Annotated in this window: 50 protein-coding genes and 1 pseudogene (2 of these 51 cut by a window edge); 11 read left to right on the forward strand and 40 right to left on the reverse strand. The window is 35.8% G+C overall.

Translation table 11 applies throughout. The features are described 5' to 3' along the window. The 13 genes from MJG50_RS02160 to MJG50_RS02220 form a co-directional block, all read right to left on the reverse strand. Positions 1-606: the 5' portion of an ABC transporter ATP-binding protein gene (locus MJG50_RS02160; RefSeq protein WP_275695463.1), read on the reverse strand. Its footprint begins 126 nt before the window's first position; the window shows 606 of its 732 coding nt (coding positions 1-606); the start codon lies at positions 604-606; its stop codon lies off the left edge, out of view. Positions 607-713: 107 nt separating this feature from the next. Beyond that, entirely contained in the window at positions 714-1,784 is a 1,071-nt protein-coding gene (locus tag MJG50_RS02165; protein WP_240252373.1) for a branched-chain amino acid aminotransferase, read from the reverse strand. A 31-nt stretch (positions 1,785-1,815) separates the two neighbouring features. Beyond that, positions 1,816-2,835 carry a DUF2804 domain-containing protein gene (locus MJG50_RS02170; protein WP_240252374.1) on the reverse strand — a complete coding sequence of 340 codons (1,020 nt, stop codon included), beginning with the start codon at positions 2,833-2,835 and terminating at the stop codon, positions 1,816-1,818. Positions 2,836-2,853: 18 nt separating this feature from the next. After that, the gene (locus MJG50_RS02175) at positions 2,854-4,134 is read right to left on the reverse strand and encodes an MFS transporter (protein ID WP_240252375.1); all 1,281 of its coding nucleotides are present in this window, start codon (positions 4,132-4,134) and stop codon (positions 2,854-2,856) included. Positions 4,135-4,179: 45 nt separating this feature from the next. Then, a complete protein-coding gene (locus tag MJG50_RS02180; protein ID WP_240252376.1) occupies positions 4,180-6,018 on the reverse strand; it encodes a glycoside hydrolase family 2 protein in 1,839 nt (612 codons plus the stop codon). Between the two features lie 119 nt (positions 6,019-6,137). Continuing rightward, positions 6,138-7,160 (reverse strand): alcohol dehydrogenase AdhP, encoded by a 1,023-nt coding sequence (gene adhP / locus MJG50_RS02185; RefSeq protein WP_240252377.1) that lies wholly within the window; start codon positions 7,158-7,160, stop codon positions 6,138-6,140. A 529-nt stretch (positions 7,161-7,689) separates the two neighbouring features. Then, positions 7,690-9,381: a methyl-accepting chemotaxis protein gene (locus MJG50_RS02190; protein WP_240252378.1), complete on the reverse strand. Its 1,692-nt coding sequence runs from the start codon at positions 9,379-9,381 to the stop codon at positions 7,690-7,692. Between the two features lie 158 nt (positions 9,382-9,539). Continuing rightward, positions 9,540-10,244, reverse strand: a complete 705-nt coding sequence (locus MJG50_RS02195) for a YesL family protein (protein ID WP_240252379.1) — start codon at positions 10,242-10,244, stop codon at positions 9,540-9,542. A gap of 93 nt (positions 10,245-10,337) precedes the next feature. Next, entirely contained in the window at positions 10,338-11,987 is a 1,650-nt protein-coding gene (locus MJG50_RS02200) for an extracellular solute-binding protein (RefSeq protein WP_240252380.1), read from the reverse strand. 101 nt (positions 11,988-12,088) lie between these two features. Then, positions 12,089-12,985 carry a carbohydrate ABC transporter permease gene (locus MJG50_RS02205; RefSeq protein WP_240252381.1) on the reverse strand — a complete coding sequence of 299 codons (897 nt, stop codon included), beginning with the start codon at positions 12,983-12,985 and terminating at the stop codon, positions 12,089-12,091. Positions 12,986-13,013: 28 nt separating this feature from the next. Continuing rightward, complete coding sequence (locus MJG50_RS02210; protein WP_240252382.1) at positions 13,014-13,982, reverse strand: ABC transporter permease; 969 nt, start codon at positions 13,980-13,982, stop codon at positions 13,014-13,016. A 77-nt stretch (positions 13,983-14,059) separates the two neighbouring features. Further along, positions 14,060-15,136 carry a lactonase family protein gene (locus MJG50_RS02215; RefSeq protein WP_240252383.1) on the reverse strand — a complete coding sequence of 359 codons (1,077 nt, stop codon included), beginning with the start codon at positions 15,134-15,136 and terminating at the stop codon, positions 14,060-14,062. Positions 15,137-15,166: 30 nt separating this feature from the next. After that, positions 15,167-17,068: a beta-N-acetylhexosaminidase gene (locus MJG50_RS02220; RefSeq protein WP_240252384.1), complete on the reverse strand. Its 1,902-nt coding sequence runs from the start codon at positions 17,066-17,068 to the stop codon at positions 15,167-15,169. 171 nt (positions 17,069-17,239) lie between these two features. Between MJG50_RS02220 and MJG50_RS02225 the strand changes: the two genes are divergently transcribed. After that, the gene (locus MJG50_RS02225) at positions 17,240-18,100 is read left to right on the forward strand and encodes an AraC family transcriptional regulator (RefSeq protein WP_240252385.1); all 861 of its coding nucleotides are present in this window, start codon (positions 17,240-17,242) and stop codon (positions 18,098-18,100) included. 78 nt (positions 18,101-18,178) lie between these two features. Here MJG50_RS02225 and MJG50_RS02230 read toward each other — a convergent pair whose 3' ends face one another. Further along, the gene (locus MJG50_RS02230; RefSeq protein WP_240252386.1) at positions 18,179-20,275 is read right to left on the reverse strand and encodes a methyl-accepting chemotaxis protein; all 2,097 of its coding nucleotides are present in this window, start codon (positions 20,273-20,275) and stop codon (positions 18,179-18,181) included. A 230-nt stretch (positions 20,276-20,505) separates the two neighbouring features. On the opposite strand from MJG50_RS02230, the gene MJG50_RS02235 reads away from it, so the two are divergent. The 3 genes from MJG50_RS02235 to MJG50_RS02245 all read left to right on the forward strand — a co-directional run bounded on the left by MJG50_RS02235 (position 20,506) and on the right by MJG50_RS02245 (position 25,068). Continuing rightward, positions 20,506-20,982 (forward strand): MCP four helix bundle domain-containing protein, encoded by a 477-nt coding sequence (locus MJG50_RS02235; protein WP_240252387.1) that lies wholly within the window; start codon positions 20,506-20,508, stop codon positions 20,980-20,982. Continuing rightward, positions 20,982-21,851: a methyl-accepting chemotaxis protein gene (locus tag MJG50_RS02240; RefSeq protein WP_240252388.1), complete on the forward strand. Its 870-nt coding sequence runs from the start codon at positions 20,982-20,984 to the stop codon at positions 21,849-21,851. The genes MJG50_RS02235 and MJG50_RS02240 overlap by 1 nt, the downstream gene beginning before the upstream one ends. 112 nt (positions 21,852-21,963) lie before the next feature. Then, positions 21,964-25,068, forward strand: a complete 3,105-nt coding sequence (locus tag MJG50_RS02245; RefSeq protein ID WP_240252389.1) for an ATP-binding protein — start codon at positions 21,964-21,966, stop codon at positions 25,066-25,068. A 10-nt stretch (positions 25,069-25,078) separates the two neighbouring features. On the opposite strand, the gene MJG50_RS02250 is transcribed toward MJG50_RS02245, so the two are convergent. The 4 genes and pseudogenes from MJG50_RS02250 to MJG50_RS02265 all read right to left on the reverse strand — a co-directional run bounded on the left by MJG50_RS02250 (position 25,079) and on the right by MJG50_RS02265 (position 27,727). Next, positions 25,079-26,212, reverse strand: coding sequence for a response regulator (locus tag MJG50_RS02250; RefSeq protein WP_240252390.1), 1,134 nt, complete (start codon positions 26,210-26,212; stop codon positions 25,079-25,081). 91 nt (positions 26,213-26,303) lie between these two features. After that, positions 26,304-26,699, reverse strand: coding sequence for a methyl-accepting chemotaxis protein (locus MJG50_RS22430; protein WP_240252656.1), 396 nt, complete (start codon positions 26,697-26,699; stop codon positions 26,304-26,306). A gap of 42 nt (positions 26,700-26,741) precedes the next feature. Further along, positions 26,742-27,134 (reverse strand): annotated as a pseudogene (locus tag MJG50_RS22435) (PAS domain-containing protein); the annotation flags it as partial. A gap of 128 nt (positions 27,135-27,262) precedes the next feature. Further along, the gene (locus MJG50_RS02265) at positions 27,263-27,727 is read right to left on the reverse strand and encodes a GNAT family N-acetyltransferase (protein WP_240252391.1); all 465 of its coding nucleotides are present in this window, start codon (positions 27,725-27,727) and stop codon (positions 27,263-27,265) included. Positions 27,728-27,925: 198 nt separating this feature from the next. On the opposite strand from MJG50_RS02265, the gene MJG50_RS02270 reads away from it, so the two are divergent. From MJG50_RS02270 to MJG50_RS02290, 5 genes are all read left to right on the forward strand, one after another. After that, positions 27,926-29,173 carry a GNAT family N-acetyltransferase gene (locus tag MJG50_RS02270; protein WP_240252392.1) on the forward strand — a complete coding sequence of 416 codons (1,248 nt, stop codon included), beginning with the start codon at positions 27,926-27,928 and terminating at the stop codon, positions 29,171-29,173. 89 nt (positions 29,174-29,262) lie between these two features. Then, on the forward strand, positions 29,263-30,132 hold the full coding sequence (locus tag MJG50_RS02275; protein WP_240252393.1) for a GNAT family N-acetyltransferase: 870 nt from the start codon (positions 29,263-29,265) through the stop codon (positions 30,130-30,132). 83 nt (positions 30,133-30,215) lie between these two features. Further along, the gene (locus MJG50_RS02280; protein ID WP_240252394.1) at positions 30,216-30,827 is read left to right on the forward strand and encodes a TetR/AcrR family transcriptional regulator; all 612 of its coding nucleotides are present in this window, start codon (positions 30,216-30,218) and stop codon (positions 30,825-30,827) included. A 156-nt stretch (positions 30,828-30,983) separates the two neighbouring features. Next, entirely contained in the window at positions 30,984-31,880 is an 897-nt protein-coding gene (locus tag MJG50_RS02285) for a 3-hydroxyacyl-CoA dehydrogenase (protein WP_240252395.1), read from the forward strand. Between the two features lie 121 nt (positions 31,881-32,001). Continuing rightward, positions 32,002-33,246 carry a multidrug effflux MFS transporter gene (locus MJG50_RS02290; protein ID WP_431307249.1) on the forward strand — a complete coding sequence of 415 codons (1,245 nt, stop codon included), beginning with the start codon at positions 32,002-32,004 and terminating at the stop codon, positions 33,244-33,246. A gap of 45 nt (positions 33,247-33,291) precedes the next feature. Here the strand turns inward: MJG50_RS02290 and MJG50_RS02295 are convergent, their stop codons facing one another. The 3 genes from MJG50_RS02295 to MJG50_RS02305 form a co-directional block, all read right to left on the reverse strand. Continuing rightward, positions 33,292-34,578, reverse strand: coding sequence for a DUF4179 domain-containing protein (locus MJG50_RS02295; RefSeq protein ID WP_240252396.1), 1,287 nt, complete (start codon positions 34,576-34,578; stop codon positions 33,292-33,294). After that, entirely contained in the window at positions 34,571-35,110 is a 540-nt protein-coding gene (locus MJG50_RS02300) for a sigma-70 family RNA polymerase sigma factor (protein ID WP_240252397.1), read from the reverse strand. Before MJG50_RS02300 ends, MJG50_RS02295 begins: the two co-directional genes overlap by 8 nt. Before the next feature lie 106 nt (positions 35,111-35,216). Then, a complete protein-coding gene (locus MJG50_RS02305) occupies positions 35,217-35,450 on the reverse strand; it encodes a GGDEF domain-containing protein (RefSeq protein ID WP_240252398.1) in 234 nt (77 codons plus the stop codon). 236 nt (positions 35,451-35,686) lie between these two features. Between MJG50_RS02305 and MJG50_RS02310 the strand changes: the two genes are divergently transcribed. Then, entirely contained in the window at positions 35,687-35,878 is a 192-nt protein-coding gene (locus tag MJG50_RS02310; RefSeq protein ID WP_240252399.1) for a DUF4177 domain-containing protein, read from the forward strand. A gap of 450 nt (positions 35,879-36,328) precedes the next feature. Here MJG50_RS02310 and lacD read toward each other — a convergent pair whose 3' ends face one another. The 13 genes from lacD to MJG50_RS02380 all read right to left on the reverse strand — a co-directional run bounded on the left by lacD (position 36,329) and on the right by MJG50_RS02380 (position 49,841). Beyond that, positions 36,329-37,315: a tagatose-bisphosphate aldolase gene (gene lacD, locus MJG50_RS02315; protein ID WP_240252400.1), complete on the reverse strand. Its 987-nt coding sequence runs from the start codon at positions 37,313-37,315 to the stop codon at positions 36,329-36,331. Between the two features lie 15 nt (positions 37,316-37,330). Then, positions 37,331-38,266, reverse strand: a complete 936-nt coding sequence (lacC, locus tag MJG50_RS02320; protein WP_240252401.1) for a tagatose-6-phosphate kinase — start codon at positions 38,264-38,266, stop codon at positions 37,331-37,333. A 17-nt stretch (positions 38,267-38,283) separates the two neighbouring features. Next, entirely contained in the window at positions 38,284-39,453 is a 1,170-nt protein-coding gene (locus tag MJG50_RS02325) for an SIS domain-containing protein (protein WP_240252402.1), read from the reverse strand. Between the two features lie 34 nt (positions 39,454-39,487). Next, positions 39,488-40,396, reverse strand: a complete 909-nt coding sequence (locus MJG50_RS02330) for an ROK family protein (protein WP_240252403.1) — start codon at positions 40,394-40,396, stop codon at positions 39,488-39,490. A 94-nt stretch (positions 40,397-40,490) separates the two neighbouring features. Beyond that, the gene (locus MJG50_RS02335) at positions 40,491-41,222 is read right to left on the reverse strand and encodes a GntR family transcriptional regulator (RefSeq protein WP_275695465.1); all 732 of its coding nucleotides are present in this window, start codon (positions 41,220-41,222) and stop codon (positions 40,491-40,493) included. A gap of 44 nt (positions 41,223-41,266) precedes the next feature. Continuing rightward, the gene (locus MJG50_RS02345) at positions 41,267-42,100 is read right to left on the reverse strand and encodes a carbohydrate ABC transporter permease (RefSeq protein ID WP_240252404.1); all 834 of its coding nucleotides are present in this window, start codon (positions 42,098-42,100) and stop codon (positions 41,267-41,269) included. Between the two features lie 38 nt (positions 42,101-42,138). Continuing rightward, on the reverse strand, positions 42,139-43,020 hold the full coding sequence (locus MJG50_RS02350; RefSeq protein WP_240252405.1) for a carbohydrate ABC transporter permease: 882 nt from the start codon (positions 43,018-43,020) through the stop codon (positions 42,139-42,141). A 79-nt stretch (positions 43,021-43,099) separates the two neighbouring features. Beyond that, complete coding sequence (locus MJG50_RS02355) at positions 43,100-44,404, reverse strand: ABC transporter substrate-binding protein (RefSeq protein ID WP_240252406.1); 1,305 nt, start codon at positions 44,402-44,404, stop codon at positions 43,100-43,102. Positions 44,405-44,573: 169 nt separating this feature from the next. After that, a complete protein-coding gene (locus tag MJG50_RS02360) occupies positions 44,574-46,319 on the reverse strand; it encodes a glycoside hydrolase family 35 protein (RefSeq protein ID WP_240252407.1) in 1,746 nt (581 codons plus the stop codon). 77 nt (positions 46,320-46,396) lie between these two features. Beyond that, a complete protein-coding gene (locus MJG50_RS02365) occupies positions 46,397-46,567 on the reverse strand; it encodes a DUF6903 family protein (RefSeq protein ID WP_240252408.1) in 171 nt (56 codons plus the stop codon). A 74-nt stretch (positions 46,568-46,641) separates the two neighbouring features. Further along, positions 46,642-47,523: a carbohydrate ABC transporter permease gene (locus MJG50_RS02370; protein WP_240252409.1), complete on the reverse strand. Its 882-nt coding sequence runs from the start codon at positions 47,521-47,523 to the stop codon at positions 46,642-46,644. Between the two features lie 15 nt (positions 47,524-47,538). After that, positions 47,539-48,324 carry a carbohydrate ABC transporter permease gene (locus tag MJG50_RS02375; RefSeq protein ID WP_431307252.1) on the reverse strand — a complete coding sequence of 262 codons (786 nt, stop codon included), beginning with the start codon at positions 48,322-48,324 and terminating at the stop codon, positions 47,539-47,541. A 182-nt stretch (positions 48,325-48,506) separates the two neighbouring features. Further along, positions 48,507-49,841 carry a carbohydrate ABC transporter substrate-binding protein gene (locus tag MJG50_RS02380; RefSeq protein WP_240252411.1) on the reverse strand — a complete coding sequence of 445 codons (1,335 nt, stop codon included), beginning with the start codon at positions 49,839-49,841 and terminating at the stop codon, positions 48,507-48,509. Between the two features lie 167 nt (positions 49,842-50,008). On the opposite strand from MJG50_RS02380, the gene MJG50_RS02385 reads away from it, so the two are divergent. Beyond that, on the forward strand, positions 50,009-50,866 hold the full coding sequence (locus tag MJG50_RS02385) for a helix-turn-helix transcriptional regulator (protein WP_240252412.1): 858 nt from the start codon (positions 50,009-50,011) through the stop codon (positions 50,864-50,866). Between the two features lie 112 nt (positions 50,867-50,978). On the opposite strand, the gene MJG50_RS02390 is transcribed toward MJG50_RS02385, so the two are convergent. The 6 genes from MJG50_RS02390 to MJG50_RS02415 form a co-directional block, all read right to left on the reverse strand. After that, positions 50,979-52,235: a Gfo/Idh/MocA family protein gene (locus tag MJG50_RS02390; protein WP_240252413.1), complete on the reverse strand. Its 1,257-nt coding sequence runs from the start codon at positions 52,233-52,235 to the stop codon at positions 50,979-50,981. Between the two features lie 128 nt (positions 52,236-52,363). Further along, positions 52,364-54,478, reverse strand: a complete 2,115-nt coding sequence (locus MJG50_RS02395; protein WP_240252414.1) for a heavy metal translocating P-type ATPase — start codon at positions 54,476-54,478, stop codon at positions 52,364-52,366. After that, entirely contained in the window at positions 54,468-54,839 is a 372-nt protein-coding gene (locus MJG50_RS02400; RefSeq protein ID WP_240252415.1) for an ArsR/SmtB family transcription factor, read from the reverse strand. Before MJG50_RS02400 ends, MJG50_RS02395 begins: the two co-directional genes overlap by 11 nt. A 173-nt stretch (positions 54,840-55,012) precedes the next feature. Then, positions 55,013-55,834: a carbohydrate ABC transporter permease gene (locus tag MJG50_RS02405; protein ID WP_240252416.1), complete on the reverse strand. Its 822-nt coding sequence runs from the start codon at positions 55,832-55,834 to the stop codon at positions 55,013-55,015. Then, positions 55,834-56,697: a carbohydrate ABC transporter permease gene (locus MJG50_RS02410; RefSeq protein ID WP_240252417.1), complete on the reverse strand. Its 864-nt coding sequence runs from the start codon at positions 56,695-56,697 to the stop codon at positions 55,834-55,836. Before MJG50_RS02410 ends, MJG50_RS02405 begins: the two co-directional genes overlap by 1 nt. 105 nt (positions 56,698-56,802) lie before the next feature. Beyond that, positions 56,803-57,671 carry the 3' portion of an ABC transporter substrate-binding protein gene (locus tag MJG50_RS02415; RefSeq protein WP_240252418.1) on the reverse strand. The gene runs 409 nt beyond the window's last position, so 869 of the gene's 1,278 nt are visible here — the last part of the coding sequence; its start codon lies off the right edge, out of view; its stop codon occupies positions 56,803-56,805.

Below are 57,671 nucleotides of genomic sequence, written 5' to 3' on the forward strand. Positions count from 1 at the left end.
AGCTTGTTGTAAATTATGAGTAATCCATATAATCGCTACACCATACTTACGATTAATTTTAACAATTAAAGCTTCAATCTCTGCTTGAGATACGCGATCCAGTGCAGAGGTAATTTCATCAAGCAGTAATATTCTCGGTCGATTCACTAGTGTCCTTGCTATCGATACCTTTTGCCGCTGTCCGCCTGACAATTCTTTACTATTCCTTTTCAGAAATTCCCCTGATAAGCCGACATCATTTAATAATTCCTTTGCATTCTGTGTGGATAATTTTTTCCCTTGAAGCACTAATGGAAGCTCTAAATTATCCAGTACACTGCCACTAATCATTGGTGCACTTTGAAGAGCAATTCCAACAGATCTTCGTAATTCCACAGGTTCATACTCATTAATTCGCTTATCTTTAATATAAATTTCTCCAGATTGATAAGAAAGCAGCCCATTACATAGTTTAAGTAATGTTGTCTTTCCAGCGCCCGATGGCCCCACCAGGGTAGTAATCTCACCTGCATAAAAGGAACCTGTAATATTCTTTAAAATATGTACATCCCCACTAAAATAATTTACTTGATTTAACTGAATTGCTGTTTTGAAGCTAGAAACCAAACGATCACATCCTTATTGACTAGAGACATTGAAAACTATTTATATTTTAGCAAAAAAAGTAGTAGGCAACTCAAATAAGTTCCTACTACTTTTTGAACAGATAAATCCTACAGTTTTAAAGTCCAGCCAAATGGATCTGTTATGTTTCCATATTGTATCCCGGTTAATGTATCATATAGTTTTTTTGATAATCGGCCGATCTTGCCATCGTTAATTATTAACTTCTCGTTTTTCCATAAGAATTCACCAATCGGTGAGATGACAGCGGCTGTTCCTGTACCGAATGCCTCTTCAAGATGACCGTCAATAGATGCCTGCCTGATTTCATCCATTGTAATTTTTCTTTCCACAACACGTATATCCCAATGTTCTAGCAATTCAATGATTGACTTTCTAGTAATACCTTCTAGAATACTTCCATTTAATTCTGGCGTAATGATTTCACCATTTATTTTGAAGAAGATGTTCATACTTCCAACCTCTTCAATGTATTTCTTTTCTTTCCCATCCAACCAAAGTACTTGAGAATATCCATTTTGCTCAGCAATCTCAGAAGCTTTTAAACTACCTGCATAGTTACCGGCGGTTTTTGCGTTCCCAGTTCCACCAGCAACAGCACGAACATAATCATTTTCGACTGCGATTTTTACTGGATTAATACCTTCCTTATAGTATGCACCTACTGGAGATAGAATAATCATAAATTGATAGGCTTTAGATGGTGAAACTCCTAGATATGGTTCAGTGGCAATCATATAAGGTCGAATATAAAGGGAAGTCCCTTCTTCCGTTGGAATCCATTCTCTCTCAAGTGAGACTAATTGTTGCAAAGCACTTAGAGCTAATTCCTCATCAATTTGTGGCATACACAAACGGTCATTTGATCGATTCAATCTTTTCATATTTTGATCAGGACGGAATAATAAAATTTGCTCATTTTTAGTATGGTATGCCTTTAAGCCTTCAAATACTGACTGCCCATAATGAAAAACGGTTGCTGCAGGATCTAGAGTAATTGGTTGATATGGTACAATTCTAGGATCATGCCAGCCTTTTTCAACTGAATAATTCCAAATAAACATATGATCTGTGAAGTTTCTTCCAAATTCGAGTCTATCAAATGCCGGTTTTTTCTTCATTGTCGTACATAATGTAATATCAATATTGAGTTCCTTCATGGTCTTTTCCCCTATCTTTTTTAATGTTGCCTTACCATCGATTGATTGCATGCTCACAAAAAGCAACCATATCTTTTATCTCGATTATTTTTCCATCATCTAAAATTACCTGTCCATTAAATCTACCGAATACCTGATGGCACCGGTTATTTACCCAGAGGAGCTTTGTTTCTGTATAGTTGTCGTAAATAGGTGTAAACTCCATTTCAAACCTTCCATCATCACTCGAAAAATATTTCTTTGCCATGTACCCGTTCTCAGAAAGATTGAAGTATACTTGATTAATTTTATGAGCCGTTCCGTCATAAAACAGCATGTTCTCAGTTGCAGCCTCTGTATTTCCAAATCCATAGCCAATATTGAATCCAAATCGTTTACCGTCTACAAGACAGCTCCCATTCCCCCAATACCAGTTATGTTGAAATGGCCATACACCTCTGCCCCAGTCAAGTAACCCAAAAGATGTACTAGAATCAAAGATATATTCCTTATCATCAATTCTAGCAATACCTCTAGCAGGCATACAATTAATTTTATGATTATAGTAAAAGTAAGACGGATCCTCATCAAATGGTGTTGCAATTACTAGAGAGGATAAATCAGGTTGTTCTAAAGTAATATCAATATTCATCTTCTGTGCTTTTTCCCCACTTGATTTTACTTGTAGTCTACGGCTTCCATTAAAAACTTCAAATTTCATAATGAAGTCTTTTCTATGAAACATTAAATCTCCCTGTTCGGCAGATTGGGGCATATGTAGCCGGTTAAATGGTAAGGCTAGCATTTTTGTTATGCTATATTTTTTCCCTGTCTCAAACTCAAATAAATTAGCAGAAATGCTACCAGCATATGAAACATGTCCAATTGTTAGTTGTAAGCAAACCTTATCATTTGATATTTGATAGAAGTCCCATTCTTTAACTCGCCAAGGTGGTGCTTTAATTTTTTCTCGGTTATACGTTAATACACCTTTTTTAGAGTATCCCCTTTGTAATAGGGTCCCTTCATTACTAAGTAAATTACCTGGTTCATGTATCTCTTTTTGAATCATACTCCCACTTCCCCTCTCTTAATGAGTAATTCGAGCTTTTGTATATTTATTAGCAGGAATAAGTGGTAATAATGTAAATAATGTTATTACTGCAGAAACTAAAAATAATGATTCGTTAGGAACCATACCAGATACACCATCTATAACCATGTGAATCCCATATCGATTAATAACTATATTCGAAATTAGAGGGCCAATGACCATCGGCAAGCACACCGCAAAAACCATTTTAACTCCTTCAAACTGTCCTCTTTGTTGTTCAGGAAATAAGTTCTTCACCCAGGCAGTTATCGTCTGAATCATTAAGACGTAGCCAACTCCAGCTCCGAAAATACCTATTAATAAAATGACTAAATTTGATGAGGTGGCAATAAGAAGTAGACCAATAATATTTGCTATTACTGCAAACAAAATAATAGGAGTTGTTTTCCCTTTATTAATAGATTTGGCTACAGGAATTGTTAAGAAGATTGCTGCAACAAGACCAATTCCCTGCAGAGCACCAGACACTGAATAACTCATATTAAGATAATTATTTAAATAGATTGTTATATAAGGAAAATATACATTGAATCCGATAAAATATACACAATTAATGATAAAGACCCAAAATAGTTCTTTATTCTCAAGAACCGTTTTAATATTAAAAACCTCAGCAAATTGATGCCAGTAACCATGTTTATTTTTCCTTGCCTTAAGGTTTGGATGATCATTCAAGGTGAACAGTGTTAAAACACCCACTAAAGATACGATAGTTCCCATAACGATAAAGAATGGAAAAAAGTCAAAACGATCAACGATTATTCCAGATACGACTGCTCCAAAAATAGTAGCAAGAACCGGCATTGCTGCAAATGCTCCACCAAGTTTGCCTCGATTACTAGGATTCGAAATATCAGTTGTCCATGGGTTATACCCTGCATCATATCCAGTTGAACCGAAGAAACTCATCACTGCATCGGCTGCCACAATAAACACGATCGCCACAATCAACGGATCTTTAGGAAGAAATTCCGTTGCACCGAAGGCAATTGTAAAAATCCCCCAACAAATAAACCCGATTGCTATAAATGGCTTTCTCCTTCCAATCCGATCACTCCAGGTGCCAATGATAAAAGTAGTCAATGTTGATACGATAGCGGTAATACCAACCATCCAAGAAATAATTGAAGGATCTTTTGCGATTTTGTCGTATACAAAAGTGTTAAACCATGAGTTTTCAATGTTCCAGCATATTTGTCCAGCCATCCCGAGAACCCAAATTAACGTCCAATCTTTCCTCGATATTTGATTTTGCATACTTACTCATATCTCCCCTCAAATATGAATTACTTTTCTATAAATCTATTTTTCAAAAGAGGGTAGACTATTTATTTTTGAATCAATGCAGGATTGATTCAAATCATTCATTAAATCTACGTCCATTTTGATGATTTCCCTATCATATGTAAGTAAGCCATTTACCTCTTCCTCAACATCTGTAAGTTGGGTGTACACAGCAGCTGAAACACCTTGATATATCAATGGCTTTAACTGATAATCAATCAAGGATTTATATGCAGCAAATAATGTAGGTTTTGTCTTAAACTTTCGATAACCAAAACTTCTTTCTTCATCCCATACATGGTCTTTTTCATGGTAGCTATAACCACCATATTCGGATATAACGACTGAACGATCATTTATATGGCGAGGCATTGTTAACTTTCGGAAATAGATGTGTATACTCTTGATGTCACCAATCCGTTGGTCATGCCAACCACTTGCATGATCCACACATCGAGATGGGTCATAATTTCTAACCCAATCTGCGATTTCAGCAGCATCAAATTGCCCCCAGGCTTCATTAAATGGAACCCACATCCCGATACTCGGAACATTATAGAGCGCATCAATCATTTCTTTTAATTCCTTTTTGAAATTATCACGATTTTCTTTCTGCACCCTTCCAAGTGCTTTATATTTATCATCTTTAACTTTAAGACTCCTAAAAAGATTCGGTAAGATAAAATGATGAAGATGATTCCAACCACCACCGCCATTAATCATATCCTGCCATACAATTATTCCAAGACGGTCACAGTGGTAGTACCATCTTGCAGGCTCAACTTTAATATGCTTACGAATCATGTTAAAACCAAGCTTTTTCGCAATTTCTACATCAAACTTAAGTGCTTCATCTGTTGGAGCTGTGTATAACCCATCAGGCCAGTAGCCTTGGTCTAGAATTCCATTCTGAAACAATGGGTTATTATTTAAAAATAAACGTTTCACTCCTGCCGAATCTCTTTCAACACTAAATTTACGCATTCCAAAATAGCTTTTTACTTCGTCAATAATTAGTCCATTTCCAACTAATTGAACAGCTATATCATAGAGGTATGGTGTATCCGGACTCCAAAATTTTGGATTTGGAATTTTTAAGTTTATGTTATCAGTATGACTTCCTTTTTCTATTACTAGTTTATTACCATCCTCAAAAACAATTGCCTCAATTTCGAGATTATGTATTTTCCCTTCAATCTCTACGTGTAAGAGAAGTTCACTTTCATCAATATTTGGAGTCATACGAATCGATTTTATGTATTGCTTTGGAACTGGTTCAATCCAAATCGTTTGCCAGATTCCCGATACTGCGGTATAAAATAAACCTTTTGGATGTAGCGTTTGTTTCCCTCTTTCATGACCATTCGAATCAGTTGGATCCCAGACACTTATAATAATTTCATTTTCACACTCGATGGAATATTCAGTTATTTCAAAAGAAAATGGATAATAACCTCCTGTATGCTCCCCCACCTTATGCTTATTAATCCATACTTCTGCTTTCCAATCTACTGCCCCAAAATGTAAAAGTAGTTTCTGATTCTTCCATTCATTTGGTATTTGAAATGTTTTTCGATACCATAGTTTTTCATTTGGTTTCAAAGGTTTTTTTACCCCTGAGAGACTTGATTCGACAGGGAATGGGACTAGAATTTCTCCATCATACTCTTGAACCTCATTCACAGCTTCCTCTCTAATCGCATATTCCCATAAACCATTCAAATTTAACCAATTTTCTCTCACCATCTGAGGGCGTGGATACTCCGGTAATGCTGAGGCTGGCTTCACTTCTTTTGCCCATCTAGTCATTAAGCCTCCCTCAACTGGCTTCCACTCCATCTTATTTTTAGATATCATAGCAAGCCTCCTCTAAACTTAATTTATTATAGCACTTTTCGACTAATTTCAGTATATTCTGACTCACAAAAGAAAAATAATAGGAAAAGAGGACAAGCTCTTTTCCCATTTCACCATTTCTAATATTTATGCATATCAACTACCATTCGACCTTGTATTTTTCCTGCTTCCATCTCTTCAAAAATATCATTCACCTCATGTAAGCATCTTGTTTCGACAATTGGAACTACCTTACCTTCAGCACCGAATTGAAATGCTTCTTCTAAATCTTTTCGAGTACCAACAAGAGATCCAACAACTTGAATTCCGTCCAACACTGTCTTAATAATCTCTAAGTCCATTGTTTCAGGTGGTAATCCAACCGCAACAACTTTAGATGTTGCACGAACAGAGTTAACTGCTTGATTGAAGGCTATCTTTGAAACAGCAGTTACAACCGCAGCATGTGCTCCACCAACTTTTTCTTGAATCCATTCACCTGCATCCCCGTCAGTTAATGGATTACATACAAGATCCGCACCAACCTCCTTCGCAAGTTCCAATTTATCATTATTAATATCGATAGCAATAACCTTCGCATTAAATACATTTTTTGCATATTGAATGGCTAGATTTCCTAATCCACCACAGCCATAGATTGCAATCCATTGTCCTGGCTTAATATCAGATACTTTTATCGCCTTATAACAGGTTACACCAGCACACGTAATACTACTTGCTTGGGCAGGATCTAATCCTTCTGGTACTTTAACCGCATAGTCTGCTGCTACGATACACTGTTCAGCCATTGCACCATCAACAGAAAAGCCTGCATTTTTAACATTTCTGCAAAATGTTTCTCTACCAGTTAAACAATATTCACACGTTCCACAACCTTCAAAAAACCACGCTATACTTACACGATCCCCAACTTTTAAACTTGTTACATCTTCAGCAATTTCTCTCACAATTCCAATTCCTTCATGACCAGGAATTCGACCAGGTACAGGACCAAAGTCACCCTTTGCAACATGCAAATCGGTATGACAAACACCACAATATTCTACGTCAACTAAAGCTTGACCTGATTTTAATTTTGGCAATTCTACTTCTACAATATCTACTTTTCCGGGATTTTTTGAACTAACTACTGCAGCTTTCATGATAAATCCTCCTCTGATATTTGTTTGTGAAGTATTTCACAATTTGATTATATTCTCCTATACTTATAAAAACAATCTGGTTCATTTAATTGTCATAAATTTTGTTTTTAAATATAACAAATTTGTTAACTACTAATAACCTATTAAATTGAAAAACAGCTTGGGAAAGAAGTATTTCCATAAATTAGGGTTGTTGGCCGGATTAATTAAAAAACCCGCCGGATTATTATGCGAATCGGCCGGATTAACCTCAAATCTCGCCGAATTAACTGCCGAATCGGCCGGATTATCTTCAAATCCCGCCGGATACCATATTTTGAAGGCAGATAGTAACTCATGAAACCACCGAATGACTAGAAATATACCTCAATTAGCCTGAGAAAAAGTATTTTACGCATAAAAGTAACCGAACCAATTCATACTTGCTATCTGAATTAGTTCGGCTACTTATTTAATAGTTATGAAAGTAATGAAATGCTCAGTCAAAATACTTCACTTACCGTGGCCTCAGCCTCTTGAAATATTTTTCCTATAATTTAAAACGACTAATTAACTCTTGTAGTTCTTCTGCCATATTCGCTAATGCACTAGCAGATGTCGCAATTTCCTCCATTGATGCTAATTGTTCTTCAGTTGATGCTGATACCTCTTGAGTTCCAGATGCAGTTTCGTCTGACACTTCGGAGATAAATTGTACGGACTTCACAATTTGTTCTGCACCAGCAGACATTTGCTGAACTGCAGCTGAGACATCCTGTATTTGTGATGTTACATCACTTACAGAATACTCGATTTGTCCAAAGGATTTACCAGCAGTATTCACAACGTTTATACCGGACATAACCTCATTAGATGCCGATTCCATCAATTGAACTGATTTATTGGTTTCTTCCTGTATCACAGAAATTAATTGTGAGATTTCATGAGCTGAATCAGCAGATTGTTCAGCTAACTTACGAACTTCATCTGCAACTACGGCAAATCCAAGTCCATGCTCTCCTGCTCGAGCTGCTTCAATGGCTGCATTTAAAGCTAATAAATTGGTTTGACCAGCTATTCCAGTAATGACTTCAATAATTTGACCGATTTCTCCTGAGCGAACACCTAATCCCTTAATCACTTCTGATAAACTATTAAAGGTTTGATTAATAGAATTCATTTGTTCAATTGCTGTTTGTATCGATTGACCACCTTCTGAAGCCCTAATAGTTGCTTCGATTGCAGTTTCAGACACAGCTTGTGCACTATTCGCAATTTGCTGAACCCCAATTGACATTTCCGTTATAGCTTGAGATGTTTCTTCAACACTTAAGACCTGCTTATCAACACCAATAGCTACCGTCTGCATGGTTTCTGCTATTTGTTTTGTTGCATCATTAGATTGGCCTGCACTTGCAGTTAGTTGTTCCGCTGAAGCCGCCACATGTTCTGCATTTGAACCAACTTGTCGGATGATATCACGAAGACTTCTAGACATTTGATTATACGAATTAGCTAACTCACCAATTTCATCTTTATTTTTTATATTAATTTCATCTACAGTTAAATCACCTGATGAAATTTTTACTGCAGAATTGGCAATTGCTATCAACGGTTTCGAAATTATACGCCCCATATATGTAGCTATGATAATACCTATTAAAATAGCTGCCACACCTAATGCAAGTACTATTAAAATGACTGATTTCACCTTTGCTGTTGTATCAGCACTACCCATATCTAATAAATTTTGTTGAAATTCGGTAAGTTCAAGAATCTTGTCATCGAATTTTTTTACAAGACTGCGTCCTGTTGAAGATATTAATTTTGTATATTCATCTGTTTTTTCCTCGTGTTTAAGTTGAAATGCTTCTTGGGAAAATTGATAATATTCTTCCTGAATTTGATTCAGTTCTGTTAATAAGTCTTTAGCTTCTGAATGTGTGATTATATCACCTAAGCTCTTACTAGATTTCAAGTATTTTTCGTGTGCATCATTAAAACTAGCTAATGCAGTTTCATCCCCTAAAATTAAAAAACCACGTAAGCCTACTTGTTCTGCCTTTACAGCAACATCCAATTCTTTAATGATTAAAAGTTTTTCAACCTTGTCATCTATTAAATTACTATACGTATTATCAACGGATTTAATCTGAATGTAACTTAGTAAAACCGTAGCGATTAAAACTAATAATACCCCAGAAAAGCCTGCAAGTAGTTTCTTACTAATTGTCATTTTCATGGTAAGCCTCCAATTCCCTAACTTATATTAGAACGGTATCTGCACCGCAATTTATTATTCTAATATAATTATAGGGTATGGAGGTCTTTCTTCATGTGAACTTAATCACAGCCAAAATATAAGGAGGAACATTATCAATATCTAGATGCCAAGCTTAATCAATTGGATACGATATTACTATCCATGGATAATGCACGTTTTACTATGTGGTGATAACCGAAGAAAAAAGTATATGCAGTTAGTGGTACTGAAAATAAGAAAAGCAAAATGGGGTGTAGCTGATATAAGAAATAATAGATAAATGCAGTAGCTCCTGCTAATGGAATTGTAAAATGAATAAAGCCAATTGCAATAAACAATGTTTTTTTGATTGACGAAAAGAAAGGTATTGTAAAATGAATAGTATCTGAAAAGAAATGCATCGTCCAAGTAAATAGAAAAACTGTAAGAATTGTATACATATAGAAAAGTGCTGATCCAAACTCTATTGTTGCAAGTCTTACATTCATAATCCACAAGAACCAAATAATTCCGAAGAATAGCCCACCTACCATACTTCTAACGTAATTCTCTTTATAGAACCTCCAAAAGTTTGGCAACAAGCGCCCACTCTCATCATTTTTTATCCATAATCTCATGATTGCAAATAATGCCGAGGTTGCTGGAAATGTAAAGAATGGAAGTAATATCACAATTGCTAATAACAAGACATACGCGTCTTGCACCGATTTAACAAAGAATAGACTTATGACAAGATAAATAACTGGAAGATTAAAAACCATCCACACAATATTAGACATCATAAATTTCATAATCCATTCTGATATGTCATATAACTTACTAAAAATACCAGTAAGTTCCATAATAAATCCTCCTAAATTGAATTATAACCAACGAAGGGCATACATTTAAGTACACCCTTCGTATTTCATTTCTAGCATCTAATTTTCTAGCTTTTATTTCTTCCCAAGCTTTTTAAGATTAGCTTGCCATTTTTCAGTTTGCCATTTTAATACGTCACTATATCCAGCCGCTTCTGCATCTTTAGATGCTTGTGCTAGGATTTGTTCAACCTCTTCATCACTCTTGGCATTTACTGCATTTGCTATAGTAGCTAATGAAATTTCTTTAATTTGCTGATCCGCTTCACCTTCAGGCGTATCAGGCATAGGAACGATACCATAGTATTCAGTTGTGTCCAATTGAGTATTCCATAGTAATTTTTGTTGCCAGTACGTTGTCCAACTCATTTGATCCTCGTCTAGTGTTAATTCAAATTTCGCCTTAGCACTATCTAGGAAATTCGAGTTACCATGCCACTGGAAGTTAATAGTGTCAGTTTCAACTTTTGCTAATCCTTCTTTATCAGTTACATATGCATCTGTAAAGTTCGGGAATCCTTCACTATCAAAGCCTTCCCAATATTTGCCCTCTGGACCGAATATCATCATTGTATTTCCTTCAGGACCAGTTAACCAGTCTAGGAAAGCAAATACTTTTTCTGGATCTTCTGCATCAGTTGTAATAACACTTACGTTCCATCCTAACATTTCGTATGCACCAGGATGAATTTTATTTCGATCAAGTCCTTCTTTTGCAATTGGCTCGATAAAGATATAACCATCATCTGGATTTTTGCTCTTTAAGTATGCATGCCCATCTTTACCTAAGTCTGTTGGACTTGCTGATGCATATACAGCAATACGTCCGCTTGTTACCTTTTCAGTAACCATATCACGGTCTTGTGTTAAAGCATCCGATGACATTAATCCTTCACGGAATAATTTACTTGAGAACTTCAATGACTCAATATAGTTTTCATTATCGAATAAAGATGTTAATTCATCGCCTTGAGCAACAGAACGATATTTAATATCTTTTGGTGTTCTTCCTTCAGCAAATGCTGAATAGATTACTTCAATTCCACCATAGTCAACATCTGTTTCAAAAGGAATTACATTTGGATACTTTTCTTTTACTAATTTCAAATAAGCATATAAATCCTCAGGTGTTTTAAGTTCTGGTGAACCAAGGTCCTCATAGATTCCTTTGTTCACTAACCAACCTGCATTACCAAATGGCTTAGAGTTATACCAGTTCGGGAATTGGTATAGCTTTCCATCTTCTGAACGAAGCATATTTAACGCATCTTCAGTTAACCAATCTCTTAGATTTGTGTACTTATCCATATATTGATCTAAAGGAACTAGTTTGCCTGCCTGTCTTAATTTTTCAACATCTGCACCTTTTTCAGTCCAGATGAAATCTGGTAGGTCATTACCTGCTATCATTGTGCTAAGTTTTGCTTTAGCGTCTCCACCACTATCAATAGCAGTAACGTTAACCTTTGTCTTTTCTTTAATTGCAGCTGTTGCGATATCATCGCCCCATTTTGGCATTGTATACCAATCATAGTTACCAAACATCGTAATTTCTAGTGGTTCAGATCCTAGCACAAATGACTCACTATTCTTTGGATCTTCTTCTTTTACTGGATCCTTTTTTCCGCTATCCCCGTCTACCTTTTCTTTTGAACATGCTGCCAATACACCAAAAGTCAGAAGCAGGATCACAGCGAACAACCAAAACTTCTTATTTCCCTTCATTTCTTTTCCCCCTCGCTTTTTAAGGTTTTGCATTTTTCAAAAAATGAAAAATACATTTTTTCATATATTTAAAGCAAAAATGCTCTAAACCAAATTAAGTTCTACTCTTTCAACGAACCGATTAAGACACCTTTAACGAAGTACTTCTGAACAAATGGATATACGCAAATAATTGGTAGTGTAGCAACCATCATAATTGCCATCGATAATGATTTACTTGTTATCGTTGCAGCTTTCATCATATGGGCTGCTGCACCGGCATCAAGTTGTCCTAATGCTGAGGTTACAGTATTAGAATTTAATACTTGTTTCAACAAAGTTTGGATTGGAATTAAATCTGGGTTATTAATATAGATACTTGGGTAAAACCAATCATTCCAGTGAAAAATAGCTGTAAATAATGCTAAAGTTGCAATAACTGGACCTGATAATGGTAGTACTATTCTTAAAAATGTTGCCCAATATCCACACCCATCGATTTTAGCTGATTCCTCAAGTCCAGCAGGAAGTTGTTGGAAAAACGTTCGGAATATGATCATATTCCATACAGATATTAATGTTGGGATGATCATTACCCAGAATGTATCCATAAGTCCAAGACCACGAATAACTAGGAATGTTGGGATTAACCCACCACTGAAGAACATTGTGATTAAGCAATAAATCATAATTTTATTTCGTCCAATTAGCTCTTTCTTAGATAATCCATAACCAAGAAGAGCGGTTAAAAATACAGATAATACTGTTCCGACTATAGTTCTTGACACTGATACTATAAATGCATTCATCAATCGTTTGTCCTGAAAAACAACTTCATAATTTTCTAATGTAAATACACGTGGCCATATAGTAATTCCACCGAGCATCGTATCCTTCCCAGAATTAAATGATATAACCAATGCATTCCAAAACGGATAAAATGCTGAAAGTGCTAATAGAGTCAAAAATGAATAGATGAAGACCATCATTAATTTGTCGTTAAAACTCAACTTATTCAAAGTGATTTACCCCACTCTCTGCCCATACTTACCATAAGCTATTACCTGTCCTTCTTGCGAGATAGTTTGCCAAAGTAAGTAACCCAATACTGATAACTGCTTTAAATAATCCGATTGCAGTTGCATATGAATACATAGATCTAGTAATACCCTCCCTGTATACATATGTATCAAGTACTTCTGACACGTTACGCAATACATAACTATCACCTAAAAGTAATAGGTCCTCAAATCCGGCATTTAGTAGGTTTCCAATTTCCAAGATGAAGAAAATCACGATAATAGGCATAATTGATGGAAGGGTAATTAAGAAAATTTGTTGGAATTTACTTGCTCCGTCCAGTGATGCTGCTTCATACATTTGTTGGTCAATCCCAGCAATTGCAGCTAAATAAACGATAGATGAAAATCCAATTGACTTCCAAAGATTGGTGGTCACAATAACTGACCAAAAGTATTCAGACTTAGTCAAAAAATTAATTGGTTCATCAATGATACCTAATTTCTCTAGTAATATATTCAAACTCCCATTATCTGCTGATAGTATAGACATTGTAAAACCGGCAACAATTACCCATGATAAAAAGTGTGGTAAATACGTAATTGTTTGCACAACCCTTTTAAATACCATCTTCCTTACTTCATTCAGCATTAATGCCAACAAAATTGGTGCAGGGAAGCAAATTAAAATTTTCAATCCACTTATAACTAAAGTATTTCTTATCACTTCAAAAAACTTCGGATCATTAAAGAACTTTTGAAAGTTTGCAAAACCTACCCATTGACTTTCAAAAATACCCTTAAATATATCGTACTTTTGGAAGGCCATAACAATTCCATACATTGGCAGGTAGTTAAAAAGTAAGATAATAATTATTCCTGGGATAACCATCAACTGAAGATCGAACTGTTTAAAGTATCTTCTGATTGTACTATCCCTTTTAATTTGTGGTGTGGGTATAATTTGGTTTGGTTTATTTCGTGCTAATTCACTCATAGAATCCCCCTCTCTATGTCTCTATTAATTTTGTACCCGCTTACAATGATTCTTAAAATCAACTACTTGTTCCAGAGCTATTTTAATAGCTCTGGAATAACAAGTAGACAAACTGGTTGGTTAACAGAATACCTTCTATCCATTTCTGTTGGTACATAATCGTCAGGGATTTTCATAACCTCAATCGAATTAGAATGTTGATTGGCAACTAATAAAAACTTACCATTCGGTACAATTGCAAAATTTCGCGGCCACTCTCCCATCGTGGATGTATTTCCTATGAGCTTTAACTGTCCATCATTTAATATCTCAAATGTTGCAATACTATGATGACCACGATTCGATACATACAAATGTGTTCCAGTTGGTGAGATGTGGATGTCAGCACAGTAGTTACTGCCATCAAACTCTTCTGTTAAAGTTCCAATCGTTTGGATAAGCTGAAGCGATTCTCCCCCTTCATCATATGCAAAAACCGATAATGAAGAATTTAACTCATGAACAACATAGATATTATGTCTTTCAGGATGAACCACTAGATGCCTTGGACCAGATCCAGCAGGTATTGTAACCTCTTCTACCAACTGGAATTTACAAGTCTGTAATTGTAATTCATATACGTAGAGCAGATCTGTCCCCAAATCAGTAACAATGAATTTATTAGTGTTTGGAATATTAACAATCGCGTGCGGATGTGATTGCTCTTGGTGCTTTTCTACAATACTTGAACCGGTATAGTACTTCACATCTGATAATGGTGCAATACTCCCATCCTCTTGGAGAGGGAAAATATTAATGCTCCCTCCTCCGTAGTTCACAGCAAACAAGCAACCATCGTTTGTTTCTAAACTAATGTAGCAAGGGTGTGATCCTTGCGTTTTTTGCCGATTCATTTCTACTAACTGGCCACTACCTAAATCCAGCCCGTATGATACGACCTCACCTTGCTCAACTTCACTAACGGAATAAAGTCTATTATTTGCTCGATTTATCGTTAGAAATGAAGGATTTTCAATTCCTGTTGTGGAACCAATCTTCATTAAACTGCCTTCTTCGGAATCAAATTTTAAGATTTCTATTGCTTGCTCATCATTCGCCCCGTATGATCCGACTACTACGTAATAATATCTACTATGAGTAAGATTTACTTCCATTATGTCACCTCGTCTGACTAATGCTGCATATTATGAAATTGGTAGGACGTGGAAGAATACATTAGGTGATGCCATTCGATAATAGTAGCTACACCAGCCAATTCCTTCTGCTGGATGTTGACTATAAAAAAGCCTTGTTTCTTCAAGTTCTTCAATCTGATCGATATGTCCACCTACAAAGTCGATAATTCTTTTAATAACCGTATTAAGTCTCGCTTCTGCTCCACCATAACGAATATCAATTACTTCCCAACCAAAGGGTTTATTTATTTTGAACCATTGTTCACGATGTGCTTGATGCAGTGCCTTCAATTTTTGGATAATCACTTGAATATCTGTTGTTGCAATGTGCCGAAGTTCTGAAAGATTTCGTTGATCATATGCTTTTTTAAGCTTTAGACCGATTTCTGACTTCACACTTAATAGTGAAGCAAGCTTTTCAGGAACTTCAAAAATATAATCAAGAGTGTATTCACTATTTCTTTGCTCTTTGATTCGATTTTCTAACTCTAAATAATGTGATCCTATTTCCAGTCCTTCAATATGTTTGTCAAATAATCCAAGTAACACATCTTGCCACAATAGGAATTTCGAAGGATTGGTTTGAACCTTATGTTCAGTTGAAACACCTGGAGTTTCATCTAAATCGCTTAATAAAAGAAAGGATTCTTCATCTATTCCCGTACAAAACTTAACTCGTCTCTTCAATTTCTCTCGGTCTAACTCTTTTGCATATGCATGCTCAGCATACATTTGTAATCCGAGAAGTGCAGTTAAAACATTATTTTCATAACCATCATCTCCCCATAAGGTTACAAAGACATCTCTAACTCCTTCCTTTTTACATGCTTTTAGTGCAGCATCTGTTGCTCGCAGTGATAGACTATAATTTGTTCCAAAGCTATTCCAGACCCAAATTCCACCTGCAAATGCTGGTGTCAATCCAAAGGCTTTATGTTTTTGGATCATTTGAATGTACTCTTCTTCTTTTGAATGAAAATAATTCCAATACATAAATTGCACATTTTTCGGAGTTTTTTCTATCATATATTCTGGTATTTCAGTTTCCAGATTGTAGTGGTCAATTCCTGATGATGAAGCCATTTTAATAAACATATCGCTCCACATCATTGGCTTTAGATCATGCCTTTCAACGATTTCCAATACTTTTTCTAGATGTTTCGTCATTAGTTCAAAAAGACTCTTATATCCATTTTCCGTTAAATAATTGCCTCTTCCAACCTCTTCTGCTTCATCCATACCAATGTGAATACGGCTACTTCGAAATGGCTTGGAAGCAGAGGTAATCATTTTTTCGATAAATGTATATGTTTCTTCATTTTCAAGGAGTAGTGCTCCTCTTGTATCGCGGAGATGTTTGACCGCATCCCATTTTAAAAATTCCTCCAGATGTGCCAACGTTTGAATACATGGAATCATTTCGATACCAAATAAATAACCATAATCATCAATCTCTTTTAATTCTTTTTCTGTATACCTTCCTCTCATATAGCCAAAGTATGGTTCATCTTTTATCTCGTATGTATCTTCCATGTAGAGCATCGCTGAATCGAGACCCATTAAAGCGAGCTTTCGAATCATCATTTTAAATGTCTTTATATTCATGACTGCATTTCGAGATAAGTCAAACATCGGTCCTACTGTCTCAAATTGAGGGCTCTCCTCTATGGCAAATTCCTTGCTATTTGAGAGATGTTCAATTAATAAACCGAATGCACGAAAGAAGTGAATTGTTTTATGATAATGGATATGACCTACACCATTTTTAAAATAAACCTGTAATCCTATATTTGAATGCTGTTCTATATTTATTGGAATACCGTTCTCACCTAATGTAAACCTGAGATCTTCTTTTAACGCCTCAATCCCGGGCATAAGTGATTCAATATCCCCATTCAATGTCAACTTCAAATCCTGGCTCCTCCTCTAAAAAATTTCTTTTTTATTCCTTTATTGTTTTACTTTACTTTTGAATTACTTTATCCCATTATAAAAATAACAATTTGTAAATGCTTTCATTCTTTTGCTCATTTATAGTACGTTCTTGCTCTTTTTAAAAATTTAGAAAATAAGGAGGCTATCATGGACCGCTCATTATACGAAAAACCCTTGTACACTGATTCAACATTTCCAATTCGGATCTCTTATGAACAGCACAGAAACAACCGTGTCTTATTTCAAAACCATTGGCATGAACAGCTAGAGTTTTTATACATCATTGAAGGACGAGCACATATTCGAATTAATTCTGAAACCTATGAGGCTGTCCCTCAGGATTTATTTATTTTTAATAGTAATGATCTACATTATGGTGAAGGTATAAGTAATAACGTCTCTTATTACTGCATGATTGTCGAACCTTCAGTTTTGCATAATAATTTTATCGAAGACTATCAAACATCAACTGCACTTGAGCGCTATTCAAGTAGCTATATTCTACTTAATCGCCATATAAAAAATGATACTGTTATCAACTCCTTTATGAAAAATATGATGAATGAACAACAAAAAAAAGAGCCTGGTTATGAGCTCTTTGTAAAATCTATTGTTCACCAGCTGATTGGTTATTTAATTCGAAATCATGATAGTAAGTCATTGTCCTCACAAAAATATAATATGAGATTACGAAATTTAAATCGATTAAATAAAGTAATTGAATATATTGATGAGAATTATAATGAACAGCATTCTGTCGAAGAAATGGCCCAACTTGCAAATCTAAGTACCTATTATTTTTGTCGTCTATTTAAATCTGCAACGGGCAAAAGCCTTGTTCAATACATCAACGACCTTCGAATCGAAAAGGCCCATTACCTATTAATGAATACAGACATGAACATTACAGAAATCGCCCTACAAACCGGCTTCACCAATGTCAACTACTTCAGTCGCTATTACAAAAATACTAAACACATCTCCCCCTCATCAATGAGAAAAGAATAATAGAAATTGGGCAAGAATCTAAAGATGGACAAATTAGTTCAAAGGAGCTGAGATAATCAGCTCCTTCATCCTTACTCTTTATATTTTAAATGTTTTAACTAACTCTTGTAATTCTGCAGCCATTTTCGTTAGTGCAGTAGCTGAAGAAGTGATTTCTTCCATTGAAGCAAGTTGTTCTTCAGTCGAGGAGGCGACTTCCTCCGAAGTTGCTGAATTTGTTTTCGAGATATTTGCAATTTCTGCTACTCCAGCAACAACTTGTTGTGTACCTGCTGACATTTGTTCTGCGGTTGCAGAAACTTCTTCAATTTGGGGAGCAATTTCTTTCATCCCTTGTAAAATAAGTGTAAAATTCTCAGCAGTTTGTTTTGAAATCGTTAAGCCTGATTCTACTTTTTCAGTTACAGTTGACATCATTTCTACAGATCTTTCAGTATCACTTTGAATCTCATGAATAATCTCAGTAATTTGAAGAGAAGAGGTTTGTGATTGCTCAGCTAATTTTCTTACTTCTTCAGCAACAACTGCAAAGCCTTTTCCATGTTCTCCAGCTCTTGCAGCTTCGATTGAAGCATTTAAGGCAAGAAGATTTGTTTGCTCAGCAATTCCTTTAATTACTTCTACTATTTTGCTAATTTCTTGCGAACGATCATGTAATACTTTTACTATTTGCCCAGACTCTGCGACAGATACATGAATACTATTCATTTGATTAAGATTCTCTTGAATCGATTTTGAACCATCTTCAGCTTGTATTGCAGTTTGACTGGTTAAATCAGCTACTCCACTACTATTTTCTGCAATACGTTGAACACCGATTGATAGCTCTTCTAATGCCTTTGAGCTTTCATTAATTCCAATCATTTGTCTCTCTGCCCCACTAGAAACTTCCTGAATCGCACTTGCCACATGTTCTGTTGCACTTGTCGTTTGCTCAGAGCTAGCCATAAGTTCTTCTGATGACGCTGCAACAAGTTCAGCATTTTTATTAATTTGATTAACCAAGTGACGGAGACCACGAATCATTTCATTAAATGCCTTTTCTACATCATTCATTTCATCTTTTGTTTGTAAGGATACTTCTTTAGTAAGATCACCTTCAGCCACCTCTTCGGCAACATTTTTTAATTTCATAATGTTGCTTCGAATAGAAAGGTAGAATCCGATAAATCCATAAATAACTAAAAGAATCACAAAAATGATTGCAGAAATAATAAGAGTTCTTACTAAATCTAATTCCCCTAAATCCTTATCCATTTGTTTAATTTGTTCTTTTATGCCTTGATCATATAATTCAAAGTTTTTATTAATTATGTTTGTGGCTAGTGTGTAATACTCATTTATATCTATAGTTGCCGCAGTATTTCTAATAAGTTCTGAATTTACTAATTCTAAAAATTCCTCTGTTTGTGTCGAAACTTCATCGCTTAATCCTTTTAGTGATTTTTCTAATTCAGGCTCATTTTCCATGACATCAATTTCATGCTGTAAGCTGCTTAAGGATTCCTTAACTAACGATTGTAGTTCTACTAATTTAATTAGTGAACTTGTATCTTCTGTAGTTGAAGAAATAGCATTCATCCCATTTGCACGCATTTGTCCTACTCTTTCCGTTAGAACGGGCAAGGTTTGGATTGTACTTTCAGCTAAGTACAATCTTTCTTTTGAGTCTGTTATCATAATTTCTGATATATCACCAATTTCAACAATATAGTCTAAAATAGACTGAATATAGTCTGCATGTATTTTTGTTGCTTCAGTCGGACTAACAGATTCAATCGAAGTATCAATTTCTTTCCATCGATCTGTAAGCTCTCGCAATCCCTCTTCACTTTCAGTTTTTATACTGCCATTAAACTGACCTAGTGCTTGTAAATCCTTAGTAATCTCTTCTTGCTTAGCAACCATCTTATCTTTATAAGAAGTATCTCCCCCAAGAAATCCAACAGCCATCCCGCGGTGCAATTGTACATCTTGTAAAAGATCACTTAATAGTTGATTGTATTTTGCTCCATCTTGACGTCTTTCTAACCTTGATAAATCCTCATTGATATTGGTCGTATATAAAAATGCCAATACGATTGTTGGGATCACCAATAATCCCCCGATTATGCTAAATTTCCCAAGATACTTGACACGATTCATTAAATAAATGATTGGTGCAAAGAATTTCATGCTGACTTTCCTCCTAGTTGTATTCCTATATAAGGTTACGGTTTCCACAAATACTTTATCGGGTTATTACATAGTAAGATTCACATGAAAAATTTGTTAGTTTTTATTTAAAACTATTTCTACCTTACATATAGTTAAAATTTCTTTTTAGCAACCGATAATATGATTATATTAATAGTTTTATGACACATAGCAAAAGATCCATAAAACATAAAAGGAGCACAACATCAATGAAATGGATAAGAAATCTCAAAATCACGCAAAAATTCATTCTGCTTTTAGTCGTAACATTATTGAGTCTTTTAGTAGTAGGATCCCTAGGATTTACACAGCTAATTAGTACAGGAAAAAAACTAGACGATATGTATGTTAATAAACTTAAACCAATTGAAACAGTGACATCATTAAAAACAAACACCCAATATATCCAAACAGCATTAGTTGAATTAATGGTAAATACGGATCAAGCACGGAACCAAGAGCTTCTAAGTAAAATGGAAGAAATCGTTAAAGATAACCAGCAGCATCGGAAGTCCTATCAAACAGATAATCCTGATGAATTAAAATTACTAAATAGTATCACTGAACTTGCTTCACAATACAAAGAAACACAAGATAAAATTATTGATTATGCAATGAAAAATCAAAATACGGAAGCTTATGAGGTGAATCATCTGATCATGTTGCTTCATCATCTGAACAATTAATGGCAAGCTCAGAAGAAACGAGCAGGGCTTCAGAACATATTGCAGAGTCTAGTAACCATCTAGCAATTGGTGCTGAAACTTCCGTAAAAGGAATAAAAAATGCAGTGGTTTCTATGGAAGAAGTGGAGAAAGGGATTACTAATATTGCAACATCAATCTCACTTGTTTCCGAGCATTCTAATACAACAAAGGTAGAATCAGAGAAAGGTAATTTCGCCTTAAAAAATACGATTACTCAAATGGGTTCGATTAATGAGACTGTTATTTCTTCTTCATCTATTATCAAAGAGTTAAGTGCTCGTTCCTCTGAAATTGAAAAAATAGTAGCAGTTATCTCGGGAATTTCTGAGCAAACAAATTTATTAGCACTGAATGCAGCAATTGAGGCAGCAAGAGCCGGAGAACATGGAAAAGGATTTGCGGTCGTAGCGGATGAAGTCAGAAAGCTAGCTGAAGAATCAAATCGTTCGGCAGAACAAATTACACAACTTATTCACGGAATTCAAAGTAGTACCACGAGTGCTGTTGCTTCGATGGAAACATGTACGACAGAGGTAGAAACTGGGCTTACCCTAATTAATGAAACAGGAGAATCTTTTAGAAAAATTCTAGATTCATCCATTGATGTATCAAAACAATCTGAGGAAGTAGCATCTGCTGCAGAGCAAATATCTGCAAGTGTTAATCAAATGATGTCCACCATCATGGAAATAGCCAACAGTGCTAATGATGCCTCTAGTAATTCACAGAATGTTGCAGCCGGTGCAGAGGAACAACTTGCTTCAATGGAGGAAATAACAGCATCTGCAAACTCACTTTCACAAATGGCTGAGGAACTTCAACAAATGGTTCGTAATTTTAAACTTTAGTAATTTATTGAGTCCAGTTTCTAAAAGGAATTGGGCTCTTTCTTTTTCTCTCAATCATGCTAGTATGAATAGTATACAAATACATTGAAATTTGACGAGGATAGTTAAATCTATGAAATTACTAAAAAGAAAAAAATGGATCCTACTTATTATTACCTTTCTTATTGCGATCACATCTATTCGCTTAGTATGGATGAATTTTTTAACTAAGTTTGATTATGACAATAATCCTCCAGTAGTTAATGGGGTACTCGATTTACAAGGAATGAAGCTATCTAACAATCAGACACTCACCTTAAACGGAGAATGGGAATTTTATCCGTCCGTTTTTCTTAAACCCAATCAACTTGCTTCAGATAGCTCAAAACCCAAAAATAAGAAGCTTCTTTTACAAACACCGAATGCGTGGAAACATGCATTTGATAAAAAGTCTGATTCCTCCAATTACTTTGGAACCTACAGACTTCGGATATTACTTGATGACAATACGACACAAACATTAGGATTACGAATTGAAAAAGTAAAAGAAGCTTCTAGCGTATATGTGAATGGTGAACATATTGGGGGGATTAAACAAAGTGAAATTGAGAGTAACCCACATCTGACTAATTACAATCCTTATTCAATGAAGTTCAAACCAAATCACAATGAAATTGAAATACTTATCCATGCCTCAAGTGACAGAAAAGATGGGGGTATCATTAAACCGATACGTTTTGGTTCAATTGAAGCAATTAATCATCGGGACATTCTCTCTATTGGTTTGCAGTTATTTCTTTGTGTAGTATTCTTTCTTCACAGTTTATATGCAATTATTTTATACTTCATCGGTCCAAAGCCAAAAAAAGGTCTACTATATTTCTCTTTGCTGCTCATTTGTGCAACCTTCAGTGTACTAGTTGCTGATGATAAGTTATTATATCGATTATTTACAATTAATTTTGAATGGAAGATTAAGATAGGTTATTTGACATATATCGGAGTCAGTGCGTTTATTCCATCTGTTATTAATAGTCTGTATCCTAATCATCCTTATAAAAAAATTGTTAGATTTTTTTCCTTATATTGTATCCTTTATTCTTTATTCGTTTTAATTGCGCCCTCCGAGTACAACATGCAAGCTGCAAAGGTTTTACTCAGTACAGCATTAGTTAGTTCCATTTTTATTTCGACAATAATTCTTCGAAAGGCCATTTCGAAAATAAGTGATATCATTTTCCCGTTATTGGGATGTATAAGCATAGGTGTGAACCTTATATGGGTGATGGTTATTTCTAGGCTATCATTTGTCGGGATGCCGCATTATCCCTTTGATCTTATGATTGCAATTCTTGCATTTACTATTTTTTGGTTCAAACGCTTTTTCAGAGTGTCTGCTGAGGCTAATGAACTTGCTGAACGATTACAAATTGAAGATAAACGTAAAGATGAATTTTTAATTAATACATCTCATGAATTGAGAAATCCTTTACATGGCATCATTAATATCATCCAAGCCATTTTGGATGACCAGGGAGATCCCCCTAATAAAAATCACTCAGAACGTCTACATATATTGTTAAACGTTAGTAATCGGATGTCATTAATGCTGAATGATTTACTTGATGTTACTAGACTGAAAGAAAAAATGATTCGACTGCACCCAAAGAAGGTTCAATTACAGGCTGTTGTAACTGGAGTTCTTGATATGGCAAGGCTAATGGTTGAAGGAAAACCAATTTATTTACACCATACGATAGATGATACCTTTCCTCCTGTTAAAGCTGACGAGAAAAGATTAATTCAAATATTATTTAATTTGATTCATAATGCAGTGAAATTCACTGATGAAGGAACCATAACAATTCGAGCCTCTATTATAAACAGTATGGTTAAAATCGAAGTAGAGGATACTGGTATTGGTATAAGCGAAAAGGAACTCAACAGAGTTTTTCTCCCTTATCAACAGGCTGATACGAATGAAATAAGAGAAAGCGGAGGATTTGGACTGGGACTAAGTCTCTGCAAGCAATTAGTTGAACTACATGGCGGCATACTATCAGCTCAATCGACAAAAGGAAAGGGTTCTATTTTTTCGTTCACCATTCCATTGTTTGATAATAGCATTGAAGATGTAGTAAAAGATCCTGTCACCTTGCATAACGAAGGAATAGAACAAACTGCTGCATCTATCAATTATGTACACCAAATTTCAAATACCAATCGTTCAATTGCAGGAAAAGGAATTAAGATTTTGGCAGTTGATGATGATGTTATAAATTTAAATGTCCTCATTCAAATTCTTGAGTCAGAAAAATATGAAATCACGGCTGTAACAAGTGGAACACAGGCTGTCGCTAAGCTTGAACATGAACAATATGACCTTGTCATTTCAGATGTTATGATGCCTACTATCTCAGGTTATGAGTTAACTAGAATCATTCGCGAACGATATTCTATTGCCGAATTACCTGTGCTACTATTAACCGCACGGACAAGGGCAGAGGATATCTTATCAGGATTCCAAGTTGGTGCCAATGATTATGTTAGGAAACCCGTAGATTCAATGGAATTGAAGGCTAGGGTTCAAGCATTAACACAAATAAAAATATCTATAGAAGAACGATTACAAATGGAAAGTGCATGGCTACAATCACAAATTCAACCACATTTTCTATTTAACACATTAAATTCAATTGCTGCACTTGGAATGACAGATACGGTTAAGATGCAATTACTACTAGAAGAGTTCAGTGATTATCTACGCTTAAGCTTTGATTTTAAAAACTCAGAGCCTGTCGTTTCACTTGAACACGAGCTTTCCCTTGTTCGATCTTATTTGTATATTGAAGGAGAACGGTTTGGTGATCGCTTAAAAATCGAATGGGAAATTGATGACAATATAGATCTAACGATACCTCCTCTATCGATTCAACCACTTGTTGAAAATGCAGTTAAACATGGGATTTTAAAGCGTGCAAGTGGAGGAAACATATGTATTCAAATTAAAGAGCTAGCAGAATATGTTGAAGTCTCAATTATCGATGACGGAATAGGCATGACGGAGAATAACTTAGAACAACTATTTATTAGACGAAATCAATCCAACACGAACTCTGGAGTGGCTCTGCAAAATATTAACCGCCGACTCAAACAGCTTTATGGTAAAGGCTTAAACATTCATAGTACGCCTGGTAATGGAACCATTGTTAGTTTCCGAATCCCAAATAAGGAATGAACAAAAAAGTTCATTCCTTATTTTCCATTTTCCATTTATTATACCACTCTGTAATTGTGGGGCTCGGCTTTTCATTTAGTTCTTCCATTAATACATCACTCAATCGCAGATAATGAAAATGTACAGATGAATGGTTATTTCCCATTGAAGCGAATATTTTCATAAGTGAAAAATAAGCTTCCTCTACAAGTGGATATCGGTTGCAAATATCCAAACATCGTTTTATTGCTTTGTCAGGATCATGGTTTGTATGATACCAGTAAACCATTTTAAATGAATGGCTAATCCAAAGAAAATGTAGTCTGTAACGTTCACTCTCAGCCCATAAGTAATCTAAGCCTTCTAAATAATCCCCGACATACAGCTCCATCGCCTTTTCATGATCACTGATTGTTCCAGGTGATAATGGCGGTGCTGATGTAATAAACTGTTCAAATGTTTCTACATCTATGATAATATCTACTAACTCCAAAAGATATCCATCATTTATATTTGTTAGTTTGAAATGATTTCCTATTGATTCAAGCGTTTTTCTAACATGATAGATTGCAGTATATAATTGTGCATACGCTTTTTTAAGCTCATATTCTGGCCAAAGTAACTCGATAAGTTCCGATTTACTAGTAATCTTCCCTCTATTGTGGACTAGATGTAAGAATAATTGCTGCACCTTTGTTGTCCGCCAATTAAGTGGAATAATTGTTTTTTGATGATTTAGTATCGTCACTTGTTGAAACATTTTCATGTGCAAGGTGTTTATTTCTTGTGGCAATGATTTTGAGGTGTTATTCATATGTTTAATCCGTTGTATTGTTTTTTGTAATCGCTCTTTACGAACAGGCTTCAAAATGTAATCAAGCGCATTTAATTCAAATGCTTTAATCGCGTAATCATCATATGCTGTTACAAAAACAATATATAACTCCGGCTTGGTTTCCAATAGTATTTCAGCTAATTCAATCCCATTCATTTCCGGGATATGAATATCTAGGAATACAATATCGACTTCATTATGTTCGATTATGTCCTTACCTGCGATTGGGTCTGTATACTTTCCAACTATCTCAATATCATCTATATTTATAAGTTGATGCTCCATATAATTTAATGCTAAACTCTCATCATCAATTATGATAGCCTTCATACTGGCTCCCCTTTGTATTTATCCATTCATAATGAATAGTCTATCACATTTCTCTGGGAAGGGCTCAATATCAAGCACTCAAACTAGATTGTTAATGCGCAATAACCATTTCGAATTCTTTCATTGTTTTAATAAATTCCGATTCAGTTTTTTTCACTTTCTCTTGTAAATTACTAGTTATCATGTTTACCATATTTACATCGTTTGTAATATGGTCTACACTAATATTCACTTTTTTAATAGCATCATCTACTTTGTTAGCTAATTTCCTTACTTCATCGGCAACAACCTTGAACCCTCTTCCATGTTCTCCCGCACGTGCAGCTTCAATTGTTGCATTTAAAGCCAATATATTCGTTTGTGCAGAAATATGATGGATAAGTTTAGCCACTTCACTTATTAAATCAGTTTGCCTACTTAATTCTTGAAGTGCTTGGATGCTGTCATTAGAATTAGCCAAAACTATTTCAACAAGTTCTTCTGGCATCTCCTTCAATTGTGAAATAAAGTTAAGTGTTCGATTTTCCCTTTCTGTTATATCTGTCGCAATTTTTACTATCGCATTCACATTTCCTTCTTTATCGTGAATTGGGATGTACGTAGCTTCAAGCCATAGTAAGTTCCCACGTTTTCCAACCCGTTGAATCTTTTCTTGATATTTCTTACCCTTTCTAAGATTTTCCCATAACTCTATATAATCTTGACTGTTTCTATATTCTGATGTACAGAATTGTTTATGCGTCATGTTAACCATTTCATCTGGTTGATATCCTAATGTCTGTGCAAAGTTCTCATTTACCCAAATGACTTCTCCACCCGTATTAAATTCAATCATTGCTAAATTTGATTCAAATCCTGATATTAGATCAATTGTATCCAATACCTGTGTATTCTTATTTAATTTTGAAGTATCATTCACCATTGCTAGCTCCCTTGTGTATATCTAAGTAATTTAAAATATGTTTGAATTATTATGACATACAGAACTCTACATTTTCTCTACAACACAAAGAAGGCTCCCTAACTGGAAGCCTTCTTTAATCTACTCAATCATTGATTATAATTATTAAGCTCAAGCTTCATTACATTTCCTATGATAACCTCGGTATCATCAATTTCTCCTGTGAATTTAAAGCCCACTTTTTCATATAGAGAAATAGCTGCATTATTTTCCATGACGACACTTAGGTACAGTTCGTCACATTGATATATTTTCTTGATTTGATTAATAATAATTTCTACAAATCTCTTGGCATATCCCTTTCCTTGAAAAGAAACATCAATCATAAATCGATCCAACCAAACTGATTGATCCTCTTTTGAAACTCCATACATTGCAAAGCCCACTAATAACTCACCATCATATAATGCTACCATCTTCCAATTAGGTTCAAACATAGACTGGGCAATGGAATATGAATTGCTTTCAATAAAAGGAACCTGTTCCTCCGCAACCCTTAATGCAGCTACATCACGCCAATTTGAATGATTTACGTCTTTTAATGTAAGACACACACTTCCAACTCTCTTCCAAGGGAAATTTTTATATACATTATTATATTATTTGGAGTGAAGGATTTATGCAATTCCCCACTTTTAAAAAAATTACTTCATATCCCAACAAAGAAAAAAAGTAGATTGAATTTTCTTAAACCTAATTGTAAAATAAAATAGACCAACCGGTTTATTTTGAATGTAATGGGGGCGAAAATGATGCGTTCGATTAGAAAATTATCAACTGACGAAATCCCTTTATTTGCTGATATTGCAATTAATGCATACCCTGGAACCACACAAAATACAAAAGAATTTAGAGAACGATTTGTAAGTAATTTGCTCTTTATTCAAGAACAAGAAGATTCTATCGACCTGTTCGGCTTATTTCTAGGAGACAAACTAGTTGGAGGTATGAGGGTTCACTATTATCAAATGAATTTGTTTTCAAAAATAGTGAATATCGGTGGTGTAGGACTAGTTGCAGTTGATTTAATCCATAAGAAAGAAAAAGTGGCAAAAGACCTTATTTGTTTCTTTATTGAATATTTCCGAGAAAGAGATGTCACCTTAGTTTCCCTGTATCCCTTTAATCCTGAGTTTTATAAAAAGATGGGATTTGGACCTGGGACAAAGATAAATCAATACCAAGTTGAGCCATCTAGCTTTCCAAAGGCTGATTCCAAAGAAGGTGTAAGGTTTTTACAGCCATCTGATCAGCAACAAATTTTAGCATGTTACAACAGGTATGCCTTAACTAAACATGGCTTGTTTTTGAAAACCGACTTTGACTTAAATAATATCTTTAAAAACCCTGACAACAAGGTAATTGGCTATTTCTACAATAATCAATTAGAAGCCTATTTAGTTTTTAACTTTGAGAAAAGCGTGGATAATTTCTTAATAAATAATATCGTTGTGAAAGAGCTTATCACTGAAACCCCAACATCTCTCATGAAAATATGTGGTTTCCTTCAAAATCAAGCTGATCAAATTCGACGGGTCATCATTAATACTCAGGATGATAGTCTTGATTTTCTTGTTCAAGATGCTAGAAATGGCACTGATCACCTTATTCCAAGTGTTTACCATGAAACGAATACATCTGGGACAGGAGTGATGTACAGAATTATTCAAGTAAGGAAGTTCCTTGAAAATATGAATGGTTTTAACTTTAATAATCAGTCATGTCTGTTCAAATTAACGGTCGTTGATTCTTTATATGAGGAAACAACTTCATTGATTATTCAGGTAGATAGAGGAAAGTTATCATTTCCTGAAATTGAAAAGTTTGAATTTGAAATTACGTTAGATGTGGCTTACTTTTCTTCTTTGTTTATGGGGGTAATTGACCCCAATAGACTCTATCAATATGGAAAACTAAAGATTTCGGAACCGGCATATTTAGGAAGGTTTAATGAATTATTTAGAAATCACGAGCGTCCATTCTGTTTAACCGCTTTTTAGTGACTATTCCTAATATCAAATGGCTGTTTACTTAAAAAAGCAACAATGTTTGAGAAAAGTGCCTATCAAATAGAAAAGGATGAATGTAAATGATCGAAATTAAAAGATTATCTGAGTGCAGTTTAAATGATGGGGTAAAGGCTTGGAATGATGGTTTTAAGGGGTATTATTTTGATGCAACTACGACAGTAGAAAACTTTATTAACAGGTTAGTAGCAGAAAGTTTATCCCCTACTCTATCTGTGGTGGCTTACCGGGACGGTCAACCAATTGGTATTGTATTAAATGGTATACGCACTATTAATGGCAAAAAAATTGCCTGGAATGGTGGAACAGGAATAGCAACATCCTACAGAAGGCATGGAATTGGAAAAGCCCTTATTGAGAAATCAATTGAAGTGTATAAAGAAGAAGGGGTAGAAATTGCTACATTAGAAGCAATAAGCACTAATACAAAGGCCATCTCTTTGTATGAAAAATTAGGCTATAAAATCGTTGATCAACTAGAGTATTTAGAGATAAAGGAGAACTCTCATACTAATTTTGACGTCGCTCATAATGCATATACATTAAGCTTCATACCCACACAATCAATCGCAAATATTCCCTTTTATAACAGCATGAATCCCTGGCAAACACAGTGGCAAAGTGCAAAAGAAAGTGAAGCCATAACCGTAATAGATAACAAAAGAGTTGTAGGTTATGCCTATTATCGTAAAGTGTTTGATAAAAATGGGGTTCACGAAAAAACTGTACTATTTCAGTGCACTTCGGATCCTGATAGAGAGGATTCAAATGACATTATTAAATTTATGCTAAATCATATCTTTGGAAATGAAAAGACAACAAAAGTAATCCCTAATCTCCCAGTAAGTAATTCCAGATTAACTTATCAGATTCTTATAGAGTTGGGATTTCAAGCAATCGCAAAACAGGTATTCATGATTAGGCAACTATGAGCAATATGTAGGGATACATCGTTGGCTTCCTTCTGTAGAATGTAGCTTAACTAAGATGGTTATTGTATTTGGGAGGGATTTAAATGGCTCCAATTGTCTCTGAAGACCATAAGGAGAAGAAAAAAAGAGAAATATTAGAAAGCGCCCATGCTTGTTTTGCTAAGAAAGGTTTCCAGGTTGCTACAATGAATGATATTGTTGAGCATTCCGGAATGAGCAAGGGTGCTATATATAATTATTTTAATAGTAAGGATGAAATTTACTTAGAGCTAATGAGGGAAAGTACCGAACAGACTTATAACTCCTTAAAAGAGTCCATTCTTATTTTTAATTCTGCCCTAGAAAAAATAATCTTCTTATTTGATCTATATGATAAGGGTGATGGCATAAACATTGAGGATCTATCTAAAACGATCGTTCATTATGAATTTAGGCTTTATTCATTTCGGCATGAAGAGTTAAATAATAAATTAAATCAAAGAAAACAAAAATACTTCTTGGAATTTATCGAGGATATTATTAAAGAGGGACAATACTCAGGTGAATTTAAAAGTGATCTTAATCCTAAATTAATGGCTGATTTATTTTGGTCATTGATTGATGGAGTTACCTCCCAATTCGTATATAAAGGTTACCCTCAAAATGAAGTCTTAAATGAAATGAAAAACATGTTTATCAATCGATTAAAAGTATAATGGTATGCACTAGCAACTTCCTTTAATGAAGTAGACGAACATTCTCCATGCCACACTGGGAGTCAGAATAATTGACAATCTCAATTGAAAGAATAAAATAGGATGATGTAAGGGGAACATCTAGTAGTTACTACACAATAAAAGGAGACTTTCACAATGAACTTCAAGAATGTTACGGTTGCCGGAAGTGGTGTTTTAGGAAGCCAAATTGCATACCAAACGGCTTTTAAAGGATTCAATGTAACAGTGTACGATATTAATAATGATGCATTGGAAAATGCAAAAGAAAGAATTCAAAAATTGAAGCCTCATTATCAAAAGGATTTAGGAGCTACAGAGGCAGAGGTTAATTCAGCTTATAATCGTATTTCATTTAATAGTGATTTAGCAAAAGCAGTAGCAGATGCTGATCTTATCATTGAAGCAATTCCAGAAGTAGTAAAGATAAAGACAGATTTTTATAATGAATTGGGGAAAGTAGCACCCGAAAAGACTATTTTCGCTACAAACTCATCAACATTATTACCAAGTCAATTTGCAGAAGCAACTGGCAGACCTGAGAAATTTTTAGCATTACATTTTGCGAATGAAATTTGGAAAAATAATACGGCAGAAATAATGAAGCACCCTGGAACAGATATGAAAGTGTTTAATGAAGTAATTGAATTCGCTAAAGCAATTGGAATGGTAGCTTTACCTTTACATAAAGAGCAACCAGGCTATATTTTAAACTCTCTATTAGTTCCTTTATTAGATGCCGCTCAGTCCCTTTTGGTAAAGGAAATTGCAGATCCTGAAACAATTGATAAAACTTGGATGGTAGGTACAGGAGCACCCCTAGGACCATTTGCTATTTTGGATGTTGTAGGAATCACAACTGCTTATAATATTACAAAAGCTAAGGCAGATGCGACCGGTAATGAATTGGCTCAAAAAGTTGCAGACCTATTAAAGACAGAGTACATTGACAAAGGAAAACTTGGACGTGCAACTGGTGAAGGATTTTATACGTATCCGAATCCTAGCTTCATGAACCCAGATTTCTTAAAATAAAGTAGAATAAAAGGACGGTTTCTTCGCTTCTTTGAAGTGGACGAACCGTCTTTTTCATTTCACATTAACCAATAGTAAGTTATGATTAATTAGAAATTAATAGGAAGGGAAAAAGTGAGGGATGGGGATTAAAGATAAAGATTTAGAATTAATGAAAAAAAGTAAATCGAAACGGTTTTGGTTGGCCTTTATATTAGGTTCACTTACCGCTTTCGGACCTTTATCAATTGATATGTATTTGCCTGGCTTGCCACGGTTAACAGATGAATTGCATACAAGTACGTCAGTAGCACAATTAAGTTTAACTGCTTGCCTAGTTGGGCTTGCGCTAGGTCAGCTATTTGTAGGACCATTAAGCGATAGTAAAGGCCGAAGAAAGCCACTCATTATTGCGCTTGTGATTTACTCAATTGCCTCATTGCTATGTGCATTCAGTCCATCGATTTGGATTCTTATCTTCTTACGATTACTTCAAGGTGCTTCTGGCGCTGCTGGAATTGTCATTGCACGTGCTTCTGTTCGAGATATGTATTCAGGCACGGAATTGACTAAGTTTTTTGCATTATTGATGCTCGTAAATGGTGCTGCACCAATTCTTGCACCAATTGTGGGTGGACAACTTTTGCATTTTGTAACATGGCGTGGTGTTTTTATAGTCCTTTTTGTGATTGGACTACTGATGTGGTTTGCAGTTACTTTTTGGCTTCCAGAGACATTACCTACAAACCGTAGATCCAGCGGTGACCTTAAGCATACATTATTAACTTTTAAAACGTTAGTTATGGATAAAGAGTTCATGAGTTTTGCCTTTACACAAGGCTTAATATCTGCCGCAATGTTTGCCTATATTTCTGGTTCACCATTTGTTTTACAAGATATATTCGGTGTATCACCACAGATGTTCAGTGTTATTTTTGCAATAAATGGAGTTGGTATTATTATCGCTTCACAGATTACGGGTCGCCTTGCAGGAAAAGTTGCGGATATAAAAATGTTCTTTTTTGGATTATGGATGGCTGCTTTTGGTGGAGCCCTCTTACTTATCGTAGTCCTAATTGGATTAGGAATCATATTCGTCATTCCTGCACTTTTCCTAGTTGTATCGAGTGTTGGAATTGTAGGGACAACCTCATTTTCCTTGGCAATGCAAAAACAAGGAGAAACAGCTGGTAGTGCTGCTGCATTACTAGGGTTATTACCATTTATTTTTGGAGCGATCGCAGCACCTTTAGTTGGAATAGGTGGAAGCCAGACCGCAGTTCCAATGGCAATTGTAATTGCTGTTTGTGATATTGGAGCGATCGCCTTTTTTACAATCATGAATAATAAGAATAAGGAAAAAATCACGAGCCAACATTCGATGTAAGATAAAACTTAGGACGGTTCCTCACTTGAAGAACCGTCCTATCCATTAGTTTACCGGAATTTTAATTGATTTATTATATTGCTTATTGTAGTGCATTCCTTTGATAATTAGCGCTTCTGGTTTCACATTCGCATCAAATATCAAGGTTCGAATCTTCATTATCCTTCCATCTGATTCATTATCTTCTGTTTGTCCAACTGTTGTTTTTAAAGGTATCTCCCCGTCTTTTGATTTAATCGATACCCCATCAAGCATAACATCCTGCTCTGTTGCAACCGTTATTTCTGTTCCTTTCGAGGTCTGTTCAACTTCTTTAACCCATACGTGGAAACCGTGTTCAAGAGGGATTGCTTCCTCGGTCATGTCAAATAAAGAAATCTTTTTATCTAGCATTTGATATCCTACAAATTCCTTTATCACAAGCTCCAAGGATTCTAATTCCTTTGGTAATGCATCATATTGAATATCAAATGTACTCCCATTAAATGAAGATGAATTTCCACCGCCCATTATTTGAATCGGCTTGCCATTTGCAAGCAATTCAATACCTGAAAATCCTAGAAAAGTCCTATCAAAATTCTTAACATTCATCGTTCCTTTTATGACAGTCGATGATGGTGTTGCTGTAATGGTTTTGAACGTAATTTGCCCCCTGTCAACTTTGATCGTTGTCTTGATAGATTGTTTGACCTCTGTTTGCATTGCCTTATTTGGATCGTACGGGAAGGTAATTTTCTGATCCCCAGCCATTCCCTCTTTTCCGTTAGAATAATGCAATGATAACTTTTTCGAAAAGGGACTTATCGGTTCAAAGGTCTTCATCCCTTTTATTTCTGTTTTTTCGTCATTAATGATATATGTTCCAGAAACCCCCATTGAATCAGTAAAGAATCCAGTTATTTTTGAAAATATTAGTGGGTCTACACTTTCTTCATTTATCCCTTTTGGATTCGATAATGTGTAATACAAAATAGTTTGATTTTCATCTGTCATCATTCCGTTAAGGGTAAAGTCTGTGCCATCTGACAATTTCACAGTTCTTTCAATTGATTGTCCCATTCCTTTATCATTCAGGTCTTTTATTGTACCAAAAATTACTTCATCAAATCCTAATATCTTTTTTCCGTAAAATGCAAATGCATTGTAGTTATAGCTGAGAAGGGAAATAAAAAGGAGAGCTGCTGCCGCAATCATCCAACTGGATGAGACTCGTTTCTTCCTTTTTGGGACTGTGTCAAGGGCATTTCGTAATCGTTCTTCGAGATATTCTGGTGCAGTAATGGAGTTTATTCGTTCTCTTTCATTCATTAACTGTTTTTCAACCTTATTCACCCACGTCACCTCCATAATATTCTCTTAACTTTTTTAAACCTTGAAAGACCCTTGATTTTACAGTACCTACAGAAACATTAGTAATCGATGCGATTGTTTCATAGTCAAGATCATGAAAATACTTTAGTTGGATGGCCTCTTTTTGATTATCATTTAGATGAACAAATAACATTTGAAGATCGAGTATGTGTGCACTATTTAAATAAGGGTCACTAGATAACACCTGACCAAACTCAGTTGTTGATTCCCATTCATCAACCAACATTAGTCTTTTTTGCTTCCTTAGCAATGTTTTACTGCAATTGACTAAAATCGTCTTACTCCAACTATAAAAAGCCTCTTCTTTTTTGAGCTGATTTATTTTTTCATATAAAATAACAATCATTTCCTCCATTGCATCCATCGCATCGTGCTCATTACCCAAATAGGTGAGTGCAAGCCTATAATAATCATCCTTTTCTGCCATAATTAACTGAAGCAATGCTTCCTTATTACCCCGTTTTGCCTTTTTTACCAAACGAACAATATTCATCGCCTCACCTCTCTCACCTATATGAGTAATCATCTCGTTAAAAAGTTCATTTTAAAACAGGGACATTTCTCAAACTTCAATGAAGAAAGAGAAATGTCCCCTTGATTTATTTTATATAAATTTGATTTTTCCCATTTTGTTTTGCTTTATAAAGCGCAGTATCCGCCAAATTGAATAAATCAACAAAAGTGGTAATTTCACCATTTAAATTATCAGCAACTCCAATACTAGATTTTACTGAAATCTCACTTTCATCATTCATTACCCTTACGTTCCTAATCATTTTTTCTATTTGTTCCGCTCGTTTTTCGCCACTTTCAGATGTTGCCCCTTTTATCAAATCTTTAAATCTTCTTTATCGATCATTCCACTTCTCCTATTCTTTTCGAATAAACCAGAAAAATAATATACTTGTATTTTATCCTTTTCTTATGAAATCATAAAGCGTTTTCAGATGTAAAAAAAAGTAAATTTTTTATATGATCACTGGGTACAATATACGATCCCCATGCTCTATGAAACCTTATCCCATTCATTTCGTATATAGAACTAAAACAATTAGTTGAGGTGTATATGATGTATGAATATAAATTCGTAAAAATTGAACTAAGCACTTGGAGTAGTAAGCCGAAGGAAGGTTATCAAGATATCATTCAACAGCACGGTAAAGAGGGATGGAGATTTGTTCAAATCTTTGCACCAGCTATAAAAGGATATGGTTCTGCTGCTTACTTTGAACTAATTTTTGAACGTCCCTCGCACTCTTAAATTGCTATTGTAATCATTTGTTATGAAGAATGAAAATACTATTTAAAATATGCGGGGCTAACCCCGTTCGTAAATTGGTGGATTTCCATTAATTAGGGGTGTCAGCCGAATAAAATAGAAAAACCGCCGGATTATTATGTAAATCGGCCGAATAATCCTCAAAACCGCCGAATTACCTCCAGAATCGGCCGGATTATCTTCAATACCCGCCGGATTCCATATTTTGAAGGCAAATAGTTACTCAAGAAAATACCGAATGACTAGGTAATACCTCGAATTCAAAGAAATCAGACCTTTACGCATAAAAATTACTGAACCAATTCATACTTGCTAGCTGAATTAGTTCAGTAATTTAATTTACAGTTATGAAATGCTCCATCAAAATACTTCGCTTTCCGCGGGTTCAGTCTCAGCATTACAAACGTAATATATCCTTATGCCACACTCTCATTATCTAACCTTCTCAAACCACGAACTTGCAGTTTCACTTAGCACTGCATTCAAAGCCTCAATATTTCCCTTTCCAGTGCTTTGCAGCCAATCCCGGCCAGCTTGTTCACCACTTGTTGCAAAAGGCTCTACACCATCTCTCCATGTTGCCCGGCCACAAAGTACTCCGTTAAAGGTTGATCCAGAAGCTTTTGCGAATTTTAGTGTTTCCTGAAATAGTTCTGCACTTACACCAGCACTTAGGAAAATGAATGGGATGTGCGTTGCTTCGCTTTGCTCTTTAAAATATGCTGCTGCAACTTCTTTGGAATATACAGCCTCTCCTGCTCCATACCCCTCAACAAAATTCATATTAACTGGAACTTCGACCTTTAATACATCCACATTGTATTGTGGTTTTGAGAACTCTTTCATCGCTCCGCTGACCTTTAGTGGTTTCACTTGTGCGAATTCCTTACTTTTCACATCATCGTTTGAAGCATCATATGTAAGAATTTCAAGGAAGAACGGGATATCCTCTGCTACACATTCAGACCCAATTCGCTCCATGTAGACATGCTTGTAGTCATTAATTTTTTTATCTTCATCCACATCATAATATAGCAAGAATTTAACTGCATCTGCACCCGCATCTTTCAATCTCTTAACAGACCATTCCTCAAGTAAATCGGGTAAACGACCTACTGCTGTTGCATCATAGCCTGTTTTTTCATAGGCAACAAGAAGACCAGCATTTTTATCTCGAACCTTTGCTGCTGGCAAACCATATTCCGGATCTAATAGGATCGATGTTGCATATGGGGTTAACTCATCTGAGACAATTTCTTTAAAGCGGATAATTCCCTCATCACCCACATTATTCGCACTTCCTGAAGCTATCATCTTTTTCAATGAGCCCCGCTGGTCAATTGCCAATGCTCCAATTACCCCATTTTCATCTGATAAACGTTCTAAGGCAGCTCGTTTATTTTCTGTAAGTTCTAACATCATATTCCACCTCTATCAATCTATTTTTTCAAGCTTTACTAGGCAATAATATTCTTCAAATTTCAGTCTATTAATTGAACCTGTACTTGATTCCATCGTATTTAGCATTCCAGTTGTCATTGCCGTCTTCATCACAGTTTCAATAGGTTGATTCCGTTTCAAGGCACATGCTAATCCAGCAACCGTTGCATCTCCAGAGCCAACCGGATTAACCACATTTATTTTAGGAATCATTACCTGGTAGTAATCCCCACCATGCCGTACAAATGCACCATCACTCCCCATTGAGACGACAATCCATTCAATCCCTTTAAAAAGCTCATGGTCCAAAGCCAGCTTCAAGCTTTTCACATCACTTCCTACTTCTACTCCAAGTAATTGAGACAACTCGGATATATTTGGTTTGATAGCTAATGGCTTTGCCTCATGGATTAAAACTTGTCTCAACGCTTCCCCTGACGTATCGATGATAACAGGGATATCCTCGCTTTTACTTATTTTTAGCATTTGAAAATAAAAGTCCGTCGGCAGTCCGCTTGGCAAACTGCCCGATATCGTTACAGACGAAACCTTCCCTAATAGTCTCCTGAATTTTTCTAGAAATGCGTCTGATTCTTCAAATCCCAAAGTTGGGCCAGCTTCTAAAATCTCCGTTTGCATATTTTCATGAAGAATCGCAATACAGTTTCTTGATTCTTGATTTATCTTTAAAAATTCATTCTTAATATTCATTTTTATTAATTCTTGGCAAATAAATTCTCCTGTAGTACCACCAAGAACACCCGTCGTAATGACATCTTCCCCCATCTGCTTGATCACTCGGGCAACGTTTAGTCCTTTTCCGCCGGCCGTCTTTTGGACACTTTTAATCCGATTAACATCATTCAGCTTCAAATGACTAAGGGGATATGAAATATCAACGGACGGGTTCATTGTGACAGCTAGAATCATAGGACAACCTCCATTATTTAGGCTCTGTACTCATGAATCGTGACACCTTTTACAACACGATTTACTGTACCCGTCGGAGAAGGTGTATCTGGTTTATTGCCTACCTTAATGGACGCCAATAATGCGATTGTTTGGGCAAACATCACGTAAGGTAATGCTAAATAAGCATCGGGTATCCCTTCTGCATCAGTTCCAAATTCAAAGGAATCTCCGTCAAAGTTAACCTCTCCTGCTACTTCAATTGCGTAAATACCTTTTGCAATATCATCCTGTTTTAATTCACTTAACATATCCAAATCATATTGACGTGTATATGCCTCATTTGAAACAAATACAAATACGAGCGCTTTTTCATTTACAAATGATTTTGGACCATGTCTAAATCCAAGTGGTGAATCGAAAGCTGTAACAACTTGACCGGCTGTTAGCTCCAGTAATTTTAATTGGGCTTCTCTAGATAAGCCTTCCAAGCTACCAGAGCCCAAATAGATAATTCGCTCAACATCCGAATGCATCACCTTTACTAATTCATCTTCCCTACTTATTACACTCTCACCCATCGCACAAAGTGTATGAACAATTGTCGTCTTATCTTCCACTGATATAGTATCGAATACGAGTAAGGCCGTTAATGTCATACACGTATAACTGCCAGTCATCGCAAAGCCTTGATCATTTGATTTTTCCGGCATTAGTAATAACAAGTTATTTTCATCACCAATTGAACGTTTAGCTAGTTCCCCTTCTTTGGCACAAGTAATTGTTAATTGATAAAAATCAGTTACAATTTGTTCTGCTAATTCGACTGCTGCCACACTTTCTGGACTATTGCCACTTCTTGCAAAGGACACAAGTAATGTTGGAAAATCTGCTTTTAAAAATTGATAAGGATTTGACACCAAAGTTGTTGTTGGTATAGATTGTATTTCCCATTGCATTTCATCGATCTTCTCTTTCAAATAAGGAGCCACAGTATCCCCTACATATGCTGACGTACCTGCACCAGTAAAAATGATTCTCACCCGTTCATGCTTTGTTGCTATTTTCTCAAGAAATGATTTGATATCACTATATTTCTGTTCAAATAACGAATATACCTCAGCCCATAAATCAGGCTGTTGTGCAATTTCCTTTGTCGTAATCAAAGCACCTAACGATTCTAATTCTTCTTGTCTGCTTGTAAACACGATTAGACACTCCTTTTTGTCAATATCATCTTAATCAACACATACCCTCAAAAACTCGTTGGCCAGCACCAACAACTCCATTATCCTGCTTTAACGTACTGATTCTCATTTGTTCCAAAACATGATGCTGTTCGGGAATTTGATAGATTTGTAGCTTTTCCTTAATCAATTCTAGTAAAAAAGGATTATTCACCATGACACTCCCACCAAAAACAATTTTATGTGGGTCAATGAGACATGAAATCGAATAAAGCCCCTGGGCAATATTATCAGCAACCTCTTCAATAATCTTTTTTAATTCTAGTTTGCCTTTGTGATAACCCCCAAAAACGTCCTTTGTTAACAGTTGCTCTTCCTTTAAATCCTCTCTAGCCATTTGTTGAATGGCAGGTCCTGCAGCTACTTTTTCTAATCGCTTATTTTCGTTTTGATTTCTTATTGAAAGAACAGGAATCAAGCCTAATTCTCCGGCAAAACCAGCCCCTCTAAAAAATGAACCATTCTGTATAATCGTGCTGGAAATCCCTGTACTCACAGTCACATATACAAATGTCTCATTATTCAATGTCCCAGAATGCCTCCACTCTGCAAAAGCTGCCATATACACATCATTGTCTGTCGTGATCCGTTCAATTACAAAATGATCACTTAATCGCTTTGAAAGAGGAAAGTTTCTCCATGGCAGATTATTTTGGAAGACGGCAACACCATTTTCACGATCCACCTTACCAGGAACCCCTATGCCAAGCCCTGCAATATCACTAATTGATAGAGAGGACTTTTCTAATACAAGTTCAACCGCTTCAACAACTTTTGCAAACATCTTCTCTCGGTTTGAAGGGTCACTTTTCACTTCCGTTCGATGTAGTAGATTACCAGATTCTGTGACAATTCCAGCAGCAATTTTAGTTCCGCCAATATCAATTCCAATTGCTTGCTTCATGTAAAAAACACCCCCTACTTATTTTGGATGCTACCTGTACATATTACCTATTAATGGGTTGATGGGTCAACCCTAAATAAATAGAAACACAAAGTTAGATTAACTCTGTGTAAAATCTACAACGATCCCCACGGACAATCGATTTACAATATTCTACTGGTACTCTTTGGCGATCAAATGCAACCCTTTCCAGTAAAAGAGCCGGACTACCTTCCTTAACTTTCAATAAATTCCCCTCATATTCCCTTATAAGAACGGGTTCAAACGTTTCTTTTGCAGAGGTTACGAATAATTGATATTCATTTGCCAAAATATCATATAATGGTGTCTCCCCTACTGTATTCATTTTTTCGATATTTTCAATTCTATTTTTAGGTAAGTAAGATGATTCCAAAATAATCGGTTCCTCATTCGCACAACGAAGTCTTTGAAGCACGATCACTTCAGCATCCCTTGGAATTTGTAAAGCTTTGGCAACCTTCTGTGTAGCTGCTTCAATTGATATTTTTAAAATTAAATCTTTAGGATTAAGACCCTTTTCCTTTAGAACCTGACTGAAACTATAAAATCCAGATAAGGACTGTTCGATTTTCGGTCTTGTCACAAAGGTACCTGTTCCTTGAACCCGATAAAGAATGCCATCCTGAACCAAATCTTCAATCGCCTTTTTTGCCGTATTTCGACTTACTTCATATTGTGCACTTAATTGGTGCTCAGAAGGGATTTTATCATCAGGATTCCAAACATTATTTTCAATGTTCTCAACAATAATTTCTTTTAATTGATGATAAAGTGGTACAAAGCTTGTTGGGTCTAATTTTTTCATGCCATTCTCCCTCTACCCTATAATACCTGTAAATATACCATATTTTATTTCCCGCTTCCAGCAGTCATCCCTTCAATTACCTTATCAGACAGCCATAAATAGAAAATTAGAATTGGGAAGATTATAATCACGACTCCTGCAAATAAGCTTACCCAATCAGAATTATATTGCATCGATTGATAAAATTGGTATAACCCAACAGATAATGTATACTTCTCATTCACATTCATATATGCCTTTGCTAATAGAAACTCATTCCATAAGCCAACAGCATTCAGTATCATAACTGTTACCAAACCAGGGCGAGCCATCGGAAGCATAACCCTCCAAAAGATTGTGTTCTCACTTGCTCCGTCGATTACTGCCGCTTCCTCTACATCTGAGGGCAAGCTTTGGAAAAAACCAGTCAAGATAAAGATTGTAAAAGGAAGTGATAACGCAATATATACAATGATTAAACCAATAAATGAATTAATTAAGCCAATTTTTATTAATAGTAAATAAATTGGGATGAGCACTGCTTGATACGGAATCCCTATCCCGATAATAAAAGTATTTGTTATAAATTCTCTTCCGAAAAATTTGTATCTTGATAATACGTAGGCTGCTGGGGCACTTACTAACACAATGCCAAGTACACTGAGTGTAACAACTAATAAACTATTAAAAAAGTATGAAGCAAGGTCTGATTGCACCCATGCAGTATAGTAATTCCCCCACTGCAGTGATTTTGGCATACTCCAAAAGCCTTCAAATAATTCACGATTTGTCTTCAATGAGGCTAAAATAATCCAGCCTAAAATAAATAGAATAAATAGGGTCCAAACATATATAAACGTTTTTCCAAGTGCTGACCATAGACGCCCACTACTTTTCACATTTTTTGCTCCTTTCGTTTCTAATCCTAAAGAAAGCCTTATAATTCGTACACTTCGCGTTTAAATAGCCTTCTTCCCGTAACAACAAATAATAAAACAACAACTACCATTGTTACTGCAATCGCACTAGAATATCCTAATTGATAAATCGGCGTTCGCTGACCAAATCCGAGGATAAATTGATACATGGCCGTATTCCACATTCGGGTTGGCGGTTCAGCTCCTCCAAATGCGAACAGGAAGTCAAACAATCGAATCGCATTGATTCCCCATAAAATGATTGCGATTGACATTACATCCCAAATTAACGGAAGCGTAACCTTAGTGAAAATTGTAAATGTAGATGCGCCCTCTACTCGTGCTGCTTCAAAGATTGTATTTGGAATTTTATCTACTCCAGCTAATAGAATAATTGCATAAAAACCAGTACTGTACCAAATAATCGATGTAATGGCAGACATCATAATATTGTCAGGACCCGTCCAGTTCACTGGATCAAGTCCAATGGCAGTTAACACAGAGTTAAAAAAACCAATATCATACCGGTATAAATAATTCCAAACAACTGCCAACGCAATTGGAGCAATGATTTGCGGGAAAAATATAATCGCTCGAATTGCCTTTTTTGCAATAACTCCTTGACTTAATAATGCCGTAAAGAGAAATCCAATTAGAAAAACGAAAATTCCACCAACAAATAAAATGAGCATCATATTCAAAAATGATTGCCAGTAAATTGGATCATGGATTATTTTCGCATAATTTTTAAGCCCCACAAAAGTCATATGTTCGGTAAAACCACTCCACTCATGAAAACTAATCCATAGGCCATAAATGGCTGGACCAATGAAAAATACAAGATATAAGCCTACCGCTGGTAATAAATATGGGATTGTTAGTTTTTTTCGACTATTCCTCACATTACATCCCTCCTTAACACTTCTGCTTTTCAAAAAAGCAGGGGGAACGCATTCCTCCTGCTTTCCAAATAGCTGTCTCTTATTGTTTATCCCAATATTCTTTTGTTTGCTTTTGTAGCTCCTTGATAAATTCTTCTGCCTTGATTTCGCCGAAAATTAATTTATCATCAAGTGGTAAGAATACTATTTTCCACCAATCAGGGAATTCAGCTTGTAAGCCATCATATTCTTTATGATAAGATGAAGCATTGATAACTAATTCTCTAAAATCTGCCAATGCCTCAGGTGCCTCTAAATCTGCTCTAGTGCTAATATTTTTTGTATCCTTCACAATTCCTTCTTGATATTTCTTCTGCATGGCAAATGCTAAGAAATCAGAAACCGCTTCTTTTTGAGCTCCTTTTGGTGCAACCCATCCAATCAAGTAAAGCTCTGCCTGATCAGTTCCTCCTTTTCCACCTTCAATTGTTGGAAAAGGAAAAGCTTTATATACAAAGTCTTCCGCAGAATATTCAGCAGTTTCACTTGATAACCAGCTTCCATTTAGGATCATTGCAGAATCACCACTTGCCCATGCTGTTTGCGCTGCCGGGTACTGACTTCCTTTATATCCATCGACAAACAGGCCTAGATCAACAAGTTCCTGCACCTTTTTGGCAGCTTCCACATAGCCAGACTGAGACCATGTTTCACCTGTTTTATCTCCAGCTGCTTCAACTAAAGCACCCGGACCCATCAAACGTTCAACTAACCAGTAGTAATAATACGCATTATAGAAATCGATATTTCCATCTTGTGCGAGCGGAGCCAATCCTGCATTCTTTAACTTTTTCGCTACTTCGATAAATTCATCCCAAGTTTTCGGTGGTTCAACTCCATGCTCATTGAATACGTTTTCATTATAATGAAAGCCTGAGCTAATAATTTCATATGGGATAAAATACGTATTGTCATCTTTTTGATAGAAAGATAGAACGTCGTCAATGAATACATCTTGGAATGGTGTATCTTCATTTGGAATTTTCTTTGTCAGTAGTTCATTTAATGGTTCAACTAACTCATTATTGATAAGTGCTCCTTCAACCTCTGCTCCAGATTGTTCCGTAAGGTCTGGTGCATCTCCACTTAATGCTGCATTTCGTACTTTAGACATCACTTCACGGCCCATCCATTGTACGTCAATCTTTACATCTGGATTAGCATCCTCATAAGCGTCAATGACTTTTTGGATGACTACTTGCTGTGGCTCACCTTTATTCCACATCGACCAATACTTGATTGTTGTGTCTTTGCTTGAGGATGAACTTCCACTACTACAAGCAGATAATACTAAAACAAGCGCCAACAGAAGTGTGATAAAAAAACTACTTCTCTTTTTCCCCACAAAATTTCCCCCTTTGATCTAAAAGTTAATGCACAATTTTCTAACAATTTAAATATAAACTAATCGGGTTGATGGGTCAACTGGTTGATTGGATATTTTTTAATAATTTTTAACATTGAAAAAGAGAGTTACCTACAATACCGTAGATAACTCTCCTCATTTTGGTTCTCTATCCTAACTTTGGCGTATCAATGAATGAAATGACAGGTTCTTTATTCGCATGTAATTCAAATACCACGATTTCATTTTTTCCCTTTTTTAGTAAAGGCCCTGGTACGTACAGTGTTTCCTGTGGACCAACTTCCCAATACCTTCCCAGGTTGAATCCATTTATATAGACAACACCTTTTGTCCAATTTGGCAATTCGATGAAAGTATCTGCAACTTCGTCCACTTCAAATTCACCTTTGTAAAAGGCTGGACCAACGCAAGAGTTCCCCTCTATATCCTCGAACGAAAGCCTAGAAAGATCCTCTAAAGGCAACGGAAAAATTGTCCAGTCAAACAGGAATTGGCGTTCTAAGCGTACTCCCTCTGTAATCCCTTTATAATCTCTTAATTTCGGGCCGTAATTAATTCTCCCCATATTTTCTACTAAAATATCAAGCTGTACCCCATCTCTTGGTACATTAAATGAAATTGTATTATTTTTCCACCTGTCAATCGTCCCTTTATAGTCACCATTAATAAAGACAAGTGCACGGTCACGAACATCTTGAATAGTTAATGGATGCTCATCAATTGGACCTTTAATAAAAGTACGATACAGTATAAATCCGTAATTTTGACCCATTGCTTCCATTGTTTCAGGATGAACCCTTCGTTCCGGCGTACTTATTTGCTCTAATGAATTAAATAGTGAAGCAACCTTTGTCATTCTGACTTGTCCATAACCTCGCTTTGGGATCGGAACTGGAAGCTCCATTTCCCCTAATGGAATATGACGAGAAATCGCCTCACGAACCGCATAAAATTTCGGGGTCAAATCCCCCGATTCACTTAATGGGCAATCATAATCATAGCTTGTAACGGTTGGGGCATAATCTTCATCAAAGTTTGCTCCATTATAGAAGCCAAAGTTCGTTCCTCCATGGAACATATAAAAATTCACGGATGCCCCGTCCTCCAGCATTTCAGCAAATGTATTTGCGGCTTCATGTGGATCCCGTTGATGATGCTCCTCCCCCCAATGATCAAACCATCCATTCCAATATTCCATACAAATTTTGGGGGTATTTGGACGATATTCATACAATTTTTCAAATGACTGTTTTGGACGTGAACCAAAATTTACAGTTGCAAGAATACCAGGTAGCATTCCACCTTGGAGCATTGAATCGGTAGGACCGTCTGAGGTAAATAGCAAAACATCCATACCTCTTGCGATCATTCCATCCTTTAGGTAAGTAAGATACTCTTTATCATTCCCGAAGCTCCCATATTCATTTTCAATTTGCATCGCAACGATTGGACCACCATTTGAAATAAGTAAAGGCTTTAATTTTTCCATTAACACATCGAAATACGCATCAACTTTTTCTAAGTATGGTTTGTAAGCAGTCCTTACTCTCATATTACGATCTGCTAGTAACCATGCTGGAAGACCTCCAAATTCCCATTCTGCACAAATATAAGGGCTAGGGCGGATAATAACATGCAGTCCTACCTGTTCCGCAATTTGAATAAATCTTTCTACATCAGCAATTCCACTAAAATGAAATTTACCTTCATGTGGCTCGTGTAAATTCCATGGAATATAGGTTTCCACCGTATTAAACCCACAAGCCTTTAATTTTAATAATCGATCCTCCCAATATTCCGGTACAATCCGAAAATAATGGATTGCACCAGAAATTAGTTGAATCGGTTCACCATTTAAATAAAGGTCTTTACCTTGTACTTTTAAATTTGTCAAAACAATACAGCTCCTTCTACAGATGCATGGGGACATTTCTTCCACTTCATTAAAGTGGTTATCCTACAAACAAATCATTATGTATATTTCCGATTGTAATCGTAAAGTAATAAAAGAAGTCCAGCTAGACCGATTAACATGATTCCAAAATTTGGTTTTCCGACAGTACTTTGGCCAATAATGATTAAAGCAATACAAATAATAAATAGTATTAGTTTAATAATTATGTAGAAAACATTACGATCCATTCTTCAATCCCCCCAGATCTTTACATTTTAGTAAAAATGCCAGCGTTATTTTTTACTATCAATCTTGTGGTCTCTTAATCTTTCAAACCACCAAGTGTCATCCCTTGTGTTAATTTTTTCTGCACAATAATGTATAAAATCAGGGTTGGCAACATGACCAGAACCATACCTGCATACAATTGCCCATAGTTTGCGGCAGATTTCTGTGCTGCCATTAAGTTCATTAATCCGACTGGTAACGTTTTATTCGGACCAGGTATTAACGTTAAGGCGATGATATATTCATTCCAAAATGACAGAAAGTTAAAGAGAATAATCGTTATAATACTTGGTCTTGCCATCGGAATCATAATGCGAATCATTGTTTTAAAATACCCCGCTCCATCAACCAAAGCAGCTTCCTCATAGGTTGTGGGTAGTGATTGAAAATAACTAGATAATAAGAAAATCGTAAATGGCAAAGCTGTCGCGGCATATACCACTGCAAGGATAAATAGATTATCTAGTAAAAATCCATCACCAAATTGGCCACGCAGAAATGTATCTCCGTTCAATAACATAAGGAAGATTGGAACAACAATGTAGTTCACGTTAACAAATAATCCTGCTTTAAATAGTGTATTTAAAAACTTACTACCTCTGAATGTATACCTAGCAAGAACATATGCTGCAGGTAAAGCAACAACTAATAAAATCAAAAGTGCTAATGCGGTTACCATCACAGAATTTAACATATAGGTCCCCATATTTGCCTTTTGGAAAGCATCTATGAAGTTTTGAAAATAGAAGCTTGTCGGCATTGTCCAAGGGCTGCCATAAAACTCTGAATTTTGCTTAATAGATGATAGGAAAACCCAACCAACTGGTATAATAATCGAAATGGCTAATGTAAAAAGTGCAACATATATAAACAAGTGATATACTTTTTCCGCACTCATACCTTTTCTTTTTTTCATCGTTCATCAACCTCCTTAATACTCATATACTTCACGTTTTGTGACATGACTAATTATTGCTGACAATGCAAATGAGAATAAGAAGATGACAACTCCAATTGCCATACCATAACCATAAGAGGAATTCGTGTACGCCTGCTTATACATATAGCTTAAGAAGACCTCGGTTGCCCCATCAGGACCTCCGCCAGTCATTGCCTGCACAAGTAAAAAACTTAAATTAATCGTACTAATAATGAAGAACGTTAATGTAGTCCGAATGTTATTCCAAATTAGTGGCAATGTAATACTGAAAAATTGTCTAATCCGCCCGGCACCCTCTAGGGATGAAGCCTCATATAGACTTTCTGGAATACTAGCAATGCTAGACATGTACATGACCATGTAGTAACCAATCGCTTGCCAAATTAATGCACCACCAATCGCAAATATTGCAATTTGCTGATCACCGAGCCACATTTGTTGAAGTCCTTCAAGTTTAAACAAACCAAAAATACTATTTAGTAATCCATTTGTCGGCGTATAAACAGCAGAAAAAATACCGGCTATAACTACAATGGATAAGATATTTGGAATATAAAAAACAACGCGGAAGAAGCTACTCCCTTTCATATTTTCTCTTGTTAGTAATGTTGCAAATAGTAATGCCATTATCATTGTGATAAGGGTAACAACTACAATCAATAGAACACTATTTTGAAGTGATCGAATGAAGTTCATATCATCCCATAGAATTTTAAAATTAGCTAAACCAACAAATTCCTTATTATTTGAGAATCCACCCCATTTATATAAGGACATTCTAAATACTTCGATTGTCGGGATTACCATGAAAATTGTTAATAGAATTAATGCGGGTGTTGTACAAACAAATATAAAAAAACGCTTTTGTGCCTTCTTGCTCACTTGTTTCACCTCGGATAATAAGAGAACGGTGAGAAAAGGTACTCACCGTTTTAACTCTTATAAGTATAAATGCATCTTTATTTTAGAGCAGCGCGTAATTTGTCGCTTACTTCTTCTACTGCCTTTTGCCATTCGTCAACTGATTTATCTCCAGATACAATACTGTTTACTGTTCCAAATAATGTATCTGCCATGCTTACACCTTCTACTGCCTCAGTTGCAGCAAATCCACCCATACCTGCTTTTGCTCCATTATCATAGATACTATAGAATAATTGGTTATCACCAGTTAATTTTTCAGTCATACCTTGAATAGGTTGAATTGCATTTGATTCAGCAAAAATACCAGCAGCTTTATCAGAATAAACAAATGTGAGGAAATCCTTTGCTGCATCTTTATTTTTAGCTTGAGATGGAATCCACATTTGCTCAAAGAATGTAAATGCATAGCTGTCTCCGCCAGTTTCAACTGCCGGCAATGCTGTCATACCCCATTCGAAGCCTTCAGCTCTTGGTGCATCTGCCATTTCACCAACTACCCAAGTACCATTTGGCATAAAAATTGCCTTATTATCCAAGATTAATTGTTGATTTTTGCGGAAATCTTGGTCATTCGCATTTGCTACAGTTGTCTTCTCTGTATATTTCGCTAACTTATCAACCGTTTCAAAAACTTTAGTTGCTTCAGGTGTTTCCCAAATGCCATCTTCATAAGTCATTGCTTTGTTATAGAAATCAGGTCCACCTGCTGATAAAAGTAGAGAATACGTAAATGCATCAAAGTAGCCAGTTGTTGGATACGTAAATAATGCGATCCCTTCTTCCTTTGCCTTTTCACCTAATTCCCACATTTCATCCCAAGTCTTCGGAACTTCCCAGCCCTTTTCCTCCAACAATCCAGCGTTATAGAATAAGCCTGTTGGACTATAGAACATTGGTGCTAGGTAGGTCTTTCCATCATTGTATGGGTTAGTTGCAAGTGTATCAGTGAAACCAGGAATTAACTTATCTTTCACTTTTACATCTTCGCCATACACGTTCATATCAAGGACATCTGTAATATCCTCTAATGCTTTATCTTTAATTAAGGTTTCTGTTAATGCTAACTTTCGTCCCGTTGCAACCAGTACAACATCGGGATAGTTTCCTGCTTTCATGTTAGGGCTGATAACCTCTTCAATATTTTTATCAACCGTTAATTCTACTTTCACATCAGGGTTAGCATCTTCATATGCATCAGCAAGCTTCGTCCACATATCCTTACCATAAGCAGATTCTAAAGCGGCTATCTGTAATGTTGTCTTCTTTCCATCCTCCGAATCTCTTTGGGTTTTGTTGGCATCACTCTGACAAGCCATTAACCCTAGTGATAACATTGCAATTGTACCAGCCATCATTAGCTTCTTTTTCATTTTTCTCTCCCCCTCATTTAACTTCTATTTATAGCTACAGTATACCGACTCGAAAAGCGCTTTCACAATAAACATCTTGTTCTGTTTTTTAGGTATCTTGCTATCCATTGAAAAAATCTCACTAAAAGATTTATACTATACGAAAGGTTATGTTAGGGGGAAATCAATTGTCAAATGAGGTTTTTGAAGTACCGGCTTCCCAACGTAATAGTTTACCAGTTAAAATTCTATATGTAACTGAAGCCAAGTACGATCGTGATTGGCATAGTATTAACCATACCCATCACTTTACGGAAATTCTATTCGTTACGAAGGGCAAGGGAACGTTTATCTTTTCAAATAACGAGGTTCCCCTCACTGAACATGATTTAATTATTATCAACCCAAATATCGAACATACAGAAAAATCAACTCATGGGGATGGCCTCGAATATATTGTCCTTGGCCTCCAAGATCTTGCATTCACATCACAGGAAGATGTAAATACACAAGTTACTTTTTTCAACTTTCACGGTGAGAAGGAGCTCTATCTTTTTTACCTTCAGCAGTTAATAAACGAATTGCGCAGACAAGAACCAGGATATGAATTAATTGTCCAAAATATTGTTGAAATTTTACTACAAAAAATGATTCGTCGAAAATCATTTACTCTAGAGAAGTCGACATCTGAAAAGATTTCAAAGGACATCGCATTTGTTAAAAATCACATCAAAAAACATTTCCGTGAAGATCTTAATCTATCTATTCTAGCTGAAGCGAGTCATATCAATAAGTATTATCTGGCCCATTCATTCAAAAAACTAGTAGGTATCTCACCAATTGAATATTTGATTCAAACACGGATTAGAGAAAGTAAAATATTGTTAGAGACTACAAACTTCCCAATCTCTGATATATCATCGATGACCGGTTTCTCATCACAATCTTTCTTTGCCCAATCTTTCAAGCGTGTAATGAATGAAACACCATCGCAATACCGAAATAAAACCAACACCAATCACAAAAAAAAGAAACGCACCAAATGAGGATCACGGATTCTTTTTAAGGTGTAAAACAGTATTTCATAATGAAAAATGGGTATGAAATCGCAGTGATTTCTTACCCTGATTTTATTGTGAATTACCATGCTTCACTCATCTAGCAAAACTGCTCGTAAAACTCATCCAGATTAATAGATTCACCTTTATTCAACCTTGATTCTTCTGCAGCAAATGCCATAAGATGGCTTCTTAATGAGACAGAGGCTGACGACTTGCTTTCTTTTTCTCCATCACTCTCTAAATCTCGTAAGAAGGATCTTATTATTCCGAGGTCCCCGCCGCCATGTCCACCTACTGGAATGGAGAGGTTAATCACTGTTTCATGCTTTGTTAAAAAGTCATAAATTGAGATACTATTTTCATCCATTTTTCCACGTATCTCACCCTTTGTTCCCATAATTTGCACGATGCGAGTTTGCTCACGAGTAAAACCGCACATACTAAATGTTGCAGTTGCACCATCCTCAAACTCCATATTTACGACTTGGTGATCGACGACATTATTGTCTGACTGATACACACATTTTCCATAGGGGGTTTCATTCAATGCCTTGATAATCCCTTCGCGGGAATGATCCTCGGTAAATTTCTTTGCCCATCCTTTACCTTCACCAAGATAATATCTTCCAGCATGAAACGGGCACACATGCTCTGCAGGACAACCATCTAAACATCTTTGTGGAGCACCATCAGGGGCATTCTCTTTCCGAAAATGCATCAGTGACCCATACGAGCTAACGCGCTCACATTTTTTGCCCATCACATAACTGATAATATCCATATCATGACATGATTTTTGTAAAATCATCGGACTAGACGCTTCTTTATTATTCCAATTTCCCCTAACAAAGCTGTGTGACATATGCATCACTTCAACATTTTCATTTAACTGGAGTGAGACAATATCACCAATTTTCCCTTCGGATATCACTTTCTTAATGGTTGACCAAAAATCTGTATAACGTAATACGTGACAAATCGTCAATTGTCGATTACATTCCCTTGCAACACGTTCCATTTCAATACATTCCTTAGGATCAGGTGACATTGGTTTCTCAAGAAGAACATGATAACCAAGTTCAAGAGCTTTCACTGTTGGTTCGAAATGATATCGGTCCAATGTACAGACGATCGCAATATCCGCTAGTTTCCCGGATTTCATCATGTCTTCCCATGACTCAAAACAATTTTTAGATGGAATGCTATATGTATCTCTGAATCTACTTCTTCTTTCATCATTCGGCTCAGCCACTCCAACAACTTTCAGCTCGTGTGGATATTCTAAGGCATATGGTGCATATGCTCTCGCACCACGATCACCCGCTCCAATGACAACCGCTGTTTTCTGTTTCATCGAACCAATCCTTTTTTTATTCAATATTACCTATAGTCTGAAATTAACGCAAGAATATAGGGAGATAGGGAATACAAAGAAACGGTTCCCTTGTCCGTAACGAACCAGTAGAACCGTCCCTGTGGTCACTATTCCTTCACCCGTAATAATCTCAAACTGTTAAGTGTTACAATGATGGTTGCTCCCATGTCTGCGAAGATTGCTAGCCATAGTGTTAACCATCCAGGTACGATCAATAACAGGGCGAGTAATTTAATTCCAAGTGAGAAACTAATGTTTTGTTTTATTATGGTTAATGCTTTTCTACTAAGTTTAATGGTATACGGAAGTTTTCGTAAATCATCAGACATTAAAGCAATGTCTGCTGTTTCAAGTGCTGTGTCTGTTCCTGCACCACCCATTGCGATCCCTATTGTTGCGGTTGCAAGTGCTGGTGCATCATTTACTCCGTCACCAACCATCGCTACCTTGTTGTACTTCTCTTGTAGATTTTTAATATAGGTTAATTTATGTTCAGGAAGAAGGTCTGCCTTAATTTCCTTAACACCAAGTTCCTTTCCAATCGCTCGAGCCGTTCCATAGTTATCTCCGGTTAACATGACAGTTTTTTCGATACCAATTTTATGGAGCTTCTCGATAACATCTTTGGAACTTTCTCTCACCTTATCGGCAACTGCAATTAGAGATAGAATCTCTATTTCTGTTCCTACAATCATTACGGTCTTTCCTTGCTCTTGTAATTGCAAAATCTGTTGTTTTATTTTATCCTCTACACTATATAATTCCGCAAATAATTTTGGGCTACCAACATAATATGTGACCCCGTCAACATCTGCTCTAACCCCTTTTCCAGTGATTGACTGGAAGTTCTCAACATTGACATCTTTGAATGGAGAATTCTCTTTCTCCGCTTTCCTTATAATTGCTGAAGCAAGCGGATGCTGTGAACCTTTTTCAATAGCAGCGGTAATTGTCATTACTTTTTGTTCATCACTTTTATAAAAAATTGTATCTGTTACTGATGGGATTCCTTTAGTAAGTGTACCTGTTTTGTCAAATGCGATTACCTTTAATGTTCCCGCTTCTTCAAGATGAATGCCACCCTTTATTAGGACACCATGTTTTGCCGCATTCCCTATTGCAGTTACAATCGCAACTGGTGTTGAAACAACTAATGCACATGGACAACCAACTACAAGAACAGCCAACCCACGGTAAATCCATTCATACCAATCTCCATTTAAAAATAAAGGGGGAATAACAATAATTAGTATTGCAAGTACGATAATTGCCGGTGTATAGTATTTTGCAAACTTATCGACAAACGCTTGGGAAGGAGCTTTTTCAGCCTGTGCTTCCTCAACTAAGTGGATAATTTTCGCAAGTGTTGTATCTTCTACTCGTTTTGTCACACGTACTTCTAATAATCCATCTTCGTTAAGTGTTCCCGCATATACTTCTTCATCGATTGATTTGCTAACTGGAACCGATTCACCTGTAATGGCAGCTTGGTTGATTGTTGATGTACCTTTTACAACAACTCCATCCATCGCAAGCTTTTGACCCGGCTTCACGATCATGATATCGCCAACCTGAATGTTATCAACATGAACTGTAATTTCATCATTTCCTCTTCGTATCAGTGCTTCCTTAGGGGCAATTTCCATTAATGATTCTATCGAGTTACGTGCTTTATCCATCGAATATCTTTCTAGTACTTCACTAATCGCAAATAAAATAACAACAGTTGCCCCTTCACTCCATTCACCTATAGCTGCGGCTCCAATAACCGCAACTGTCATTAATGTGTTCATATCAAATTTTAATTTAACTAAGTTTTTTAACCCTTCAATAAAGAGGGTATAGCCCCCAATTATAATCGCTAAACCATAACCGATTGTCGGGATAAGGCTTCCTTCTTCATATTGATTTGTTAACAACCAACTTATCAGTACAAGGACAGTAGATATATATACCTTTATGCTCTCTTTTTGTTTCCAAAATGGTTGTTGTTTAACAGCTTGTTCACGTTCATTTCGTATCTTCAAATTATCAAAAGAGCCTGCTTTTTCTAATTCTGCAATCGTTGTATCTCCCGTTACTACAATCTTTGAAGCTCCAAAATTCAATTTCGCATCTTGGACACCATGAAGCTCCTTCACATTTTTTTCAAACTTTGCTGCACAACTCGTACAACTTAATCCTTGTATCCGATACGTTTTCATTTGTTGTTCAGAGGACATCTGACTTAACCTCCTGACTATGTTCCAATGCAAGTAGGATTAACTGTTTTATATGATCATCATCTAATGAATAAAATGCCAATTTACCCTCTTTTCGATACTTCAAAATTGAGAGCCTATTGAGAGTACGAAGATGATGAGAAGCTGTAGCTACAGATGACCCCAATATATTAGCTATATCACAAACACATAATTCATCTTCCTGGCAAAGAGCATACGCAATTTTAGCACGATTTTCATCACCAATCGCTTTAAAAATTTTTGCGATGTGGCCAATATCAATCTTATCTATTTCTCCTTGGGCTCGATTTACTTTTTCTTCATCGTAACTATAAATCTCACATGTATCCTTTTTACTCAATATTCTCCCCGCCTCATTCAAATATACATTTGAATATATTATAATCGATAAATTCTAATTATTCAAACCTATATTTGAATGTGAATCATACTCATCACAAAAAAGGTGCGTGAAGGGTCTAATTGATTTCCCTCACGCACCTTTTATATCCTATTATGTTGAAATTGCCCACATTACTTCGTAGCTCCCTCAGATATCCCTTTAATAATATGTTTTTGTAGGAACATATATAAGAGTATTATCGGTACTATAGCAATTACTAATCCTGCCAAAGCTAAATGCCATTGCTTCGAATACTCTCCGAAAAAATAGAACATTTTCAATGGGATAGTATACATTCCCTCTTTATTAATTACAAGCGAAGGCAATAGATAGTCATTCCAGATCCAGATTGCATTTAATATGATCACTGTTACTGTTGTCGGTTTCAACATTGGAAAAATGATATGTCTAAAAATTTGGAAGCGATTAGCACCATCAATCGTTGCCGCTTCATCTAATGAAATAGGAATCGCTCTTAACGCACCGTAGTATAAGAAGACTGCAATACTTGATCCAAACCCAAGATACATAAACATTAAACCAGCACGATTAAGCATCTCTACTTTTCCAAAAATCATAATTAATGGAATCATAATTGATTGAAATGGAATTAACATAACAATTGCGAAGATAAAATAGATAGATGAACTTAATTTGCTCTTATTCCGTGAAAGTGCATATGCTCCCATTGACGTACAAATGACAATTAAGAGAATACTTAGGGCAGTAATGAGAATCGAGTTAAAAAAACTATGCACAAAATCTAGACTCTCGAATGCCGTTGGGTAATTATCCCATGTTAATGCTTTCGGCCACTTGAGAGTATTTGTAAAGATTTCCGCCTTTGTTTTAATCGAGTTCACGATTATTAGATAGAATGGATATAGCCATACGAGAGAGGTAACAATCCCTATTAGTCCAATTAGGTAGATGGATTTTCTTTTTGAGTTCATCATAGGTCTGTTTCCCTCTTTCTAGTGACGTATATTTGAATCACTGAAATTAAAGCAATTATAAATAGGAAGATGATCGCCTTTGATTGGGCATATCCCATATCTTGAATTTTAAAAGCTGTATTATAAATATTCATGGCAGCCATTTCAGTTGAACCAAACGGTCCGCCCGCGGTTAAAGCTAAGTTCTGGTCATAGACTTTGAATGCGTTTGATAGAGTTAAGAATAAACTAATCGTAAACGCAGGAGCGATTAAAGGAAACTTGATTTTCCAAAATTTTTGCCAAGCACTAGCGCCATCAATTTCAGCGGCTTCCATCAATTCATGGGGAATATTATTTAAGAATGAGATATAAATAATCATGATATAGCCACTCATCTGCCATAGAAATAGAATGACTAGTCCCCAGAATCCAGTTGCTTCAGATGCTAACCATCCATTAAACAGCTCAATCCCTGTCATTTCTCCAATAGCAGTGAATGCTTTAATAAAGACAAACTGCCAGATGAATCCTAATACAATCCCCCCAATTAGATTGGGCATAAAATAGATTGTTCGAAAGACTGTACTCAATTTACCCATTTTTTGCGTTACTAAAAGGGCCAATGCCATTCCGATTATATTAACACCAATAACTGCAACAACCGAAAATTTTGCAGTAAACCAAAGACTTTTAAGGAACTGTGTGTCACTAAATAACTTTGTATAATTATCTAATCCTACAAATGTATTGATTGTAAATCCGTTAAAATCGGTGAATGAATAATAGACACCATATGCTAACGGTAATATGAGAACAAGAAACAAAGCTAATAGACATGGCGCTAAGAAGACCCAGTAAGAAAGGCTTTTGTTGTTCATATTGTTTCCTCCTCGTTTACAGTTAATGAATTTTCATAAAAAATAGGGATAGAAAGCAAAGCAATCTCTATCCCTACCTTTTCACACTACTCTATCATTCTGTATTTATCGCATTTCCTTGTATTGTTTAGAAGTATTAGTTGTAAACTGCTCCCAAGTAATATCACCATTTAGATATTTTTGAAACTCAGGGAATAACGAAGCTGAATACCATCCACTTGGATATTGATTCATTGCCCATGCTGAAGTTTTACCATCCAATAATGCATTGTAGACCTCTTTTGATACAGGATCCTTAATACTCTCTACGTCATATCCTTCGTATGAAGGGATGAATTGGAATTCTTCAGTTAATGCCTTTTTACCTTCGTCAGAAGTATACATCCAATCTAGGAAATTCTTCGCTTCTTTAACAACTTTTTCATCTAATGTTTTATTAATTCCCCAGTACCATGAAGGCCCTGCACTAATTTTCCCTTCAGTATCACTTTCAACAAAGAAAGGTAGGATTCCTAATTTCGTTTGAGAGAATTCTGGGTTCAAGCTATCAAGAGTAGGAACAATCCAGTTTCCTTGATGGACAATTGCTACTTTTTCATTTGCAAATAACTCTTCAACTGAAGTACTGTAATCAACTGATAAAATTGGTTGAACATTGTGCTTGTTCATAAGATCTGTATACTCTTTCATACGATCACCAAATTTGTAATTGATTTCTTTTGACTCAAAAGCTGAAATGATGCTTTGATTATACTCAGGTGCACTAAAATGGTTAGAGAACTGATTAACTACCCAATCTTCTTTCGCACTGAAAGCAAATACAGCCTCAAGGCCAAGTTCGTCTTTTTTACTTTCAAGCGTATCTACAGCTTTGTTAAAATCTTCATATGTTTTAATAGATGTTACATCAATTCCCGCTTTCTCAAATAGATCCTTATTAATCATCCATCCGAATCCTTCGATATTCATCGGTA

The sequence above is a fragment of the Fredinandcohnia quinoae genome (genome assembly GCF_022427965.1).
GTDB lineage: Bacteria > Bacillota > Bacilli > Bacillales > Bacillaceae_L > Ferdinandcohnia > Ferdinandcohnia quinoae.

Bases quoted from the DNA above. Each gene is read 5' to 3' on its own strand.
- MJG50_RS02405 (WP_240252416.1), bottom strand. From the start codon at position 55,834: ATGAACTCAAAAAGAAAATCCATCTACCTAATTGGACTAATAGGGATT.
- MJG50_RS02410 (WP_240252417.1), bottom strand. From the start codon at position 56,697: ATGAACAACAAAAGCCTTTCTTACTGGGTCTTCTTAGCGCCATGTCTA.
- MJG50_RS02390 (WP_240252413.1), bottom strand. From the start codon at position 52,235: ATGAAACAGAAAACAGCGGTTGTCATTGGAGCGGGTGATCGTGGTGCG.
- MJG50_RS02190 (WP_240252378.1), bottom strand. From the start codon at position 9,381: ATGAAAATGACAATTAGTAAGAAACTACTTGCAGGCTTTTCTGGGGTA.
- MJG50_RS02370 (WP_240252409.1), bottom strand. From the start codon at position 47,523: ATGAAAAAAAGAAAAGGTATGAGTGCGGAAAAAGTATATCACTTGTTT.
- MJG50_RS02300 (WP_240252397.1), bottom strand. From the start codon at position 35,110: ATGAATATTGTTCGTTTGGTAAAAAAGGCAAAACGGGGTAATAAGGAA.
- MJG50_RS02395 (WP_240252414.1), bottom strand. From the start codon at position 54,478: ATGTCCTCTGAACAACAAATGAAAACGTATCGGATACAAGGATTAAGT.
- MJG50_RS02270 (WP_240252392.1), top strand. From the start codon at position 27,926: ATGCGTTCGATTAGAAAATTATCAACTGACGAAATCCCTTTATTTGCT.
- MJG50_RS02230 (WP_240252386.1), bottom strand. From the start codon at position 20,275: ATGAAATTCTTTGCACCAATCATTTATTTAATGAATCGTGTCAAGTAT.
- MJG50_RS02200 (WP_240252380.1), bottom strand. From the start codon at position 11,987: ATGAAGGGAAATAAGAAGTTTTGGTTGTTCGCTGTGATCCTGCTTCTG.
- MJG50_RS02275 (WP_240252393.1), top strand. From the start codon at position 29,263: ATGATCGAAATTAAAAGATTATCTGAGTGCAGTTTAAATGATGGGGTA.
- MJG50_RS02380 (WP_240252411.1), bottom strand. From the start codon at position 49,841: ATGAAAAAGAAGCTAATGATGGCTGGTACAATTGCAATGTTATCACTA.
- MJG50_RS02175 (WP_240252375.1), bottom strand. From the start codon at position 4,134: ATGCAAAATCAAATATCGAGGAAAGATTGGACGTTAATTTGGGTTCTC.
- adhP (WP_240252377.1), bottom strand. From the start codon at position 7,160: ATGAAAGCTGCAGTAGTTAGTTCAAAAAATCCCGGAAAAGTAGATATT.
- lacC (WP_240252401.1), bottom strand. From the start codon at position 38,266: ATGATTCTAGCTGTCACAATGAACCCGTCCGTTGATATTTCATATCCC.
- MJG50_RS02310 (WP_240252399.1), top strand. From the start codon at position 35,687: ATGTATGAATATAAATTCGTAAAAATTGAACTAAGCACTTGGAGTAGT.
- MJG50_RS02215 (WP_240252383.1), bottom strand. From the start codon at position 15,136: ATGGAAGTAAATCTTACTCATAGTAGATATTATTACGTAGTAGTCGGA.
- MJG50_RS02280 (WP_240252394.1), top strand. From the start codon at position 30,216: ATGGCTCCAATTGTCTCTGAAGACCATAAGGAGAAGAAAAAAAGAGAA.
- lacD (WP_240252400.1), bottom strand. From the start codon at position 37,315: ATGTTAGAACTTACAGAAAATAAACGAGCTGCCTTAGAACGTTTATCA.
- MJG50_RS02335 (WP_275695465.1), bottom strand. From the start codon at position 41,222: ATGAAAAAATTAGACCCAACAAGCTTTGTACCACTTTATCATCAATTA.
- MJG50_RS02170 (WP_240252374.1), bottom strand. From the start codon at position 2,835: ATGATTCAAAAAGAGATACATGAACCAGGTAATTTACTTAGTAATGAA.
- MJG50_RS02225 (WP_240252385.1), top strand. From the start codon at position 17,240: ATGGACCGCTCATTATACGAAAAACCCTTGTACACTGATTCAACATTT.
- MJG50_RS02250 (WP_240252390.1), bottom strand. From the start codon at position 26,212: ATGAAGGCTATCATAATTGATGATGAGAGTTTAGCATTAAATTATATG.
- MJG50_RS22430 (WP_240252656.1), bottom strand. From the start codon at position 26,699: ATGCCAGAAGAACTTGTTGAAATAGTTTTGGCTAATTCTAATGACAGC.
- MJG50_RS02290 (WP_431307249.1), top strand. From the start codon at position 32,002: ATGGGGATTAAAGATAAAGATTTAGAATTAATGAAAAAAAGTAAATCG.
- MJG50_RS02365 (WP_240252408.1), bottom strand. From the start codon at position 46,567: ATGGATCGTAATGTTTTCTACATAATTATTAAACTAATACTATTTATT.
- MJG50_RS02375 (WP_431307252.1), bottom strand. From the start codon at position 48,324: ATGTCCTTATATAAATGGGGTGGATTCTCAAATAATAAGGAATTTGTT.
- MJG50_RS02235 (WP_240252387.1), top strand. From the start codon at position 20,506: ATGAAATGGATAAGAAATCTCAAAATCACGCAAAAATTCATTCTGCTT.
- MJG50_RS02210 (WP_240252382.1), bottom strand. From the start codon at position 13,982: ATGAGTGAATTAGCACGAAATAAACCAAACCAAATTATACCCACACCA.
- MJG50_RS02240 (WP_240252388.1), top strand. From the start codon at position 20,982: ATGGCAAGCTCAGAAGAAACGAGCAGGGCTTCAGAACATATTGCAGAG.
- MJG50_RS02245 (WP_240252389.1), top strand. From the start codon at position 21,964: ATGAAATTACTAAAAAGAAAAAAATGGATCCTACTTATTATTACCTTT.
- MJG50_RS02195 (WP_240252379.1), bottom strand. From the start codon at position 10,244: ATGGAACTTACTGGTATTTTTAGTAAGTTATATGACATATCAGAATGG.
- MJG50_RS02180 (WP_240252376.1), bottom strand. From the start codon at position 6,018: ATGATATCTAAAAATAAGATGGAGTGGAAGCCAGTTGAGGGAGGCTTA.
- MJG50_RS02330 (WP_240252403.1), bottom strand. From the start codon at position 40,396: ATGAAGCAAGCAATTGGAATTGATATTGGCGGAACTAAAATTGCTGCT.
- MJG50_RS02285 (WP_240252395.1), top strand. From the start codon at position 30,984: ATGAACTTCAAGAATGTTACGGTTGCCGGAAGTGGTGTTTTAGGAAGC.
- MJG50_RS02165 (WP_240252373.1), bottom strand. From the start codon at position 1,784: ATGAAGGAACTCAATATTGATATTACATTATGTACGACAATGAAGAAA.